48 protein-coding genes (2 of these 48 cut by a window edge) are annotated in these 57,671 nt (G+C 65.8%); 21 read left to right on the forward strand and 27 right to left on the reverse strand.

Annotation, left to right across the window (positions count from 1 at the left end):
- From murG to lpxC, 10 genes are all read left to right on the forward strand, one after another.
- Window positions 1-110: the final stretch of an undecaprenyldiphospho-muramoylpentapeptide beta-N-acetylglucosaminyltransferase gene (gene murG / locus AC07PE_RS13595; protein WP_498766055.1), read on the forward strand. Its footprint begins 952 nt before the window's first position; 110 of the gene's 1,062 nt are visible here — the last part of the coding sequence; its start codon lies off the left edge, out of view; its stop codon occupies window positions 108-110.
- Window positions 107-1,504 (forward strand): UDP-N-acetylmuramate--L-alanine ligase, encoded by a 1,398-nt coding sequence (murC, locus tag AC07PE_RS13600; protein WP_498765215.1) that lies wholly within the window; start codon window positions 107-109, stop codon window positions 1,502-1,504. Before murG ends, murC begins: the two co-directional genes overlap by 4 nt.
- Window positions 1,501-2,478 (forward strand): D-alanine--D-alanine ligase, encoded by a 978-nt coding sequence (locus tag AC07PE_RS13605; RefSeq protein WP_498765217.1) that lies wholly within the window; start codon window positions 1,501-1,503, stop codon window positions 2,476-2,478. Before murC ends, AC07PE_RS13605 begins: the two co-directional genes overlap by 4 nt.
- Window positions 2,479-2,482: 4 nt before the next feature.
- Window positions 2,483-3,307 carry a cell division protein FtsQ/DivIB gene (locus tag AC07PE_RS13610; RefSeq protein ID WP_498765219.1) on the forward strand — a complete coding sequence of 275 codons (825 nt, stop codon included), beginning with the start codon at window positions 2,483-2,485 and terminating at the stop codon, window positions 3,305-3,307.
- A gap of 17 nt (window positions 3,308-3,324) precedes the next feature.
- Entirely contained in the window at window positions 3,325-4,557 is a 1,233-nt protein-coding gene (gene ftsA / locus AC07PE_RS13615; protein ID WP_052233471.1) for a cell division protein FtsA, read from the forward strand.
- 145 nt (window positions 4,558-4,702) lie between these two features.
- Window positions 4,703-5,908 (forward strand): cell division protein FtsZ, encoded by a 1,206-nt coding sequence (ftsZ, locus tag AC07PE_RS13620; protein WP_498765221.1) that lies wholly within the window; start codon window positions 4,703-4,705, stop codon window positions 5,906-5,908.
- Between the two features lie 365 nt (window positions 5,909-6,273).
- Window positions 6,274-6,777 carry a peroxiredoxin gene (locus AC07PE_RS13625; RefSeq protein ID WP_230020412.1) on the forward strand — a complete coding sequence of 168 codons (504 nt, stop codon included), beginning with the start codon at window positions 6,274-6,276 and terminating at the stop codon, window positions 6,775-6,777.
- Between the two features lie 5 nt (window positions 6,778-6,782).
- Window positions 6,783-7,232: a GNAT family N-acetyltransferase gene (locus AC07PE_RS13630; protein ID WP_498765224.1), complete on the forward strand. Its 450-nt coding sequence runs from the start codon at window positions 6,783-6,785 to the stop codon at window positions 7,230-7,232.
- 53 nt (window positions 7,233-7,285) lie between these two features.
- The gene (locus tag AC07PE_RS13635; RefSeq protein WP_498766057.1) at window positions 7,286-8,128 is read left to right on the forward strand and encodes a DMT family transporter; all 843 of its coding nucleotides are present in this window, start codon (window positions 7,286-7,288) and stop codon (window positions 8,126-8,128) included.
- Window positions 8,129-8,199: 71 nt separating this feature from the next.
- Window positions 8,200-9,135, forward strand: coding sequence for a UDP-3-O-acyl-N-acetylglucosamine deacetylase (gene lpxC / locus AC07PE_RS13640; RefSeq protein ID WP_498765226.1), 936 nt, complete (start codon window positions 8,200-8,202; stop codon window positions 9,133-9,135).
- On the opposite strand, the gene AC07PE_RS13645 is transcribed toward lpxC, so the two are convergent.
- Window positions 9,136-9,639, reverse strand: coding sequence for a DciA family protein (locus tag AC07PE_RS13645; protein WP_498765228.1), 504 nt, complete (start codon window positions 9,637-9,639; stop codon window positions 9,136-9,138). It abuts the gene before it with no gap.
- Window positions 9,640-9,874: 235 nt separating this feature from the next.
- On the opposite strand from AC07PE_RS13645, the gene secA reads away from it, so the two are divergent.
- Window positions 9,875-12,658, forward strand: coding sequence for a preprotein translocase subunit SecA (gene secA / locus AC07PE_RS13650; protein ID WP_498765230.1), 2,784 nt, complete (start codon window positions 9,875-9,877; stop codon window positions 12,656-12,658).
- A 72-nt stretch (window positions 12,659-12,730) separates the two neighbouring features.
- Here secA and AC07PE_RS13655 read toward each other — a convergent pair whose 3' ends face one another.
- From AC07PE_RS13655 to AC07PE_RS13675, 5 genes are all read right to left on the reverse strand, one after another.
- Complete coding sequence (locus tag AC07PE_RS13655; protein ID WP_498765232.1) at window positions 12,731-13,732, reverse strand: MerR family transcriptional regulator; 1,002 nt, start codon at window positions 13,730-13,732, stop codon at window positions 12,731-12,733.
- A 63-nt stretch (window positions 13,733-13,795) separates the two neighbouring features.
- A complete protein-coding gene (locus tag AC07PE_RS13660) occupies window positions 13,796-14,821 on the reverse strand; it encodes a peptidoglycan recognition protein family protein (protein WP_498765234.1) in 1,026 nt (341 codons plus the stop codon).
- A gap of 13 nt (window positions 14,822-14,834) precedes the next feature.
- Window positions 14,835-15,569: a transglycosylase SLT domain-containing protein gene (locus AC07PE_RS13665; RefSeq protein ID WP_498765236.1), complete on the reverse strand. Its 735-nt coding sequence runs from the start codon at window positions 15,567-15,569 to the stop codon at window positions 14,835-14,837.
- A gap of 213 nt (window positions 15,570-15,782) precedes the next feature.
- The gene (locus tag AC07PE_RS13670) at window positions 15,783-16,850 is read right to left on the reverse strand and encodes an AI-2E family transporter (RefSeq protein WP_498765238.1); all 1,068 of its coding nucleotides are present in this window, start codon (window positions 16,848-16,850) and stop codon (window positions 15,783-15,785) included.
- 33 nt (window positions 16,851-16,883) lie between these two features.
- Window positions 16,884-18,524 (reverse strand): DUF945 family protein, encoded by a 1,641-nt coding sequence (locus tag AC07PE_RS13675; protein ID WP_498765240.1) that lies wholly within the window; start codon window positions 18,522-18,524, stop codon window positions 16,884-16,886.
- 145 nt (window positions 18,525-18,669) lie between these two features.
- On the opposite strand from AC07PE_RS13675, the gene argJ reads away from it, so the two are divergent.
- The 4 genes from argJ (at window position 18,670) to AC07PE_RS13695 (ending at window position 22,335) form a co-directional block, all read left to right on the forward strand.
- Window positions 18,670-19,908: a bifunctional glutamate N-acetyltransferase/amino-acid acetyltransferase ArgJ gene (gene argJ, locus AC07PE_RS13680; protein ID WP_498765242.1), complete on the forward strand. Its 1,239-nt coding sequence runs from the start codon at window positions 18,670-18,672 to the stop codon at window positions 19,906-19,908.
- Window positions 19,908-20,819: an ATP-binding protein gene (locus AC07PE_RS13685; RefSeq protein ID WP_498765244.1), complete on the forward strand. Its 912-nt coding sequence runs from the start codon at window positions 19,908-19,910 to the stop codon at window positions 20,817-20,819. The genes argJ and AC07PE_RS13685 overlap by 1 nt, the downstream gene beginning before the upstream one ends.
- Window positions 20,812-21,222 (forward strand): NUDIX domain-containing protein, encoded by a 411-nt coding sequence (locus AC07PE_RS13690; protein WP_498765246.1) that lies wholly within the window; start codon window positions 20,812-20,814, stop codon window positions 21,220-21,222. The genes AC07PE_RS13685 and AC07PE_RS13690 overlap by 8 nt, the downstream gene beginning before the upstream one ends.
- A 78-nt stretch (window positions 21,223-21,300) precedes the next feature.
- Window positions 21,301-22,335, forward strand: coding sequence for a S41 family peptidase (locus AC07PE_RS13695; RefSeq protein ID WP_498765248.1), 1,035 nt, complete (start codon window positions 21,301-21,303; stop codon window positions 22,333-22,335).
- 15 nt (window positions 22,336-22,350) lie between these two features.
- Here AC07PE_RS13695 and AC07PE_RS13700 read toward each other — a convergent pair whose 3' ends face one another.
- From AC07PE_RS13700 to AC07PE_RS13745, 10 genes are all read right to left on the reverse strand, one after another.
- Complete coding sequence (locus AC07PE_RS13700; protein ID WP_498765250.1) at window positions 22,351-24,693, reverse strand: GH92 family glycosyl hydrolase; 2,343 nt, start codon at window positions 24,691-24,693, stop codon at window positions 22,351-22,353.
- Between the two features lie 124 nt (window positions 24,694-24,817).
- Window positions 24,818-25,852, reverse strand: coding sequence for a hypothetical protein (locus AC07PE_RS13705; RefSeq protein ID WP_498765252.1), 1,035 nt, complete (start codon window positions 25,850-25,852; stop codon window positions 24,818-24,820).
- 86 nt (window positions 25,853-25,938) lie between these two features.
- Window positions 25,939-26,928 carry an aldo/keto reductase gene (locus tag AC07PE_RS13710; RefSeq protein ID WP_498765254.1) on the reverse strand — a complete coding sequence of 330 codons (990 nt, stop codon included), beginning with the start codon at window positions 26,926-26,928 and terminating at the stop codon, window positions 25,939-25,941.
- A 42-nt stretch (window positions 26,929-26,970) separates the two neighbouring features.
- Window positions 26,971-27,414 carry a membrane protein insertion efficiency factor YidD gene (yidD, locus tag AC07PE_RS13715; RefSeq protein ID WP_498765256.1) on the reverse strand — a complete coding sequence of 148 codons (444 nt, stop codon included), beginning with the start codon at window positions 27,412-27,414 and terminating at the stop codon, window positions 26,971-26,973.
- Complete coding sequence (locus AC07PE_RS13720; RefSeq protein WP_498765258.1) at window positions 27,411-27,791, reverse strand: tautomerase family protein; 381 nt, start codon at window positions 27,789-27,791, stop codon at window positions 27,411-27,413. Before AC07PE_RS13720 ends, yidD begins: the two co-directional genes overlap by 4 nt.
- A 25-nt stretch (window positions 27,792-27,816) precedes the next feature.
- Window positions 27,817-27,999 carry a DNA gyrase inhibitor YacG gene (gene yacG, locus AC07PE_RS13725; RefSeq protein WP_498765260.1) on the reverse strand — a complete coding sequence of 61 codons (183 nt, stop codon included), beginning with the start codon at window positions 27,997-27,999 and terminating at the stop codon, window positions 27,817-27,819.
- Between the two features lie 9 nt (window positions 28,000-28,008).
- On the reverse strand, window positions 28,009-28,764 hold the full coding sequence (zapD, locus tag AC07PE_RS13730; RefSeq protein ID WP_498766059.1) for a cell division protein ZapD: 756 nt from the start codon (window positions 28,762-28,764) through the stop codon (window positions 28,009-28,011).
- Window positions 28,765-28,826: 62 nt separating this feature from the next.
- On the reverse strand, window positions 28,827-29,474 hold the full coding sequence (coaE, locus tag AC07PE_RS13735; protein ID WP_498765262.1) for a dephospho-CoA kinase: 648 nt from the start codon (window positions 29,472-29,474) through the stop codon (window positions 28,827-28,829).
- Window position 29,475: 1 nt separating this feature from the next.
- The gene (locus AC07PE_RS13740; protein WP_498765264.1) at window positions 29,476-30,348 is read right to left on the reverse strand and encodes a prepilin peptidase; all 873 of its coding nucleotides are present in this window, start codon (window positions 30,346-30,348) and stop codon (window positions 29,476-29,478) included.
- A 56-nt stretch (window positions 30,349-30,404) separates the two neighbouring features.
- Window positions 30,405-31,265, reverse strand: coding sequence for a LysR family transcriptional regulator (locus tag AC07PE_RS13745; protein ID WP_498765266.1), 861 nt, complete (start codon window positions 31,263-31,265; stop codon window positions 30,405-30,407).
- Window positions 31,266-31,385: 120 nt separating this feature from the next.
- Between AC07PE_RS13745 and AC07PE_RS13750 the strand changes: the two genes are divergently transcribed.
- Window positions 31,386-31,805, forward strand: a complete 420-nt coding sequence (locus tag AC07PE_RS13750) for a DoxX family protein (protein WP_498765268.1) — start codon at window positions 31,386-31,388, stop codon at window positions 31,803-31,805.
- Between the two features lie 12 nt (window positions 31,806-31,817).
- Here AC07PE_RS13750 and AC07PE_RS13755 read toward each other — a convergent pair whose 3' ends face one another.
- The 7 genes from AC07PE_RS13755 to AC07PE_RS13785 form a co-directional block, all read right to left on the reverse strand.
- Window positions 31,818-33,788: an acyltransferase family protein gene (locus AC07PE_RS13755; protein ID WP_498765270.1), complete on the reverse strand. Its 1,971-nt coding sequence runs from the start codon at window positions 33,786-33,788 to the stop codon at window positions 31,818-31,820.
- Between the two features lie 97 nt (window positions 33,789-33,885).
- Window positions 33,886-35,670 (reverse strand): MFS transporter, encoded by a 1,785-nt coding sequence (locus AC07PE_RS13760; RefSeq protein ID WP_498765272.1) that lies wholly within the window; start codon window positions 35,668-35,670, stop codon window positions 33,886-33,888.
- Between the two features lie 10 nt (window positions 35,671-35,680).
- A complete protein-coding gene (locus AC07PE_RS13765; RefSeq protein WP_498765274.1) occupies window positions 35,681-36,772 on the reverse strand; it encodes an N-acetylglucosamine-6-phosphate deacetylase in 1,092 nt (363 codons plus the stop codon).
- Window positions 36,773-36,775: 3 nt separating this feature from the next.
- Complete coding sequence (gene agaR, locus AC07PE_RS13770; protein WP_498765276.1) at window positions 36,776-37,543, reverse strand: transcriptional repressor AgaR; 768 nt, start codon at window positions 37,541-37,543, stop codon at window positions 36,776-36,778.
- Between the two features lie 36 nt (window positions 37,544-37,579).
- A complete protein-coding gene (locus AC07PE_RS13775; RefSeq protein WP_498765278.1) occupies window positions 37,580-38,899 on the reverse strand; it encodes a D-tagatose-bisphosphate aldolase, class II, non-catalytic subunit in 1,320 nt (439 codons plus the stop codon).
- The gene (locus AC07PE_RS13780) at window positions 38,896-39,837 is read right to left on the reverse strand and encodes an ROK family protein (RefSeq protein ID WP_498765280.1); all 942 of its coding nucleotides are present in this window, start codon (window positions 39,835-39,837) and stop codon (window positions 38,896-38,898) included. Before AC07PE_RS13780 ends, AC07PE_RS13775 begins: the two co-directional genes overlap by 4 nt.
- On the reverse strand, window positions 39,830-40,969 hold the full coding sequence (locus tag AC07PE_RS13785) for an AgaS family sugar isomerase (RefSeq protein ID WP_498765282.1): 1,140 nt from the start codon (window positions 40,967-40,969) through the stop codon (window positions 39,830-39,832). The genes AC07PE_RS13780 and AC07PE_RS13785 overlap by 8 nt, the downstream gene beginning before the upstream one ends.
- Window positions 40,970-41,294: 325 nt before the next feature.
- Here AC07PE_RS13785 and AC07PE_RS13790 point away from each other — a divergent pair, with 325 nt between their 5' ends.
- The 5 genes from AC07PE_RS13790 to AC07PE_RS13810 all read left to right on the forward strand — a co-directional run bounded on the left by AC07PE_RS13790 (window position 41,295) and on the right by AC07PE_RS13810 (window position 53,626).
- The gene (locus tag AC07PE_RS13790) at window positions 41,295-44,624 is read left to right on the forward strand and encodes a TIM-barrel domain-containing protein (RefSeq protein ID WP_498765284.1); all 3,330 of its coding nucleotides are present in this window, start codon (window positions 41,295-41,297) and stop codon (window positions 44,622-44,624) included.
- Window positions 44,625-44,701: 77 nt separating this feature from the next.
- Window positions 44,702-47,743 (forward strand): TonB-dependent receptor, encoded by a 3,042-nt coding sequence (locus tag AC07PE_RS13795; protein WP_498765286.1) that lies wholly within the window; start codon window positions 44,702-44,704, stop codon window positions 47,741-47,743.
- Between the two features lie 16 nt (window positions 47,744-47,759).
- On the forward strand, window positions 47,760-49,118 hold the full coding sequence (locus tag AC07PE_RS13800; protein WP_498765288.1) for a Gfo/Idh/MocA family protein: 1,359 nt from the start codon (window positions 47,760-47,762) through the stop codon (window positions 49,116-49,118).
- 4 nt (window positions 49,119-49,122) lie between these two features.
- Complete coding sequence (locus AC07PE_RS13805; protein WP_498765290.1) at window positions 49,123-50,604, forward strand: hypothetical protein; 1,482 nt, start codon at window positions 49,123-49,125, stop codon at window positions 50,602-50,604.
- 25 nt (window positions 50,605-50,629) lie between these two features.
- The gene (locus AC07PE_RS13810) at window positions 50,630-53,626 is read left to right on the forward strand and encodes a TonB-dependent receptor plug domain-containing protein (protein ID WP_498765292.1); all 2,997 of its coding nucleotides are present in this window, start codon (window positions 50,630-50,632) and stop codon (window positions 53,624-53,626) included.
- 55 nt (window positions 53,627-53,681) lie between these two features.
- On the opposite strand, the gene AC07PE_RS13815 is transcribed toward AC07PE_RS13810, so the two are convergent.
- The 4 genes from AC07PE_RS13815 to AC07PE_RS13830 form a co-directional block, all read right to left on the reverse strand.
- A complete protein-coding gene (locus AC07PE_RS13815) occupies window positions 53,682-54,314 on the reverse strand; it encodes a choice-of-anchor J domain-containing protein (RefSeq protein ID WP_498765293.1) in 633 nt (210 codons plus the stop codon).
- Between the two features lie 23 nt (window positions 54,315-54,337).
- Window positions 54,338-55,618, reverse strand: a complete 1,281-nt coding sequence (locus tag AC07PE_RS13820) for a DUF3472 domain-containing protein (protein WP_498765295.1) — start codon at window positions 55,616-55,618, stop codon at window positions 54,338-54,340.
- A gap of 526 nt (window positions 55,619-56,144) precedes the next feature.
- Window positions 56,145-57,086: a DUF2971 domain-containing protein gene (locus AC07PE_RS13825; RefSeq protein ID WP_498765297.1), complete on the reverse strand. Its 942-nt coding sequence runs from the start codon at window positions 57,084-57,086 to the stop codon at window positions 56,145-56,147.
- A 56-nt stretch (window positions 57,087-57,142) separates the two neighbouring features.
- Window positions 57,143-57,671, reverse strand: partial view of a hypothetical protein gene (locus AC07PE_RS13830; RefSeq protein ID WP_498765299.1) — the 3' portion only. The gene runs 35 nt beyond the window's last position; the window shows 529 of its 564 coding nt (coding positions 36-564); its start codon lies off the right edge, out of view; it ends in the stop codon at window positions 57,143-57,145.

Below are 57,671 nucleotides of genomic sequence, written 5' to 3' on the forward strand. Positions count from 1 at the left end.
CGACCGACCGTGAAGCCTGCCTGAAGATGGCGGAAGCGGCGCAGGCGGTCGGCCGGCGCGACGCCAATGCGGCGATTGCAAACGTTTTAGAAGAATTGGCGGGACGATGAAACACAAGATCAAGCATATTCACTTCGTCGGCATCGGCGGCAGCGGCATGAGCGGCATCGCCGAGGTGCTGCTGAACCTCGGCTACAAGGTGTCGGGCTCGGACCTGGCCTCGAACGCCGCCAGCCAGCGCCTGGCCGAACTGGGCGCGACGGTCTGCATCGGCCACGCGGCCGAGAACATCCGCGGCGCCAACGCCGTCGTCACCTCGACCGCCGTCAACGAAGCGAATCCGGAAGTCGTCGCCGCGCGCGCCGCCAAGGTCCCGATCGTGCCGCGCGCCATCATGCTGGGCGAACTAATGCGCCTGAAGCGCGGCATCGCCATCGCCGGCACCCACGGCAAGACCACCACCACCAGCCTGGTGGCGTCGGTGCTGGCCGAGGGCGGCCTGGACCCGACCTTCGTGATCGGCGGGCGTCTGACCGCGGCCGGCGCCAACGCCAAGCTGGGCACCGGCGACTACATCGTGGCCGAGGCCGACGAGTCGGATGCGTCCTTCCTGAACCTGTCGCCGATGATCGAGGTGATCACCAACATCGACGCCGACCACATGGACACCTACGAGCACGACTTCGAGAAGCTGAAGGCGGCGTTCGTGAACTTCACCCACCGCCTGCCGTTCTACGGCCGCGCGATGATGTGCATCGACGACGCCAACGTGCGCGCCATCCTGCCGCAGGTGACCAAGCCGGTGACGACTTACGGCTTTTCCGAGGACGCCGAAGTGCGCGCCATGGAAGCCCGCGCCGACGGCACCCGCATGCGCTTCATCGTGCGCCAGGAAGGCTATCCGGACACCAGCTTCGTGCTGAACCAGCCGGGCATGCACAATGTCCTGAACGCCTGCTCGGCGATTGCGATTGCGCGCGAGATCGGCATCCCGGACGAAGCAACTGCCGCCGGCCTGGCCGAGTTCCGCGGCGTCGGCCGCCGCTTCACCCGCTACGGCGAGATCCCGCTGGAATCCGGCGGCAGTTTCACGCTGGTGGACGACTACGGCCACCATCCGGTCGAAGCCCAGGTGACCGTGGCCGCGGCGCGCGCCGCCTACCCGGGCCGGCGCCTGTTGCTGGCCTTCCAGCCGCACCGCTATACCCGCACTCGCGACCTGTTCGAAGACTTCGTCAAGGTGCTGGCCGCACCGGACGTGCTGCTGCTGGCCGAGGTATACGCGGCCGGCGAAACCCCGATCGTGGCGGCCGACGGCCGTGCGCTGTCGCGCGCGCTGCGCGCCGGCACCCAGATCGAACCGATTTTCGTGGAGTCGATCGCCGATATGCCGGCGACGATCCTGAAGGTGGCGCGCGACGGCGACGTTGTGCTCACCATGGGCGCCGGCTCGATCGGCGGCGTTCCGCATCAACTGACCCAGCTTCAAAAGGTAGCATCGTGAGTACTCTGACTCCTTCTGAGATCAAGGACCTCGGCAAGGTCGCCGTCCTGTTCGGCGGCCGCTCGGCCGAGCGCGAGATCTCGATCCTGTCCGGCACCGGCGTGCTGCAGGCCCTGCAATCGAAAGGCGTGGACGCCCATGCCTTCGACCCGGCCGAGCGTTCGCTGGCCGATCTGGCAGCCGAAAAATTCGACCGCGTCTTCATCGCGCTGCACGGCCGCTATGGCGAAGACGGCAGCCTGCAGGGCGCCCTCGAGCAGCTCGGCATTCCCTACACCGGCAGCGGCGTGATGGCGTCGAGCGTCGGCATGGACAAGATCACCACCAAGATCGTGTGGCTGGCGAACGGCGTCTCGACGCCGAAGTACGCCGTCATCGACGACAGCACGGATCTGGACAAGGTGGTGGCGGATCTCGGCCTGCCGCTGATCGTCAAGGCGCCGCTGGAAGGTTCGAGCATCGGCATCACCAAAGTAACCCGCGTGGAAGACCTGAAGCCTGCTGTCGAACTGGCGCGCCAGTACGACAAGCTGGTGCTGGCCGAGCAGTTCATCGAAGGCCGCGAATTCTCGGTACCGCTGCTGGGCACCGGCCCGACCGCGCGCGCGCTGCCGATCGTCGAGATCGTGGCCCCGGAAGGCAAGTACGACTACCAGAACAAGTACTTCACCGACGACACCAAGTACTACTGCCCGGCGCCGCTGGATGCCGCCACCACCGAGGCGATCCAGCGCGAGGTCGAGAAGGCCTACCGCGCGCTCGGCTGCGAAGGCTGGAGCCGCATCGACGTGCTGCTGCGCGAATCGGATAACCAGTTCTTCCTGCTGGAAGTGAATACCTCGCCGGGCATGACCACGCACTCGCTGGTGCCGATGGCCGCGCGCGCCGAGGGTACGAGCTATGAAGACCTGTGCGTGGCGATCCTGCGCTCGGCGTCGCTGAAGATCGGTCAGAACAAGAAGGAAAAGGCGTAAGACGATGTGGCATGACACGCGAGCCCTGAACGCAACATCCGGCGCGATCACCGCGCTGGTGGCGCTCGCCTGTATCGCCTCGGGCGTATGGTGGATATCGCAGCGTCCGATGTTCACCCTGCGCGCGGTGCGCGTCGAGAGCATGTACGGCCTGGACCTGCAGCACGTGAACGAACTCACGGTGCGCAACGGCGTGCTCGGCAAGATCAAGGGGAATTTCTTTACCACCGACCTGGAGCAGGTGCGCGGCACCTTCGAGGCCGTGCCCTGGGTCCGCAAGGCCAGCGTGCGCCGCGAATGGCCGAACCAGCTGATCGTCCAGGTCGAGGAACACGAAGCGCTCGGCACCTGGGGCGAGGATGGCCGCCTGCTGTCCGTGAAGGGCGACAGTTTCACCGCCAACCTGGCCGAAGCCGACGAGGACCATGAGCTGCCTGCTTTCGACGGTCCTCCCGGCAGCGAAAAGGAAGTCCTGGCGCGCTTTGCGGAGCTGCGCGGCCTGTTCGCGCCGATCCGCCTGGTGCCGACTTCGCTCAGCCTGTCGAAGCGCTACGCCTGGACGGTCCGGCTGGACAACGGCATGAGCGTGGAGCTGGGCCGCGAGCGCGACCAGGGCAAGGATGGCATGAAGGCGCGCGTGCAGCGGCTGGTGAGCATCTACCCCCAGCTGGTGGCGCGCCTGCAGGAAGGGCATATCGACACCATCGACATGCGCTATCCGAACGGGCTGGCACTGTCGTCGTCTGCCCTGAGCATACCGGCGGATGCCACCAAGCCGGTCAAGGCGGCAAAGAAAAAAGCACCTACCAAAACAACAAAGCAAACTTAATCAGCAGGCGACAAGAAATGACTAAAGACGCAAAGAACCTGATCGTCGGTCTCGACATCGGCACCTCGAAGGTGGTGGCGGTGGTGGCCGAGGTGATGGCCGATGGGCGCCATGAAGTAATTGGACTCGGCCAGCACGAGTCGAAAGGTTTGAAGAAGGGCGTTGTCGTCAACATCGAAGCGACCGTCGAATCCATCCAGCGCGCGCTCGAAGAAGCCGAGCTGATGGCCGACTGCAAGATCCGCAACGTGTATGCGGGTATCGCCGGCAGCCATATCCGTTCGTTCAACTCGAGCGGCATGGTGGCGATCAAGGACAAGGAAGTCACCGCGACCGACGTGGCGCGCGTGATCGAGACTGCCAAGGCCGTGAACATCCCGACCGACCAGCAGCTGCTGCACACGGTGCCGCAGGAATTCATCGTCGACAACCAGGAAGACGTGCGCGAGCCGATCGGCATGAGCGGCATCCGCCTGGAAGTGCGCGTGCACATTGTTACAGGTGCGGTGTCCGCCGTTCAGAATATTGTAAAGTGCGTGCGCCGTTGCGGGCTCGAGGTCTCGGACCTGATCCTGCAGCCGATGGCGTCGGCCGATTCCGTGCTGACCAACGACGAGAAGGAACTCGGCGTGGTCCTGATCGACATCGGCGGCGGCACCACCGACATCGCCGTGTTCAGCGATGGCGCGATCCGCCACACGGCCGTGATCCCGATCGCCGGCGACCAGATCACCAGCGACATCGCGATGGCCCTGCGCACCCCGACCGGCGAAGCGGAAGAGATCAAGATCCGCTACGGCGTGGCCAAGCAGGTGCTGGCCGATCCGGGCGAGACCCTGGAAGTGCCGGGCCTGGGCGACCGCGGTCCGCGCTCGCTGTCGCGCCAGGCGCTGGCGGCGGTGATCGAGCCGCGCGTCGAGGAATTGTTCGCGATGGTGCACCAGGTGGTGCGCGAGTCCGGCTACGAGGGCGTGCTCTCGTCGGGCATCGTGCTGACCGGCGGTTCGTCGATCATGCCGGGCATGATCGAGATGGCCGAAGACATCTTTTTGAAGCCGGCGCGCCTTGGCACGCCGGAGTATCGCGGCCAGCTGGCCGACGTGGTGCGCAGTCCGCGCTACGCGACCGTTCTCGGCCTTTTGCTGGAAGCGAAGAAGCAGTATTTGCGCGGCCATATCGTCACGCGCCAGGATGGATCGGTGAAAGCGGTATGGCAGCGCATGAAGGAGTGGTTTTTAGGGAACTTTTAAGAATTTCAGCTACAAGAAGTTACGTTTTTGTTGGTCAACGCACGCAAATATTTTTACAATACAAGCGCGTTTCCAATCTGCAGGTTTGATCGCGACCGATGAGGTCTGCAGCTTGGGAACGGCACATTGAGATTAGGAGTTCATCATGGAGTTCGATATGGTCGATAACGCAGCACTGGGTACGGTCATCAAGGTCGTCGGGGTTGGCGGCGCGGGTGGTAACGCTGTCCAGCACATGATCAATAAAGGTGTCGCCGGTGTCGAGTTCATCGCCGCAAACACCGACGCACAGGCGCTGGCCGCCTCGAGCGCGCACAACATCATCCAGATCGGCGATTCCGGTCTGGGCGCCGGCATGCGTCCGGAAGTCGGCCGCCAGCTGGCCGAGCAATCGCGTGCACGCATCGAAGACTCGCTGCGCGGCGCGCACATGGTCTTCATCGCTGCCGGCATGGGCGGCGGCACCGGCACCGGCGCCGCGCCGATCGTCGCGGAAGTCGCCAAGAGCATGGGCGCGCTGACCGTCGCCGTCGTGTCGAAGCCGTTCTCGTACGAAGGCCAGAAGTGCATGGACGTGGCCGAGAACGGCCTGGCCGAGCTGACCAAGCACGTCGACTCCCTGATCGTCATCCTGAACGAAAAGCTGGAAGACATCTACGAAGACGAATCGATGCTGGACTGGATGAAGCATGCCGACGACGTGCTGAACAACGCCGTTGCCGGTATCGCCGAGATCATCAATGTCCCGGGCCACATCAACGTCGACTTCAACGACGTCAAGACCATCATGAGCGAGCAGGGCAAGGCCATGATGGGCACCGCGACCGCATCGGGCGTCGACCGTGCACGCATCGCCGCCGAGCAGGCCGTGGCGTCGCCGCTGCTGGACGGTATCGACCTGTCGGGCGCCAAGGGCGTGCTGGTGAACGTCACCGCATCGCGCAACCTCAAAGGTAAAGAGATCAAGGAAGTCATGGCCGCCGTGCGCGCCTTCGCCGCTCCGGACGCCGCCATCGCACAAGGCATCGCCTACGACGACGAGATGGGCGACGAACTGCGCGTGACCGTGGTCGCGACCGGCCTGGGCAAGAACAAGGCCAACATCTCGCTGGTACAGCCGCAGCAGGTCCTGCGCACCGGTACCTACGGTTCGCCGATGATGTCGGGCGCCGCCACCGTCTCCGCAGGCGGCATGGGCATGGGCTCGATCAGCACCGGCGGCACCGACGCCGGCATGAAGCAGCCGGCCGTGTGGCGCCGCGAGCAGGCCTCGGAGCAGGTCCGCGCGATGCAGAACAACGGCGTCGAGACCTACGACATCCCGGCCTTCCTGCGTAAACAAGCTGACTGAGCAAGCCGACTAGAGCACACTCCAGCCGGCTGACCACCGGCGCTCCATGATGCAAGAGCCCGTATCGTCCAAGCGATACGGGCTTTTTGTTTTTAATTCGGGGTCAGAGCACATTTCGAAGCAAATTCGGGGTCAGAGCACTTTTTTGGAAAATTGCTTTTCGACCTCTCGACGGCTTGCATGCTACAGAGGGATTACAAGCATCTCCAGGCAAGGCCTCAAGGGGCCGCCCAGAACTGACCGTGAAAACATTGTTCAAAAAAGTGCTCTGACCCCGAATTTTGAGAAAAAAGTGCTCTGACCCCGAATTTCTCCAGATCGGGCATACTTGCGGGTTCTGTTAATCACAACATGGAGTTTCTGCTATGACCATCCAGATCGGCGATCGCCTGCCCGAGTCCACCCTGTCCGAGTTCATCGAGACCGAAACCGAAGGCTGCTCGCTCGGCCCGAACACCTTCAACACGGCCGACCTCGTCAAGGGCAAGACCATCGCCATCTTCGGCCTGCCGGGCGCCTACACCCCGACCTGCTCGGCCCAGCACCTGCCGGGCTACATCCAGCTGGCAGACCAGCTGAAGGCCAAGGGCGTCGACGAGATCTGGTGCGTGTCGGTCAACGACGCCTTCGTGATGGGCGCCTGGGGCCGCGACCAGAAAGCCACCGGCATCGTCCGCATGATGGCCGACGGTAACGCCGCCTTCAGCAAGGCCCTGGGCCTGGACGCCGACTTCTCGAAGCACGGCATGGGCACCCGCAGCAAGCGCTACTCGATGCTGGTCGTCGACGGCGTCGTCAAGCAGCTGAACGTCGAAACCGCCGGCTTCGAAGTCTCGTCGGCCGAGAAGCTGCTGGAACAGCTGGGCTAAGCGGCTTGATCGTCAACGCCGAATCACCGGACCAGCCCGAGGTCCGGGACCTGCTCGCGCGCCTCGACGCCTATTGCGCGTCGCTGTACCCGGCCGAGAGCAATCACATAATGGACATCCACTCCCTGACGGGAGGTGATGTCTTGTTTTTGGTCGCGCGCGACGTCCACGGCAGCGCCGTCGGCTGCGCGGCCCTGGTCCGGCGTGAAGGCTATGGCGAAATCAAGCGCATGTTCGTCGACGAAACCAAGCGCGGCCTCGGCACCGGCCGCCAGCTGCTCGAGCACATCGGCATCTTCGCCAACATGTGCGGCCTGCGCGAACTGAAGCTGGAGACCGGCATCCACCAGCCGGAAGCCATCCGCCTGTATGAACGCGCCGGTTTCGTGCGCAGCGCTCCCTTCGGTGAATATACTGAAGACCCGCTGTCCGTATTCATGGAAAAACGCCTTTGACCCAAGCCGTACGCAGCGCCAGATGGAGCGGCAACCTGCGCAGCATCCAGGCGATGCTGGCCGCGGTGCTGATGTTTTCCATCATGGACACGATCATGAAGATCCTGTCCGCCGAATTCCCGGCGATGCAGGTGGCGGCGCTGCGGTCTCTCGCTTCGCTGCCGCTGGTCTGCGTCTACGTGGCCTGGCGTGGCGGCTTCCGATCGATCATGAAAGTCCGCTGGCCGCTGCACCTGCTGCGCGCCGCGATCGGCATCGTCATGCTGTCCCTGTTCGCCTACGGCGTGCGCGGGCTGTCGCTGGCCGAGGCCTATACCATCTTCTTCATCGGCCCGATCCTGATCACGGCGATGTCCGTGTTCGTGCTGAAGGAACGCGTGGACCGCGCGCGCTGGCTGGCGATCGGGATCGGCATGGCCGGCGTGCTGGTGGTGCTGCGCCCCAGCGGCGACGGCTTCCTGACCCTGGGCGGCCTGGCGATCCTGGTGGCGGCCGTGTGCTATGCGGTGTCGGCCGTGACCGGGCGGGTGCTGGCGCGCAGCGACTCCAGCGAGCAGATGGTGTTCTGGCTGATGCTGCTGATGGCCGCCGGTGCCACCGTACTGGCCCTGCCTGACTGGACTCCGGTCCAGGCGCGCCACCTGCCGCTGCTGGGCGGCCTGGCGCTCAGCGGTTTCCTGGCCCAGCTGGCGCTGACCGAAGCCTTCAGCCACGGCGAAGCCTCGGTGGTCGCGCCTTTCGAGTACACGGCCCTGGCCTGCGGCATCGCGATCGACTGGGTGCTCTGGCGAACCTTGCCCGACCAATACACGCTGATCGGTGCGGCTATCATCATCGGCAGCGGCTTGTACCTGATTCGCCACGAAACCTCCCACGCCGAGGCCGAACACCCCTGAAAACGTGGTGTTCCTGCCACCGGCAGAGCAGGTCATCGGCGAACAAAAGGGGCCTCCTATATAATCAGCGGATGCTCAAACAAAGAACAATCAAACAGCTGGTGCGTACGACAGGTGTCGGCCTGCACTCGGGCACCAAGGTCGAACTGACCCTGCGCCCGGCTGAGCCGGACACCGGCATCGTGTTCCGCCGCGTCGATCTCGACCCCGTGGTCGAGTTCCCGTCGAACGCGGAAATCGTCGGCGACACCCGCATGGCCTCGGTCCTCAGCAAGGACAATGCACGCGTCTCGACCGTCGAGCACCTGATGTCGGCCTGCGCCGGCCTCGGCATCGACAATCTGTACGTGGACGTCACCGCCGAAGAAATCCCCATCATGGACGGCTCCGCTTCGTCCTTCGTCTTCCTGCTGCAGCAGGCCGGCGTGCAGGAGCAGGGCGCCGCCAAGAAATTCATCCGCGTGCTGAAACCGGTCGAAGTGCGCCAGGGCAGCGGCAACAACGAGAAGTGGGCCCGTCTGACGCCCTTCGACGGCTTCAAGCTCGACTTCTTCATCGAATTCAACCACCCGGCCGTCGACGGCACCATGCAGCGCGCCGAGGTCGACTTCGGCAAGGTCTCCTACGTGCACGACGTCGCGCGCGCCCGTACCTTCGGCTTCATGCAGGACGTCGAAAGCCTGCGAGGCATGGGCCTGGCCCGTGGCGGCTCGCTGGAAAACGCGATCGTGATGGACGAGTACCGCATCCTGAATGCGGACGGCCTGCGTTACGAAGACGAGTTCGTGCGCCACAAGATCCTCGACGCGATCGGCGACCTGTATCTGGTCGGCCATCCGCTGCTGGCCAGCTATGAAGCGCACAAGTCCGGCCACGGCCTGAACAACCTGCTGCTGCGCGAACTGCTGTCGCATCCGGAAGCCTACGAGATCGTGACTTTCCAGGAACAGGCGAGGGCGCCGGAGTCGTATGGCGCGCAGATGGAGCGGGAGTGGGCGCTGACTTGATCAGCCCTTCTGTTTCCGTTTCTCAGCCAGCCGCTTGATCGCCGCGATCAGCGGCGCATTCTGCGGTGATGCCGGCAAGGCGTCGCCCAATTCCTCGAACGCCTGCACCGCCGTCGGCGGCAGCTCCAGCGAGGACGGTTTCAAGCCTTCCTCCTCGACCGGCAGGGCGCGTCCCACCTGGATCTTGATCCGCACCGAATCCACCTGCCAGCCCTTCTTCTGCAGCGCCGCCTGCAGCTTGGGCGCCTGCTGCTTGAGCTTGGCCGCCACGGCGGAGGAGGGCACAGCCAGGGTCAGTACGCCTTCCTGCACCGCCAGCGCTTCGCAATTCGCATACATGGGCGGCAGGATGAGCCGCACATCCTTTTGCAGCTTGGCCATGCGCGTTGCCGCCGGCAGCAGGCTGGCCAGGCGGTCGTTACGGCGCAGGAAATCGGTCGCCTCGATCGACGTGCGGCGGACCTTGGTGCCGTAGATATGATAGGGAGGCTTGGGTGACTGCATGGGCGGAACATACCACAGCCAGACCATGCTCATAAAGAAGCGTACCGAAAATGTGTTTTCGAGTGCAATTTGATAACATTGTTTGTCCGCTTGCACTTGTGATACGTCCGTTCACCCCCAAGTGTGGCCGGATCGCATGATAAAATCGGTGGCTTTTTGCCATAGGCGGTCTTCGGCGGATATTATTTTGATATCATCCATGGCTTTTTCGCGGCGTACTTTTTAAGAACACAGCATGTCATTCCTGACCAAGATTTTCGGCAGCCGTAACCAGCGTCTGCTCAAGCAATACCAAAAAACCGTGCGCGACATCAACGCGCTCGAGCAGCAGATGGAAAAGCTGTCGGACGCCGAACTCCAGGCAAAAACTCCCGAATTCAAGGAAAGGATCGCCGGCGGCGCCACGCTCGACGACATCCTGCCCGAGGCGTTTGCGGTCTGCCGCGAGGCTGCCAAGCGTGTGCTGAAGATGCGCCACTTCGACGTGCAGCTGATCGGCGGCATGGTCCTGCACTATGGCAAGATCGCCGAGATGGGCACCGGCGAGGGTAAAACCCTGATGGCAACCCTGCCGGTCTACCTGAACGCGCTGTCCGGCAAGGGCGTGCACGTGGTGACCGTCAACGATTACCTGGCACAGCGCGACGCCGACCAGATGGGCCGCCTGTACGGCTGGCTGGGCCTCTCCACCGGCGTCAATCTGTCGCAGATGGATCACGACAGCAAGCAGAAGGCCTACGGTTCCGACATCACCTACGGCACCAACAACGAATACGGCTTCGACTACCTGCGCGACAACATGGTCTACGACGTGAAGGAACGCGTGCAGCGCGGCCTGAACTTCGCCGTGGTCGACGAGGTGGACTCGATCCTGATCGACGAGGCCCGCACCCCGCTGATCATCTCCGGCCAGGCCGAGAACCACACCGACCTGTACCACAAGATCAATGAAGTCCCGCCGCTGCTGACGCTGCAGATCGGCGAAGAGACCCCGGACGGCAAGGGCGAGGTCGAAGTCCCGGGCGACTACACCAAGGACGAGAAGGCGCACACCGTGCTGCTGACCGAGGCCGGCCACGAGAAGGCGGAAGCCATCCTGACCAAGATGGGCCTGCTGCCGGAAGGCGCCTCGCTCTACGACGCCGCCAACATCACCCTGATCCACCACCTGTACGCCGCCCTGCGCGCGCACGTCCTGTACCACAAGGACCAGCACTACGTGGTGCAGAACAATGAAGTGGTGATCGTCGACGAATTCACCGGCCGCCTGATGACGGGCCGCCGCTGGTCCGACGGCCTGCACCAGGCCGTGGAAGCCAAGGAAGGCGTGCGCATCCAGAACGAGAACCAGACCCTGGCCTCGATCACCTTCCAGAACTACTTCCGCATGTTCACCAAGCTGTCCGGCATGACCGGTACCGCCGACACGGAAGCCTACGAATTCCAGGAGATCTACGGCCTCGAGACCGTGGTCATCCCGCCCAACCGTCCATCGCAGCGCAAGGACCGCCAGGACCAGGTGTACAAGTCGGCCGAGGAAAAATACGGCGCGATGCTGAACGACATCCGCGACTGCTACGAGCGCGGCCAGCCGGTGCTGGTCGGCACCACCTCGATCGAGAACTCGGAACTGCTGTCCGGGATCCTGAGCAAGGCGAACCTGCCGCACAACGTGCTGAACGCGAAGCAGCACGCCCGCGAAGCGGAAATCATCGCCCAGGCCGGCCGTCCGCAGATGATCACCATCGCCACCAACATGGCGGGCCGCGGCACCGACATCGTCCTCGGTGGTAACGTCGAGAAGCAGATCCAGTTCATCGAAGCCGACGAAGCGCTGTCGCCGGAGCAGAAGAACGAACAGTCGCAGAAGCTGCGCGACGAATGGCAGTCGCTGCACGACCACGTGGTGGCGCAGGGCGGCCTGCACATCATCGGCACCGAGCGCCACGAATCCCGCCGCGTCGACAACCAGCTGCGCGGCCGTTCGGGCCGCCAGGGCGACCCGGGTTCCTCGCGCTTCTACCTGTCGCTGGACGATCCGCTCCTGCGCATCTTCGCCGGCGACCGCGTGCGCGCGATCATGGACCGCCTGAAGATGCCGGAAGGCGAACCGATCGAGGCCGGCATCGTGAGCCGCTCGATCGAGTCGGCGCAGCGCAAGGTCGAGGCCCGCAACTTCGACATCCGCAAGCAGCTGCTCGAATACGACGACGTCGCCAACGACCAGCGCAAGGTGATCTACACCCAGCGTAACGAACTGCTGGAGTCGGCCGACATCTCCGAGCTGATCTCCTCGCTGCGCGTGGGCGTGTTCACCGACGTGGTGCGCACCTACGTGCCGGCCGAATCGGTCGAAGAGCAGTGGGACATTCCGTCGCTGCAGCGCGTGCTGAACGACGAGTGGGCGCTGGAAGTGCCGCTGGCGCAGCTGCTGGAGGACGAACCGAACCTGAACGACGACGACATCCTCGAGCGCGTGCTGGCCGCCGCCGACGAGTCGTACAACAGCAAGGTGGCGATCGTCGGCAAGGATGCCTTCGGCGGCTTCGAACGCAACGTCATGCTGCAGAATATCGACACCCACTGGCGCGAGCACCTGGCGGCGCTGGACCACCTGCGCCAGGGTATCCACCTGCGCGGCTACGCCCAGAAGAACCCGAAGCAGGAATACAAGCGCGAAGCCTTCGAGCTGTTCGGCGCCATGCTGGACCAGATCAAGAACGAAGTGATCCGCACCATCATGACGGTCCGCATCCAGACCCGCGAAGAAGTCGAGGCGGCCGAAGCGGCCATGCAGGCGGCCGCTGCGCACCTGGAAAACGTCAACTACCAGCACGCCGACTTCGACCCGACTGCGGCCCCGGAAGAACTGATGGCGCCCCAGGCCGCAACCGCCGGCACCACCGCGGTGAGCGACGACCCGGCCACCACCTACATGGGCATGAAGGTCGGCCGCAACGATCCTTGCCCTTGCGGCAGCGGCAAGAAGTTCAAGGCTTGCCACGGCAAGCTGGCGTAATCTGCCGGTCCGGTAAAAAGAAGGCTCCCCGCGGGGAGCCTTTTTTATTGGTGACGTGCCCGCGTGCGCGCGTCACCGGCGTTGCAAGCCCTTGCGTAGCCAGGCGAGCGCATCCTCGCTGATCCCCGACCCCTTGCGCAGCAGCGGTTCTTCTTCCGTCGCACGGCGGAAGTCTGTGACCGTCTGCGGGTCGGTGCCGACCATATCGTGGAACAGTTCCATCCACTGGCGTCCCAGCGCCTGCGAGGCCGGCTGCCCAGCGTCCGGGTCGAGGCGCATCTGTTCGCGCACCTTGCCGATCAGGACCGTCCACTCGCCGCCGCGGGTCGTCCAGTGGTGGCGCATGCGGGAGAGCACGTCCGGCGCCAGATACTTCGCCCAGACGTCGTTTTTCAGCTCGCCGATCGCGGCCATCACGTAGTTCATGAGCTCGGGAGGCACGCCCCCGGCTTCTCTCTCACGCTGCATCATGAGGTTGATGCGGGCGGCGAGTTCGGCATCGCCGCCGGTTCCCTGGCCGAAGGCTTCCAGCCAGCGTCGTGCGAATGCCTTGGCGCTCTCGGAATCCGGCGCCACCTTGGTGCGGATCATTTCCATGGCTTCGTCGACCAGCGCCTTGAATTGCGCTTTGATCGCCTCGTCGTGGTACAGCGGAATCCGCGCCAGTTCATCCTGCGTAAAGTATTTTTCGTACATGCTCATCTGCTCCAGTGAGTCCAGCCAGGTGGACAGGTCCGGCTGGCGGCCGGCCGCCAGCTCGCCGTGCAGGCGCTGCAGCTGCTCGCGCACCCGCGCCGCCTCGGCGATCTGCTGGTCGAGCGCACGCAACTGCCGCTCGACCACGGCCAGCGGACTGCCTTCCGGACTGTCCAGGTAAAGGCCGATGTCGGCCAGGCTCATGCCGAACGAACGCAGGGCCTGGATCTGGTGCAGGCGCGCCACGTCGTCGCGGTTGTAGAGCCGGTAGCCGGCATCGGAACGCGCCGAAGGCTGGAGCAGCCCGATGCTGTCGTAATGGTGCAGCGTGCGGACCGTCAGTCCGGCCAGCGCGGCAAGTTCTCCCACTTTCAGCATCGTTCAGCTCCTTTGTTCAGCGTGGACCCAGTCTGGAGCCTCACGTGGCGTGAGGGTCAAGCCTTACCAGACCATCTTGTTCCAGGTATTGTCGCCGACGATGCCGTCCACGCCCAGACCCTGGCTGGACTGGAAGCTGCGGACCGCCGAGTTGGTGCCGGCGCCGAAGATGCCGTCCACGCTCAGGCCGTAGCCGCTCTCGTTCAGCTGGCTCTGCACCGCCTTCACCTTGGCACCGGAGTCGCCCTGCTGGGTGACGACGGTCAGCGCCGGCCAGCTGGCGTTGCCGACGATGCCGTCTGCGCTCAAGCCATGCGAGCTCTGGAAGTTCTTCACCGCGGTCTGGGTGGCGGTGTCGAAGGTGCCGCTGGCGGTGACCGTATAGCCCCATTGCTGCAGCAGGTACTGGATGGTGCGCACGCGCTCGCCCGTGTTCCCGTACTGGACCAGCGGCCAGGTCAGGTTGGTGGTCGAGCCGCCGCCGCCGGTCGAGCCGTTCGCCACCAGCGACTTGTAGGTCGCCCAGTTCCAGCCCGAGCCGGGATCGGTGTGGGTCTGGTTCGAGAAGTTGACGTGGCCCTTGACGTCATAGATCGAATCCGCCGGCACCGCGTTCCAGCCGCCGGTACCGTCGAACACCTTCTGCGCCAGGCCGCGCGAGGCCAGGATGTCGCGCGTCAGCGCCGCCGAGGCGTTGTACATGGCGCTGGTGTACCAGGTGGCGGGATCGTCGATGTAGCCTTCGTGCTCGATGCCGACCGTGTAGCCGTTCGAGGTGCCGACGTGCCAGGCCTTGTCGCTCTCGTTCACCATCTGGGTGATCTGGCCGTCGGAGGAACGCACCACGTAGTGGGCGCTGACCTGGGCGCTGCAATTCTGGAACCAGGAGATGGTCGAGGCGTACGAGCCCTGGGTGGTATGGATAGTGACGTGGGTGATGGAGGCGGTGCGGCCGGCCGTGTAGTTGCAGCTGGCGGCCGGGTTCCAGATGGCGGGGCCGTAGTCGGTCGAGGCCTGGGTTGGCAGGGCCAGCACGGTGGATGCGGCAAGGGCCAGGCCTGCGAGCAGGCGCGTTTTCGAGCTCTTCATGGTTGGTCTCCGGTTATTTGTTCTTGGCAGGCGTATCGACGAAATCGGGCACCGAGATCTTCGGATCGGGGACCCCGGTTTCCACCGTGATGCGGCGCGCCGACAGCTTGCGCAGCTTGTCCTTGCCGTAGACCTTCTCCATTTCCACGTGCTTCTGGCTCACCTTGAATTCGCCGCTTTCGCGTCCCTGGCGGATCGCGGTCAGGATCTCGTAGGTGTAGATCTGGGCGATCTCGCGCTGCGGAATGCCGCTGTATTTCGCCACGGCGTCCTCCCAGTCTTCGAGCGGGAAGGCACGGGTCTTGCGCGCGCCGAGCTGGGACAGCAGCGCGGCGGCGGCGCGGATGTTGGTGCGGGTGTCGCTCGCGGCCTGCTCCGGGCTGACGCGGATCAGCGCGGCGCCCTGGCTCAGGGAGTGGCCGAAGTAGCTGTCGTCGCGCAGGCCCATGATGCCGTAGGCGGGCGGCATGCCGTCATGCGCGTCCACCTCGACCTCGGGTTCGCCGTTCTTTTTCAGCATGCCTTTCGGGACATGCGGGTGCCAGCGGGTTTCGGCATAGGCGATGGATTCGAGCAGCTCGACCGGGACATTGAATTCCGCCGAGGCTTCGTTGAAATACTGCTGGTAGCGCTTGGCATGGACCGTGAGCCCGGTCTTGGGGCCATCGGCCAGTGCCGGCGGGGCTGCCACGCCGGCGCCCAGGGCGGCCAGCAGGCAGGCTTGGAATGTGAGCTTCTTCAGCTTCATGGTTCTCTCCACTATTCTCGTATTGGATAGACCCGTGACGGGCACGGGACGTGTGTCCCGGCCGCCCATGAAACTGCTGAGCTCAGCGGTGACGAAGCAGTATATGTATATTTGTGTAATTGAAATTCATCAATTTTTCACAGTGTTTCATAACTTCATATCATGCATTTTCGGCAATGCAATGCATGAATCTGCCGAGCAAGGCCGAGGCGCTCAGCAGGTTTCGGGCGGCGCATCCCGGAAGCGCTTTTCCTCATGCCACAGCGTGACGAACAAGGTCATTACCACTGGCCCGACGAACAGACCGATCAGCCCCAGGGTCTCGACCCCGCCCAGGATGCCCAGCAAGACCGCCAGGAAGGGCAGCTTGGTGGCGTTGCCGATGATGGTCGGGCGCACGAAGTGGTCGGCCACGAACAGCACGATGGCGCCCCATGCGACGATGGCCGCGGCCGCGGCGGCGTTGCCCTCGTAGAGCAGGAGAAGCGCGACGGCGCCGAAGGCCAGCGGCGCGCCGAAGGGGATGATGGCCAGCACGCCGGTGGCGGCCGCCCACAGCACCGCCGAGGGCACGCCGGCGATCTGGTAGCCGATGCCGAGCAGGAAGCCCTCGGCCAGGCCGACCAGCACCAGGCCGTTGACGGTGGCGCGCACCGCGGTCGGCACCTTCAGCGAGTACAGGCTCCAGCGCTCGGCGCCGATCAGGTGGGCGCCCAGGGCATTCGTCTGGCCCTGCAGCGCGTGGCCGTCCTTGTAGAAGAAGAACAGGCAGAGGAAGGCGAAGCCGATGTCGATCAGGCGGTGCAGGGTGCCGCTGCCGACCCGCTTGAGCACTTCGCTGGCCGACTGCATGTGGCCCACCGAGCCGTCCTGCAGCAGGTGCGCCAGGCCGTGCGGCTGGCCCAGCGTGGCCTGCCACCAGTTGTAGACGGCGTCGCCGGCCATCGGGATCCGGTGCAGCCATTCGGGCGCCGCCAGGCCCTCGGTGTTGGTCTTGGCCACCAGCTGGGCCAGCGCCGGCGCCTGGTGCGCAGCCTGGCTCACGCCCAGCGCCAGCGGCGTGATGAAGACCAGCGCCGCCAGGATGGTCACCAGGGCCGCGGCCAGGATCTCGCGCCCGCCCAGTGCGCGCAGCGCGCGCAGGTAGAGCGGCCAGGTGGCGATGCACAGGATCGCGGCCCACAGCAGCGGCAGCACGAAGCGCTGGGTCACGAACAGGGCGAACAGGATGATCGCCAGCGAAAAACAGGCGCTCAAAACGCTGCGTTGGGTTTCGGTCATGGCATCTCCGTTCAGGGCTCGGTTCAGGGCAGATCAGGGCGCCGGATTCGGGTCGCGCGGCCGCTTGCTGCCGGCTTCGCGCACCAGGCTCCAGCTCATCTGCAGATCGATCGGCTTGCCATCCTGCAGGGCCGGGATGTAGCGGCACTGTCCCAGCGCTTCGAGCGCGGCCTGGTCCCAGTCCGGGAAGCCGCTGGGCGCCGCCACGCGCACCTCGTGCACCTTGCCTGCGGCGTCGACGCGGTAGGCAAAGCTGGCGCGCAGCGGCTGGTCCTGGCGCACCACCTCCACAGGATAGTCCGGTAGGCGGCAGCTGTCCTCGATGCGGCGGGCCTGCAGCGCGCCCGGCGGCAGGTTCGAGCGCTGCACCGCGGCCGGCGCCTGGCCGGTCGGGGGCCGGGCCGCCGGCGCCACCTGCGGCAGGGCGATTTCCTTGCCGTTGGCGCTCAGCTTGCCGTTGCGGAATTCGACGGTCGAGACCAGTACGTCGTTTTCCAGTTTCGCATAGCCGGCGCCGAGCAGCTTGCCGACCACGACATCCGTCATGGTCTGCCCGAGCTGGGCCACGCTCATCCCGTTCGGCGGCGTGCCTTGCTGCTGCGACTGGCGAGCGGCAACGACACCGCTGACGTCGCGCACGATCGCCACCGGCACCCGGATCTCGAAGCGGGCCACGATCTTCTTCACCAGCTTCGTCACGTCCTGCAGGTCGGCCTCGACCGCGCCGGCCGTACCGATGCGGCCGCGGATGCTGGCCTTGTTGCCGTGGAAGCGGGCGCTGATCTCGTCGATCTCGATGGCCGAGCCGCGCACGATGGCGGCCTTGCCCATCGTTTGCAGCATCGGCTTCATTGCCGCCAGCTTCTGCTCGGGCGTCATCGTCTTGAGCTGCTCGCGCTGGCGCTCGCCGGCGGCCTGCAGCGCCACCATGGCTGCGCGGTCGACGTTCACGATGCGCATGTCGAAGCGCACGTCCTCGACCTTTTCGCCGCCGGCCGAGATGCTGCCAATGCGCTGCTGGAACTGCATGTCGACGGTCTTCGGGCGCTCCGTGGTGCGCCAGTTCACGCGCAGGTCATCCATGCTGAAGTCCATGCCGGCGCTCGGCTTCTGCGGGGTCTCGCCGTGCACGCGGGCGATGCGCAGCTGGCCATTGCCGAACCAGAGCCTGTCCGCGCTGCGGCGCTGGTGGCCGGTCAGCGTGATGCCTTCGGCGCTCAGGCGCATGGTCGGGTCTTCAGCGGCAATCGTGTTCCACTGTCCCGAAAAATCGACGGCCTTGCCGGCATTGTCCATGTCGAAGTCGACCAGCGCCTCGTCCCAGTCCACGCGCGAATTGTCCTGGCCCGCATAGTGCAGCGGCTGCAGGCGCAGGCGGTAGGCCAGGCGCCCCGGTTTGGGCTGCTGGCGCTCGACCGTGAACGGCTTGTCGTTGCCGAACACATTGCGCAGCTTGGCCGAGGTCTCGGGGCTGTACTGGACGCTTCCCATCTTGTCCAGCTGGACGGGCAGGGGCTGGCGCGGGTCCTGGGCCAGCTGCATTTCGCCTATGGCGGACTGCATGGCGTCCGCGACCGGGCCGGGCGCCGGCCTGACGGGTTTGCTGTCTGCCGCGGTGGCAGGGACGGCCAGCAGCGAAGCCGCCAGCAGCGAGGTGGTAAGCGCAGTTTTCACGGGACGGGTCCGATCCTTGTAATCTTTCTAATTATTAACGACCCGGCTTAAAAAGTCATTAACAGCGGAGCGGCGCTGCCCTGCGGCGGCTGGCGGTACAATAACGGATTAGTCAATCTTTCCATCTTTGAGAGTAGAGAACACCATGGCCGTCAATTCTCCCCTGCCTGTCGCCAGTGAGCTGAAACCCGTGAATGGCATCGACATCGGCTTCGCCGAAGCCGGCATCAAGAAGCCGAACCGCAAGGACGTGCTGCTGATGAAACTCGCCGAGGGCGCGACCGTGTCCGGCGTATTCACCAAGAACCGCTTCTGCGCCGCGCCGGTCCAGGTGAGCAAGGCCAATCTGGAGGCCGTGTCCAAGGGTGGCAAGCCGATCCGCGCGCTGGTGGTCAACACCGGCAACGCCAACGCCGCCACCGGCGAGCAGGGCCTGCAAAGCGCCCGCACCACCTGCGAGGAAGCCGCGCGCCTGCTCGGCATCGACGCCCAGCAGGTGCTGCCGTTCTCCACCGGCGTGATCCTGGAACAGCTGCCGGTGCAGAAGATCGTCGCCGCGCTGCCGGCCGCGGTCTCGAACCTGAAGCAGGACAACTGGTTCAATGCGGCGGAAGCCATCATGACCACCGACACCCAGCCGAAGGCGGCTTCGCTCACCACCACCATCGGCGGCCACACCGTCACGATGACCGGCATCAGCAAGGGCGCCGGCATGATCAAGCCGAACATGGCGACCATGCTGGGTTACCTGGCCTTCGACGCAAAAGTCGCCCAGCCGGTGCTGGACGAACTGGTGCGCTACGCCGCCGACCGCTCCTTCAACTGCATCACCATCGACGGCGACACCTCGACCAACGACTCCTTCATCCTGATGGCGACCGGTACCGGTTCGCTGGTCATCGATTCGACCGACAGCCCGGACTACGCCGCCCTGCGCGACGCCGTCACCGGCATCTCGACCCACCTGGCGCAGCAGATCATCCGCGACGGCGAAGGCGCCACCAAATTCATCACCATCTCGGTGGAGCAGGGCCGCGACATGGAAGAGTGCCGCAAGATCGCGTATTCGATCGCCCACTCGCCGCTGGTGAAGACCGCCTTCTTCGCCTCCGACCCGAACCTGGGCCGCATCCTGGCCGCGATCGGCTACGCCGGCGTGGACGACCTCGACACCAGCAAGCTGGACCTCTACCTGGACGACGTGCTGGTGGCGAAGGCCGGCGGCCGCAACCCGGAATATAAGGAAGAAGACGGCCAGCGCGTGATGAAGAAGGCGGAGATCCTGGTACGCGTGGAGCTGGGCCGCGGCAATGCGAACAGCACCGTCTGGACCTGCGACCTGTCGCACGACTACGTCTCGATCAACGCCGACTATCGTTCCTGATGAACCAGTTGGAGCAATTCCTGCATCGCGCCGAAAGCCTGCTCGCCAGGGTTGAGGCGATGCTGCCGCCCGCAGTGCCGCGTGAGACCGAGTGGGGGCGCAGCTCCGCCTTTCGCTGGCGCAAGCGGCCCGGCGGCGGTGCCAATCCGGGCAAGTATCTGCAGCCGGTGCTGCACGCATCGATCATCAAGCTGGACGACCTGCAGCACGTCGCCCGCCAGAAGGCAGAGATCGAGCAGAACACCCGCCAGTTCGTGGCGCGCCGCCCCGCCAACAACGTGCTGCTGACGGGTGCGCGCGGCACCGGTAAATCGTCACTGATCAAGGCCTGCCTGAACGGCTTCGCCAGCCAGGGCCTGCGCCTGATCGAAGTCGACAAGGCGGATCTGGCCGACCTGCCGGACATCGTCGACCTGGTGGCGGGGCGCCCGGAGCGCTTCGTGATCTTCTGCGACGACCTCAGTTTCGAAGAGGGCGAGGCCGGCTACAAGGCGCTGAAGGTGGCGCTGGACGGCAGCATCGCGGCGCAGTCGGACAATGTGCTGATCTACGCGACCTCGAACCGGCGCCACCTGATGCCGGAAAAGATGTCGGATAACGCCGGCTACAGCCACGGTGACGACGGCGACCTGCATCCCGGCGAGACCGTCGAGGAAAAGATCTCGCTGTCCGAGCGCTTCGGGCTGTGGCTATCTTTTTATCCGTTCAAGCAGGACGACTACCTCGACATCGTCGCGCACTGGCTGCACAGCTTCGGCTGCTCGCCGGCGCAGATCGAGGCGGCGCGCGCGGACGCCCTGCGCTGGGCGCTGGGCCGCGGCTCGCGTTCGGGCCGCGTGGCCTGGCAGTTCGCCAAGGATTACGCGGGCAAGCTGCCGCCCGCGCCAGTGCAGGAGCAAGTGGATGTCTGAAGTCAAAAAGCCGATTGACGTCGCGGTCGGTATCCTGATGCGCGAGAACGGCGACGTGCTGCTGGGCCAGCGCCCCGAAGGCAAGCCCTATGCCGGCTACTGGGAATTCCCGGGCGGGAAAGTGGAGCAGGGCGAGGACATCTTCCACGCCCTGCAACGCGAATTCGTCGAGGAGCTGGGCGTGCAGGTGCTCAGCGCCGAACCCTGGTGCTGCGTCGAACACGTCTACGAACATGCGCACGTGCGGCTGTACTTCTACATCAGCCGCGAGTGGACCGGCGAGCCGCAAAGCCTGGAAGGCCAGGCGTTTGCGTGGCAGGGCGGGTATTCGGTGAGTCCGCTGCTGCCGGCGACGATTCCGCTGCTGGAGTGGCTCGACAAGGTGCGCTACCCGGATAATTAATGTAGACATCGATGTCTAGGTGACTTATCCTCGCTAGGACCAGACAAGTTTGTCTGACACTTGCGAATGGAGCCTGCCGTGTATCGCCATGTCATCCTGCTTTCCGCCCTGTTGTGCATCTCGCCGGCGCGCGCCGAGACCGGCCCGGCCGCCGAACGGGCCGCCATCATCCAAAGCATCGTCAAGCAACTGAACACCTCCTATATCGATCTTGACAAGGCCCGCAAGCTGGACCCCGTCTTGCGCCGCGCGGACTTCGGCAAGGCGGACAGCGACGAAGCGTTTGCCAAGAGCGTCACGGCGACGATGCTGGACGTGACGAAAGACCCGCACCTGCGCTTGCTGTACAGGGCGGAGCCGGCGGCGGAAGGCGCCAAGGCCAACCCGGCGCCGACCCTCGCGCAACAGCAGGCACGCATGCGGGAAAAGCTGCGTGAAGAGAATTATGGAATCGAACGTGTCGAGCGCCTGCCCGGCAATATCGGCTACCTGAAAACGCGCTTCTTCGCGTCCGCGGCCGAGTCGGGACCGGCCATCGGCGCGGCCATGACGCTGCTGGCCAACACGGATGCCCTCATCATCGACCTGCGCGAGAACGGCGGCGGCACCACCGATGCGGTGCCTCTGCTGGCGAGTTATTTCTTCGATAAACGGACACATATCGCCGACCTCTACACGCGCGAAGGGAATGTCATCGAGCAGCAGTGGACGTCGCCGGCCGTGCCGGGCAGCCGTTCTGGCGCAGACAATGAAGTCTACATCCTCACCAGCAAGAAGACGTTTTCGGCAGCCGAGGGCCTGGCCTTCGCCCTGAAAAACCTGAAGCGCGCGGTGATCGTCGGTGAAACGACGCGCGGCGGCGCGCATCCTTCGCTCATCAAGCCGATCAATACCCGTCTTGCACTGATGGTGCCAAACTCCACGGCGCGCGATCCGGTCACGCTCAAGGATTGGGAAGGCGTGGGCGTGGCGCCCGATGTGGCCGTGCCTGCCGCGGAGGCCTTGACCCGGGCCCAGATCCTCATCCTCGAGAAACTGCGCGCACGCAAGCAGGACCCGGAAGTGCAGGCCGACATCCGCAAGCGCCTCGAGGAACTTGGCTCAGCCTCCTGAGTCCGGCGAGCTGGATCACTGTCCCGCCCCGTTCCACGACATCGACGGCGGCGCCTGCCGCGGATCCGCGCCCCAGCGCTTGTTCGGCTCCGGGCCCATGGTGAACACGAACGTGCCGCCGTTGGCGATGTCGGCCTGGCTGAACCACGGTTTGGTCAAGGGCTTGCCATTGAAGGTGGCTGACTGGATGTACATGTTGCGGGCCGAGTTGTTGCGCGCGACGATCTCGAACACCTTCCCATTGCCCAGGCGGAGGCGAACCTGGTCGAAGATCGGGCTGCCCAGGATGTAGTCGGAGGTCGAAGGATCGACCGGATAGAAACCCATCGCGCTCATGACATACCAGGACGAGGTCGAACCCTGGTCGTCCATGCCGGGATAGGCGTAGCCGGTGGCGTCGCTGCCGTACAGGCGGTCGAGAATGCGGCGCACCAGCGCCTGCGTCTTCCAGGGCTGGCCGCTCCAGGCATACAGGTAGGGCGCCTGCTGGTCCGGCTGGTTGCCCTGCACGTATTGGCCGATCATACCGGTGCAGTCGCGGCAGATGCCCTTGGGTTTGTAAGGCGTGGTGAAGAAGGCGTCCAGCTTGGCGTTGAAGGCGGCGGGTCCGCCGAGCAGGCCGATCAAGCCGTGCATGTCCTGCGGCACCAGCCACAGCGTCGACCAGCCCGAGGCTTCCTTCATCATGAAGTTGTAATAGGGCTCGCCCGGGTCGAAGGGAGAGATCCACTTGCCGTCCCCGGTACGGCCGCGCATGAAGCCCACCGACGCATCGAAGACCTTGCGGTAGTTGGCAGCGCGACCCAGGAACATCTCCGCATCGTCCAGCTTGCCGAGCCGGCGCGCCATGTCGGACAGCGCGAAGTCGTCCCAGGCATATTCCAGGGTCTTGGCGACGCCGGCCTTGCCGCCGGCGTAGGGCGGGCTGGGATTACCCGGCGGGATGATGTCCGAGATCCAGCCGTTCTGCATGTATTCGGCCAGGTAGCCGCGCGGACCCTTGGGATCCATCGCGTTCTTGCGCAGGTACTCATACGCGGCGGCGTAGTCGAAGGGGATCCCGCGCCGCATCGCGCCGTCGTAGAGGAGCACCGCGTGGTCGCCGTGGAAGGAGGTGTTCATGTAGCCGCGCTCGCGGGCCATGTCGAGTTCGGAATGCATGATGTCGCGCACGACCTCCGGCTCCAGCAGCATCAGCAGCGCGATCTGGTTACGGCCAGTATCCCAGAACGGGACTGGCCCGTAATGGTCGTAGACGGCCGTTTCGGTATGGCCATCGGCGCCTGTGAAGGGCTCGCCCTTGCGTGCAACCAGCCACGGGCTGGCGAAGGAGTGGTACAGGGTCGAATAGAACAGCATGCGCTGCTTGGGTGTACCGCCGCGGACTTCGACGCGGTCGAACAGCCGGGACCAGGCGGCGCGCGCCTGCGCGTGCATGCGCTCGAAATCCCAATCCGGCGATTCGGCGCGCAGGCGCTGTTCTGCTTCGGCGGCGCTGTAGCCGTGGGCGATCCGCATCAGCACCTGCTCGCCCGCTTTGGTCGCGAACGTGACGTAGGCGCCCGCGTTGCCGCCGGAGACCGTGCGGCGGTCGGCCTCGACGTCCTTGTCGCCGAGCGTGTTCCACTGGTTGTCGTGGACCGCGCGGAAGGTGCCGAAGCCGGTGAAGGGACGCGAGAACTCGGCGACGAACCAGGGGCCGTCCGCGGCCGCGTTCTTGTCCTCGCGCGCTGACAGGCCGACGATCTTGCGGTCTCCGATCACATCGACCTTGCCGCCGGCGCGGCGCAGGTCGATGACGACATTGGCGCGCTGGGTGGCGGGGAAAGTGAAGCGCATCAGGCTGGTCGAGCGCGTCACCGTCAGTTCCACCCGGGTGCGGAAGCTGGTGAGGTCGACCTTGTAATAGCCGGGCGAGGCTTTCTCGCTCTTCTTGTCGTACCAGGCCTCGGTATAGCTCGGCGGCACGGTCCAGTCGCCCACCACCGGCATGATGATGGGCGCGGCCTGCGCGCCATAGGCCGAGCCGCCGCCGGTGAAGCCGATCATGGTCGGATTGGCATAGGCGTAGTTTGTGTCGACGCCCATGGGATAGCTGAGGTCGACGTTGACGTTGACCGGCGCCGCCTCGGTCTTGCTTTGCGGGAGACGCGCGCCTGGCGAGGTCAGGCCCGAATACAGCAGCTCGCCGGCCGGCGGCGCGTTGCCGATCAAGGCCTGCTGGTCGAGAGGCGCGCTGCCGACCAGGGGATTGGCGAGATCGACGGCCTTTTGCGCATGGGCGGCGCCGGGGCCGATGAATGCCGCGATGGCGGCCAGGATGACACGACAGCGAAGGTGTGCGAGAGTTGTGCTCATGGCCTCTTCCATTGCGGGTGGACTACCGGCAATTTATACAGAGGAGGCCGATGAGCTCAACGAAGTTTCACGTTTTGGGATCAGTTTATTTTTCGCTGACTAAACGAGCGGCGCTGCGTCGCTTTCAATGCCCTGCCGGATTCATCAACACCGGCCCGCACAAATCCCCCTTGCAGCCGAAACCGACGATCTGCCCGCGCTCATTGATCGCCTGCGCATACACGATGTTCCACCCGGTCGAGGTGTCGATCAAGTCGTTCAGGCTGCGCACGCCCTTGCCCGGCTCGTAGAAGAAGCCGCCGCTGCCGGTCAGCACGGCGCCCACCACCTGGCCGCGGTTGTTGATGCCGCGCGCGTCGGAAGCCTGGTCCAGCAGGACCTGCACCTGTCCCTTGTCCCAGAGCGCGGCGCGGTAGTCCTCGAAGGAGCCGTCGTTGCGCTCCAGGCGTCCGATCACCTGTCCGCGTTCGTTGATCCGCGAGGCGACGCTGCCGTAGCCGGCGGGCGTGGGGAGCGCCGTCATCGCGCCCTGCTGATAAAGGAAGGCGCGCGTCTGGAAGTTGCCGACCGGGGTCGGGGTGTCGATGGTGGAGATGCCGACGATCTGCCCGCGGTTGTCGATGCCTTCGGCAACGCTGTTCCGGTTGACCTGGCCTAGCGTGCCGAGGTCCTGCACTTCGCCATGCCGGAACAGGAAGGCCATGGTGTCGCCGTTCCGGGCCGTATAGCGGCCCACGATATCGCCGGCATTGTTAATGTCGGACGCATTCGCATCCGTGGCCTGCGGGATGGGGACTTCATGGGCCAGGCCATCGACGAACACGACGGCGCGGCGCTGGAAGCTCACGGTCGATTGCGAGTAGCCCACCACCTGGCCGCGCGCGTTGATCCCCGAGACGCCGACCTGGTCGTCGCCGGGCAGGGGCTGCAGCTCGGTCAGCTGGCCGTCACGCCAGCAGAAGGCGCCGGTGGGGCCGGTCCACATGCCGCACACAAGGCCCTGGTTGTTGACCACCAGCGCCACGCCGGAGCCCTGGCCCGGCGTGAAAGGGACCAGCGCGACCGGTTCATAGGCGGGCTTCGGCGCCGCCTGGGCGAGCAGGGGCAGGCTGGCCAGGGCGGCCAGCACGACATGGGACAAGCGTAAGTGAGTTTGCACTGGAATCTCCAAAAAAGTTGCCTCGGGGAAACCAGAATAATCGCAAGGGCTGACGCGGCCTTGACCTCACTCAAGCCAAGGTTTGTTTAGCCTTTGGCCATCCTTGCCAGATCTTCGGGATAACGCGCGCCCTGCACGGTGATCTTCGATGCCGCCTCATCGATCTCGGCCAAGTCTCCAGGCGTCAGTGCAAGGGAAACCGCGTCGAGGTTTTCGTCCAGCCGGTTCAGCTTGGTGGTGCCTGGAATCGGGGCTATCCACGGCTTTTGCGCCAGCAGCCAGGCCAGCGCCACCTGCGCCGGGCTTGCGCCTTTCTGCTGCGCCACCCGGCCCAGCAGATCCACCAGCGTCTGGTTCGCTTTCCGCGCTTCGGCCGTGAAGCGCGGCAGGCTGTTGCGGAAGTCATTGCTGTCGAACTGCGTGGTCTCGTCCATCTTCCCGGTCAGGAAGCCGCGTCCGAGCGGGCTGAAAGGCACGAAGCCGATGCCGAGTTCTTCCAGCAGCGGCAGGATCTCCGCTTCCGGTTCGCGCGTCCACAACGAATATTCGCTTTGTAGCGCGGTCACGGGCTGCACCGCGTGCGCACGCCGGATGGTGTCGGGGCCGGCTTCGGACAGGCCGAAGTGCTTCACCTTGCCTTCTTTGATCAGCTCCTTGACCGTGCCGGCCACGTCTTCGATCGGCACGTTCGGGTCGACGCGGTGCTGGTAGAGCAGGTCGATGCTGTCCGTTTTCAGGCGCTTGAGAGAGGCTTCGGTGACGGCGCGGATGTGTTCCGGGCGGCTGTCCAGGCCACTCCAGCGCGGGCCGCCGCTCGGATCGGGGGCGAAGCCGAACTTGGTGGCGATCACGACCTGGTCGCGCAGCGGCGCCAGCGCCTCGCCGACCAGTTCTTCATTGTTGAAAGGACCGTAGACCTCGGCCGTATCGAAGAAGGTAACGCCACGCTCGACCGCGCTGCGCAGCAGGGAGATCATCGCCTGCCTGTCCGGCGCCTGGCCGTAGGCGTGGGTCATGCCCATGCAGCCGAGGCCGAGGGCCGAGACTTCCAGATTGCCGAGTTTTCGTTTCTGCATCGCGCGCTCCTGAGAAGGTGAACGGCGACTATAGCAGTCCGCTCATTTTGGCGTCGGCGGCTGCTTTTTCTTGTTCCTTGCGATTCGGCGTGCCGCCGCGTCCATGTCGGCTTTGCTGCGCTTCCTCTCCTGCTCACGGCGGCGTGTCTCGCCCCATTCCCAGGAGCAGTCTCCATCGCAGGGCGTAATGCAGTCGGTGTCGCATTCTCCCTGTTCTTGATGGCGCCAGGGATTGCGCACGGCCGGCGCCGGACGCGCAGCCACGAAAGTCCGGCGCACATAGCCGCACAATGCCAGCCGCCGGTCCAGCAAGCCCAGTCCGCGCTGCAAGCCGAAACGTTCGATGACCCGGAAGCCGTAGTTGGAACAGCTTTCGCCGCCCGTCACGGCGCACAGGGCGCAGCGAAATCCCTTGTACGGCGAGACCCAGCGCTGGTAGCCGCGGATCGCGGCCAGCGCAAGCCGGGACGCCGGCCCGCGCCTCATGTATGCAGGATGCGGCCGCCCGCGAACGCCCAGTTTTCCCAGCTGGTTTCCTTGAACACCACCATCACGTTTTCCGGGTCCAGCCCGGCCGTGCGCAGGCGGTCCATCAGCTCGGCCAGCAGCTTCTTCTTGACCTTCACGCTGCGGCCGACCGACCACAGGATCTCGATCAGCACGAAGTCGTCCGTGCGCGCGCCGGCAAGGTCGGGGTAGGAAGAATCGAAACGGAAGTCGTCCGCATCGAGCTCCAGCACGCGCTGGAACTTGTCGGTGTCGGGCACGCCGGTCGAGACCAGGCTGGCGTGCACGGCGTCGAGCACCTTGCCCTTGAATTCAGGGCTCTTCGGCTTGCGGACGGTGAGGGTAACGAGCGGCATTGCTGAACCCTTTCAAAGGATGAGCTTACTGGTCGGCCAGCGGATCGTCCTGGGCATCGCTGGGCGTGGCGCCCGGGATCGTGTACTTTTCCTCGGCCCAGGCGCCGAGATCGATTTGCTTGCAGCGTTCGGAGCAGAATGGCCGGAACTTGTTCGCGGGAGTCCATTCAACTTTTTTGCCGCAGGTGGGGCAGGCGACGACGGTCATGACTTACATTCAGAAGTTACAGAGGGTGAGCTCGAATGGTACATCGTCTTCGAGCGGCTTGGGTTTCAGGTCCCCGCCCTGGCTCGTGAAGCGCACCCACAGCATGTATTTGTTGGCCGAGATTTCCGGGATCGCGCCCAGGTTCTCGTCGATCGACAGGCGCAGCATCTGGTACACCTTCCCCTGCAGCATCTGCTGGTAGCTGCCGGCCACGGCGATCATCTTGACCGGGCCGCCGGAATCGCGCAGCAGGCGCAGCACCAGGGCGAGGGCGTCGAACAGCGGCGCCAGCGGCGCGAACCAGGCCGAGATGTCGGCGTAGCGCTGCTCGGCGGAACGCTGCTGCCAGGCGTAGTAGGAGGGCAGGTCGAATTCGCAGGCGCCGCCCGGCATCACGGTGCGGCCGCGGATGCTCATCAGCCATTCGTTGTCGCGCACGTTCTGGCCGGTCTTGCCCTGGGCGTTGACGAGGGCATTGCTGACGGTATCGAGCTCGGCCAGCACGGCGTCGAGCGCCTCGGCGGCGACCGCGGGATTGCTGCGGTAGCTCAGCAGGCTTTGCTTCTGGCGTTCGAGTTCCTGCAGCAGGTCGGACTTGAGGTCCGCGCGGCCTGCCACTTCCAGCATGTCGAAGATCGTCGCGAGGGCGACGTGGTGCTGCAGAGGATGCTCCTGGTTTACAAAGAACTTGAATTTCTCGTACAGGTCCTCGAGCCGCAACAACGTGCGAATCCGCTCGTTGAATGGGTATTCGTAGACGATCAAAGTGGCATTCCTCTCGGCGTAGGCTGGCGCGACCACGTGATTCTGAACCATCGTGGGCAAAATTACAAACGCTCGTTCGGCTGGCTCGCTAATCTTGCCGCTTCGTCAAGATAAAAGGCGTGCAGGCGTTCCACCTGGGGCAAGAGCGCATCCAGGCCGTCGTCGTTGAGGATGAGATCGTCGGCGGCGGCCTGGCGCTGGGCGCGCGTGACCTGAGCCGCCATGATGGCGCGCACCTGGGCTTCCGGCAGGCCGTTGCGCGCCATGACGCGCGCGATCTGCACTTCTTCCGGACAATCGATCGCCAGCACCCGCGCCACCCGTTCGCGCCAGGTGCCGGACTCGATCAGCAGCGGCACCACGAACATCACGTAGGGGCCGCTCGCCAGCAGGGCGGCGGCGGCGGTGGCTTCGCGGATTTTCGGGTGCAGGATGGCTTCCAGGCGGGCCCGCGCGCCGGGGTCGGCAAATACCAGGGCGCGCATCTTCGCGCGGTCCATGGCGCCGTCCGGCGTGGCGAAGTCCGCGCCGAATTCCTCTAGCAGGGCGGGCATGGCCGCACCTCCCGGCGCCGTCAGCGAGTGCGCGATCTGGTCGGTGTCGATGACCGCGGCGCCGCGCGCGGCGAACAGGTCGGCCACGGTGGTCTTGCCGCAGCCGATGCCGCCGGTCAGGCCGACGCTGAAGCGTAGGGGATCCTGCTTGTCCATGTCAGGGCTGCGCCATGCCGATCGCCAGGCGCGTCAGTTCCGGTCCGTAGAAGAGCGCGATCATACCAGCGCCGGCCAGATAGGGGCCGAAGGGGATGTGCTGGCCCTTTTTCGTCCTGCCGATCAGGATCATGGTGACGCCGATGGCGGCGCCGACGAAGGAGGACAGGATGATGATGGTCGGCAGCATCTTCCAGCCGAACCAGGCGCCCAGCGCTGCCAGCAGCTTGAAGTCGCCATCGCCCATGCCGATCTGCCCGCGCACCAGCTCATACAGGCGCGCGACGGCCCATAGGAACAGGTACCCCCCGGCGGCGCCGAGCACCGCTTCGCGCAGCGGCACGAAGTTGCCGTCCAGGTTGATCAGGAGGCCCAGCCACAGCAGCGGGTAGGTGAGATCGTCCGGCAGTTCCTTGTGGTCGACGTCGATCAGCGTCATCGCGATCAAGAGATAGGTGAAGACCAGCGTCGCCAGGCCCGCCCAGCCGCTGCCGAAATGCCAGATCAGCAGCCCTGACAGGATGCCGGTGACCGCTTCGACGATCGGATAGCGGGCCGAGATCGGCGCCTTGCAGGCGCTGCATTTGCCGCGCAGGGCCAGCCAGCTGACGATGGGGATGTTTTCCAGCGCCGTGATCTGGTGGCCGCAGTGCGGGCAGGCGGAGCGCGGCACCATCAGGTTGTAGCGGTCCGGATGCGGCAGCGGCTTGCCGTCCTTGTCCGCGATGTAGTTGTCGATCTCGCGCTGGCGCATGATCGGCAGGCGGTGCACCACCACGTTCAGGAAGCTGCCGATCAGCAGGCCGAAGATGGCGGCGACGATGGTGGGAATCAGGCTGGCGGGGGCGGCGAATAAAAGGGTGTCCGGGTGCATGGCTGGCGGGGAAGGATTGAGTTGATTCCGTAGATCAACCTATTCTATGGGGTTTTTCAGGCTTTGGGCAGCTGAACGTGTTCCCGCAGGAAGGCAAACCACAGCTTGACCCGCTGCAGCTCGCGCGCATCCGGATGCGCCAGGCACCACAGCTCGGTATCCAGCTCGTCCAGCGGGCCCTCGACGATCTCGACTTGCGGCTCGCCCTCGAACATGAACAACGGCGCCACGCCCACGCCCATGCCGGCCATGACCGCGCCCGCCACCGACATCACGCTGTTGACGCGGTGGCGCACGGGCAGCTTGGGGAAGCGCTGGCGGCGCCAGGCTTGCGACGGATGGTCGGGCAGGCTGTCGTCGAGGGCGATCCAGTCGACACCATCGGGATACGGCTTGCCCTGCGCCAGATAGGACTTGCTGGCGAAGACCGCCGCCCGCAGCAGCCCCAGTTTCACGCCCACCAGGTGCTCGGGCGGCTTGCGGGTCGCGCGGATGGCGACGTCCGCCTCACGCCGGCTCAGGTTGGCCAGCTGGTTGGTGGCGACCAGCTCCAGTTCGATGCCGGGATAGAGCTGGGCGAAGCGCGCCGCCAGCGGCAGCAGCAGGCGGTGCAGGATGGTGTCGGTGGTGCTCACGCGCAGCACGCCGCTCGGCGCTCCGCTGCTGCCGGTGGCGGCGGCGCGCGCTTCCTGCAGCTGCGATTCGATGCGTTCCGCATGACCGCCAAGCTCGAGGGCCAGCGGCGTCGGCACATAGCCGTGGCGGCCGCGGTCGAACAGGGTTTCGCCCAGCGCCTTTTCCAGGCGCCGGATCGCGCGGAACACGGTGGAGGCGTCCACGCCCAGCCGTTCGGCGGCGCCGTGCAGGGTGCGGCCGCGGATCAGGGCCAGCACCAGTTCCAGTTCGCCGGGGCCCATCTTGCTTGCGTCTTTCCTATGCAGGACTGCAATCGGTGCTTTCATCTGCGCGTATTTTCATTGTTTGAGTGCATAGCTAGAGTAGCACGGTCCTCACCCGAAACCGAAAGGAGTCTCACCATGAACGACCGTTTTACCTCCTATGCGGCGCTGCTCTTGCGCCTGTCCCTGGGCACGATGTGGCTGTCCCATGGCCTTCTCAAGCTGCTCGTCTTCACCGTACCCGGCTTCGCCGCCTTTCTCGCGGCGCAGGGCATGCCGGCGCTGCTTGCCTGGCCGGTGGTGCTGCTGGAACTGGTGGGCGGCACGCTGATCCTGCTGGGCGTGCGCGGCCGGCTGGTGTCGCTGGCCCTGCTGCCGGTGCTGATCGGCGCAGCCTCCGTCCACATCGCCAACGGCTGGGTGTTCACGGCCAGCGGCGGCGGCTGGGAATACCCGGCCTTCCTGATCGTGGCCTCCATCGTCCACGGCCTGCTGGGCGACGGCGCGCATGCGCTGGCCTTCGAGCGCCCGGCGATGCTGAAAGGGAGGACGGCATGAAGCTCAGCCTGGCTAGTCCTTGCGTCCATGCGCGTCAGCCCAGCGCGCGAAGTAGCCGCCGACCCGCAGATCGCCATCGTAGCTGAGGTGGTTGTTATCGCGGTACATCAGGCGGCCGTCGACCATCGCCCGGCATTCGCGCTCGTCGCACAGCGCATCCGAGGCGCGGAACCATTCGATGCGCGGGAACTCGCGTTCGAACTGCTTGCGCACCTGCTCGTGCTCGGCGATCTCCTTGTCCCAGGCGGCGCGCGGGATGCCGCAAGGCGTGGTGGTGGCCGAGGACGCGACCCCGGCGCGCTTGATGCAGGTGCGCGGATCGAAGGGCAGGATCGGCACGTCTTCCATCACGATCACGCGCTTGCCGGCGGCCAAGAAGCGGCGGTAGGTCTCGCGCGCGGCGTCGACGTAGATTCTGGCGTCGGGGAAGGCGTTGAGCTTCAGGTGGGCCGAGAACACGACCGTCTTCACCGAGGGCGTGTTCAGCGCCAGCTCGAGCATCGGCTGGGTGGCGATCTGGTAGGGATCTTCGCGTCCCGGCAGGCCCCAGTAGGGGTGGCGGGTGCCGAGGAACAGCAGGTTCTCGCTCTTGCCCTTGTAGTAGTCCGTCAGGCCGGCGACGACGTGGAAGGCGTGGCTGTCGCCGAGCAGCACCACGGTCGGATCGCGGTCCGGCCAGGCCAGCAGGCAGTACTCGTAGTCGGTGGCGAAGCCGTAGCGCTGCTTGCAGGCGGCGGCGTTGGCCTTGTCTTCGACGATGACCAGGGCCTTCTGGTTGGCCAGGTTGTCCTGGATAGTCGCGCGTTGCGGCAGGCCGTCGTTCCGGGCCAGCCAGGCGCCGGCCAGGCCGGTGGCCGCCATCAGCACGCATAGCAGCGCCACCGGCAGGCGTGCGCGGCGGCCGTTCAGGCGGCGCAGCGGCTGCTCCAGCACCTGGTACGACAGCCAGGCCAGGACCAGCGCCGCCAGCACGGCATAGACGCGGATGCGCGGCGCCGGCAGGTGGCCCTCGACGATCTGGGCGAAGGACAGCAGCGGCCAGTGCCACAGGTACAACGGATAGCTGATCAGGCCAATCGCCACCATGGGCCGGCTGCCCAGCACCACCCGGTTGAACCAGGCGCGCGGGCCGGCGCCGATCAGCAGCATCGCCGCCGCAACCGGCGCCAGCGCGCGCCAGCCGGGGAAGCGTTCCGGCGTGGTGAAGGCCAGGCCGAGGGCCAGCACCACCACGGCGGCGCCGGCGGCAAGGTTGGCCCTGGTCCCAGCACGTGCCGGCGCCGGCTGGCCATGGGCCGCGCAGGCCAGCAGCGCGCCGCCCAGCAGTTCCCAGGCGCGGCTGAGCGGGGAATAAAAGGTGGCGGTGGCGTGGTGGGCGATGCCGGCCGCGTTCAGCGCGAAGGACAGCAGGGCCAGCACGGCAGTCACCAGCAGCAGGTTGGCGCGGCGGCGCCATGCCAGCGCCAGCACGGCCGGCCACACGATGTAGAACTGTTCCTCGATCCCCAGCGACCACAGGTGCAGCAGGGGCTTGGTGTCGGCGCTGGTGTCGAAGTAGCCGACCTGGGCCCAGTAGAAGAAGTTGGCGGCGAAGCTGGCGCCGCCGCCCAGGTGCTTGCCCAGCTGGCCGTATTCGTCGGGGAACAGCGCGTACCAGCCGAAGGCGAGGCAGGCCAGCATCACCGCCAGCAGCGAAGGGAAGATGCGCTTGACGCGGCGCGCGTAGAAGCCGGCGATGCTGAACTGGCGCTGCTGCAGTTCGCGCAGCAGGATGCCCGAGATCAGGTAGCCGGAAATGACGAAGAAGATGTCGACGCCGATGAAACCGCCCGGCAGCAGGGCCGGGAAGGCGTGGAACAGGACCACTGCCAGCACCGCGGCCGCGCGCAGGCCGTCGATGTCCGGGCGGTAGGGCAAATGGGTAGTCGCCGCGCGCGCGGCGGCGGCCACGGCTGGCGAAGCAGCTGGTGTTGCGACTTTCAAGATGGACCCCGGTAATGACGCAAGTCTGCGCTTGCTTTGGAATTATTGAACTACTAATAATTTCCTATTTTCATCTACTGAGGCTCCCAACACAAGATCAACCTGCCTTGGCTCCTGCGAAATGGGCTTCGATCTCCTCCAGCGTCTTGCCGCGGGTTTCGGGCAGCAGGAAGGCGGCGGCCAGGAAGTACACCACCGAGCAAGCCGCGCCGAAAAAGAACACGGCAGAATAGCCGTGGCGGCCGACGATAGGCAGGAACAGGGCCGCGAAGGCGGTCGATACGAACTGGTTGACCAGCAGCGCGATGCTCATGCCGTTCGAACGGATCCGGGTCGGCATCAGTTCGGACAGGGCCAGCCACACGCACACGCCCGGGCCGACCGCGAAGCTGGCGACGAAGACGGCGATCGCCAGCGCCACCTGCCAGCCGCGCTCGGGCGGCGGCAGGGCGCCGAGGCGCGCGCTTTCGATGACCAGCGGCGCGTTAAGCGCTGTGGCGGGATCGGGGAAGGGATTCAGGTGCAGGCTGCGGAAGGCCTTGCCCAGCACGCTGTCGGGCTGCACGGCGTCCGCGCGCCGGGCCTGCAGCAGGGGCAGGGCGGGATCGTCGCTGCGCAGGGTCTGCACATTGGTGAAGGGGCCGTAGGCGTAGGCCACGGTCAGCACTTGCGTACCCGCGTCCGGCGCCGCGCCGAGGCGGCGCAGGGTAGCGGCGTCCAGGCGCAGCGCCAGGCTGTCGTCCGCAGCCATGGCCGCCACCGCCGCGCCGACCTCGCGCTGGCGCGTTTCGGTGTCGTGGAACAGCAGGCCCGCCGCCAGCGAGGCGATCACGATGCCGGCGCTGCCCAGCATCAGCAGCGATTTCCGGCCGAGGCGGTCGACCAGGAACACCGCCAGCATCGTCATCAGGGCGTTGATCAGCTTGAGCATGACGTCGGCGGCATTCGCAGTGGCGCCGGGCAGGCCGGCGCGGTCCAGGATGTTGACGACGTAGGACAGCACCGAATTGATGCCGGTGGCCTGGGTGCAGGCGAGGATCAGGCAGGCCAGCAGGAAGGGGAAGACGTAGCGGCGCGACAGCAGCGGATCGGACGCGCTGCGCGCTACCGGCACGCGCTGCATGTCGGCCAGCTCCTGTTCGGCCTCGGCCGGATTGCGGGTGCGCAGCAGCGCCGCGCGGGCCTCGCGGTGGCGGCCGCGCCGTGCCAGCCAGCGCGGCGATTCGGCCAGCAGCAGGCAGCCGGCGGTGAAGACCACGCCCGGCGCGAGGCACATCCAGAAGATGGCGCGCCAGGCGTGGTCTTTCGCGGCCAGCACCGCGGCCGCGCGCAACTGCTCGGGCAGCGCGGCCGCGGCCTGGGACGCCGTTTCGACGCTGCGCGCCTGCACCAGCCCGATCACGGCCGCGGCCACCAGGCCCACCGTCAGCAGCAGCTGGAACAGGGCGGCGCCGCGCCCGCGCTGGCGCGCGTGCAGGCATTCGGCCAGGTAGAGCGGCACGATGACGCCGATCAGGCCTCCGCTCACGCCCTGCAGCAGACGCCCCAGCAGCAGCGGCACATAGCCGTCCGCCAGCGCGATCATCGGGATGCTGAGGACGAACAGGAGGCCGGACAGCGCCATGGCCGCGCGCCGCCCGACCAGGTCGGCCAGCGCACCGGCGAACAGCGAGGACAGCACGGAACCGAGCAGCACCGCGGCCACGATGAAGCTCAGCTCCTGGGCGCCCAGCTTCCAGGCCAGCGAGGCGGTCGATTCCAGGTAGGGCAGGGCGCCGGCGATGATGCCGACGTCGATCCCGTACAGCAGGCCGCCCATGCCGGCGATGAACAGCAGGTAGGCGGTGGAGCGGGCGGGCGAGGCGGAAAGCAGGGAGGGCATCTTGGCTCCGTCAGGTTAGATCGATGGCTTCGCCTTCGACGAAGACGGCCAGCGGCTGCAGGGATGCGTCGAGGACGACGATGTCGGCCCAGGCGCCGGGCGCCAGCCGCCCGCGTTCGTGTTCGCCCAGGTAGTCGGCCGGATAGCGCGACAGGCGATTGCTGGCGTCAAACAGGTCCAGGCCGATGTCGACGAAATTGCGCAGGGCCTGGTCCATGGTCAGGGCGCTGCCGGCCAGCGAGCCGCTGCCCAGGCGCACGCAGCCCTGGCACTTGAACACGCGCTGGCTGCCGAGCGCGTACTCGCCGTCCGGCATGCCGGTGGCGGCGGTGGCGTCGGTCACGCCGTACAGGCGCGGGATGGCGCGCAGGGCCGCGCGCAGGGCGCCGGGCGTGACGTGCTGCAGGTCGGGGATGACTTCGGCGTACTCGGCGTGGGCGAGCGCGGCGCCGGCCATGCCGGGTTCGCGGTGGTGCAGGGCGCTCATGCCGTTGAACAGGTGGGTGAAGCCGGCCGCGCCGGCTTGCAGCGCCGCGCGTCCGTCTTCATAGCTGCCGGCGCTGTGGCCGAGCTGGACCCGGATGTCCATTGCCGCCAGCTGCGGGATCAGTTCCAGGTGGCCGCCGATTTCGGGCGCCAGGGTCAGCACGCGGATAGGCGCGATCGCGTGCAGCGCGCGCACCAGCTCCAGGCTGGCCGTCATGACGTCGGGCGGCTGGGCGCCCAGGCGGGCGGGATTGATGAAGGGACCTTCCAGGTGCACGCCCAGCATGCGGGCGGCGCCGGCGGGACGTTCGGCGATGGGACCGGCCAGGCCCTGCAGCGCCTGGCGGATCGCGGTCTCGCGCGCCGTCATCGTGGTGCCGAGCATGGCGGTGGTGCCGTGGCGCGCATGGTGGCGCGCAACCGTGGCGCCGGCATCGCCGCCCTGCATGATGTCGACGCCGCCGGCGCCGTGCACGTGCAGGTCGATGAAGCCGGGCAGGATCCACGGTCCGCCTGCGGCGGCGGCCGAATCCTCGCTGATGCTTTCTATTCGTTCGCCGAATCGGATGCTGCCTGCGATCCAGCCGTCGGGTGTGAGGATTCTGCCGTCGAGCACTCTCTATTCCGCGATATGTAATTCGATGCCCAGCTTGAGCAGCCCTTCGCGGTACTCGGGGCTGATGCCGGCATCGGTGATGATGGTATGGATCCGGTCCAGCTGCGCGATGCGGTGCAGGCTGACGCGGCCGAACTTGGAACTGTCGGTCAGGACGATGATGCGTTTGGCGCGCTCGACCATCATGCGGTTCAGGCTCGCCTCGGCTTCATGATGGGTGGTGACGCCGAACTGCAGGTCGAGGCCGTCCACGCCCAGGAACAGCTTGTCGAAGTTGTAGACCTGCAGGCAGGCTTCGGCCTGGCTGCCCTGGAAGGACAGCGACTGCTTGCGCAGCAGGCCGCCGGTCAGGATCAGGTCGACGCCGGGCGCGTCGGCCAGTTCCCAGGCGATGTTCAGGCCATTCGTGGCGACCGTGACGCCGCTGGCCTCGAGCAGATTACGCGCCAGGAAGATGGTGGTGGTGCCGGAGTCGATCACGATGTTGTCGCCGGTTTCCACCAGCGAGGCGGCAAAGGCGCCGATGCGCTCCTTCTGCTCGTGGTACAGGGCATCCTTCTGGCGCATGGTCTGCTCGGGCGGCGGCACCCGCGTCAGCACCGCGCCGCCGTGGCTGCGCGTGACCAGGCCCTGGCTGCCCAGCGCGGACAGGTCGTGGCGGATGGTCACGGCCGAGACCCCGAGCTGTTCCACCAGTTCGGTCACCTGGACCGCACCCTGGCGGGACAGCATTTGCAGGATCGTTTCGCGGCGTTGGCTGGTATTTCGCATGGTCTCGGCTCGAAGGGATTTGGAAAAATGCCGAGCTTAACAGATAGCAGCCGCGCTGCCGACTGCCGCCATGTTGCGGCTGCATGCGCGCGCATACTGGGCCAGCACCAGGCCGATGCGGTGCTCCACCAGGGCCTGCGGATCGTTGGCCAGCCGGCCCTGCAGCACCTCCATGTACTGGTCCGGCAGGTACTGGCTGAGCAGGGGCAGCGGGATCGCGCGCCGGCGCAGGTTGGCGAACAGACGCTCCAGCGCCGCCGTGACCGGCGGCTCGCCCCAGTAATAGCGGCAGCGGTCGCTGAGCGCGTAGCGGCGCAGCAGGCGCTGCTCCTCGCTGCTGCCGTGGTAGTGCTTGCGCCAGTGATCGGGCTTGTCCAGCATGACCTGTTCCAGCACCTGCATCAGGTGCGAGGCTTCCATGGACGACACCAGCTCGTCCTCGATGCTGCACAGCGCCAGCAGGCCTTCGCGCATGGCGAAGGTGGCGGCCGGGCCGACTTTCAGGATCGCGAAGTGGTCGCGCACCATCTGGTGCAGGGCGATCTCGCGCTGGTAGTCGGTCGAATGGGCTTCGAACACCAGCCCCGGCTGGCCGGCGATGAAGCCGGACAGCGCCGCGGCCGGCGCGGGATCGTAGTGCTGCACGCTGCTGTGGTCGAAATCGACGCCGGGCTGCACCACCATCGCGATCACGCGCTTCCATGCGCCGTGCAGGCCGGCGTCGAGGAAGGCGTGGCAATGCACGGACAGGGTGCGGCGCGCGGCATCGGGCGTGGTCGGGGCGCCGGCCTGGGACAGGCTGGCTTCGCCGCCGGGAATCGGGACTTCGGTGCCGATCACATACACCGGCGGCGGGTGGCCGGCGTCGCTTGCTGCGGCATCGGCGATGCGGGCCAGGCGCGCCGAGCGTTCGGCCACGATCTCGTCGGGGAGCTGTGCCGGGTCGTCGGCGCAGCGCATGCTGCAGTCGAGGTGGATCTTGTGAAAACCGGCGGCGGCGTAGTTCGCCACCAGGGTCTCGGCATGCAGCATCGCGGTGGCCGCATCCAGGTTCTGCCAGGCGTTCGGACCGAGGTGGTCGCCGCCCAGCACCAGCCGCTCGGCCGGAAAACCGCGTTCGCGCGCCAAGGCCAGCACGTAGTCGCGGTACATCGCCGGCGTCATGCCGGTGTAGCCGCCGAACTGGTCGACCTGGTTCGAAGTCGCCTCGATCAGCAGCGGCGTGTCGTGCTCAAGCGCCACGCGCATCGCGGCGGCCAGCACCGTCGGGTGGCTGCAGCAGACGCTGTAGAGACCCTGCGGCTCGCCGCGCCGATGCGCCTTGACGATGTCCTGGACGGGGGAGGTCGGGTTCATGGTGTGGCCTTGTCCTTCAGTTGTTGACGGATCAGCAGCGCGGCGCCGCGCACGCCGCCGGCATCGCCGAAGCGCGGCGGCAGGATGGGCGGCGGATGGGCGCCGTCGAACAGGTGCCGGCGTAGCGCCTCGGGCAGGTCGCGGTACAGGTGCGGCAGGTTCGACAGGCCGCCGCCGAGCACGATCGCATGCGGGTCGAGGCCGAGCACGACGCAGGCCAGGCCGTGCGCCAGCAGGTCGAGGTGGACTTCGAGGGTGCGCTGCGCAATCTCGTCGCCCGCGTTCGCGCGCGCGGCGATGGCGAAGGGCTCGGCGCCGTCGCCGCCCAGGTGCAGGTGGAGGCGCGACATGCCGGGGCCGGACACATAGCGTTCCAGGCAGGCGGTCCGGCCGCAGGGGCAGGGGATCGCTTCGAGCCCGTAGCGCGCGGCCAGCGTGGCCGGCAGCGGCCAGTGACCCCATTCGCCGGCGATGCCGTTGCGGCCGCGCTGCAGGCGCCCGGCCACGCAATAGCCGGCGCCGGCGCCGGTGCCGAGGATAGCGCCGAACATGGTCGGCAGGCCGTCGGCGGCGCCGCCTTCCGCTTCGGACAGGGCGAAGCACTGGCAGTCGTTGCCGATCGCGACCGGCCGCGCCAGCGCTTCCTGCAGCATCGCGCAGACCTGGCGGCCGTTCAGGGCCGGCACGTTGGAACTGAGCTGGCGTCCCGTGGCGCTGTCGGTGACGCCGGGCAGGCCGATGCCCACCGGCGCCTCGCTGCCCAGTACGGCGTCGGCGCGCAGGACCAGGCCGCGTATCGCGCTGGTGAAGGCGGCGATGTCCTCGGCCGGGGTGGCGATGCGTTCGCGGTGCACTTCGCGAAGGGCAGCGTCATACGTCGCCAGCTCGATCTTGGTGCCGCCGATGTCGATGCCGTGAAAGCCTGCGAAATCAAGCATGGTCGTGTTCATAGATCGTGACGCCTTGCACGACCCGGTTGACGGTGCCGCTGGCGAAGGGATTGTCGGGACGCAGGGACAGGCGGGCCGACTGGTGCAGCGCATACTGCTGCGCCATCAGCAGCCACAGGGGCGCCAGCCAGGCGTCGCTCCAGTCGGGGGCGGCAGCGTCGAAATCGCCGCCGGCGCCGACCGTCAGCACCTGGGCGGCGATGCCGTCGCGGCGCAATTCGTCCAGCAGATCGGTCTCGTAGCGGCGCGCCAGCGGCTTGCCGCTATAGAAGAGCACCACCAGCGAAGCCTCGTTCAGGGCAGACTTCGGGCCATGCCGGAAGCCCAGCGGGGTGTCGGCCATGCCGAGCACGCGGCCGCCGGTCAGTTCGAGCAGTTTGAGCGCGGATTCGCGCGCCAGCGCTTCCAGCGGCCCGCTGCCGAGGTAGGCCACGCGTTCGACCGGGCGCGCCGCCAGCGCCGCGATCGCCGGCGCCCATTGCGCCAGCGCCCGTTCCGCCGCATCCGCCAGTTGTTCGGGACGCGCCGCGCCATCGGCGTCGCCGCCCAGCACGCACAGGGCAGCCAGCAGCATGCTGGTAAAACTGCTGGTCATCGCGAAGCCGCGGTCGCAGCTGGCGGCCGGCATCAGCAGCACGCAGGTGGCCTCGTCGTTGGCGCCGCGGACCGCCAGCGCGCCTGCTTCGTTGCAGGTGATATGGAGGAAGTGCGCTTCATGCACCGCCCCGCGCACCAGTTCCACCGCCGCCAGGCTTTCCGGGCTGTCGCCGCTGCGCGCGAACGAGACCAGCAGGGTCGGCGCGGCCGGGTCGAGATAGAGCTCGGGATGGGTGAGAAGGCTGGTGGTGGCGATCGCGCGCACCTGGGCGGCGCAGCGCGCATTCAACTCGTCGGCGACGATCTGGCCCGCGTAGGCCGAGCTGCCGGCGCCGGTCAGGATCACGCGCTGGCGCGGATCGTGCAAGCGTTGACCGAGGAAGGCGGCGACGCGGGCCTGGTGGACGCGCAGGCTGGCCGACAGGGCGCGCCAGACCGCGGGCTGCTGCACGATTTCTTCGGCAGTGTATAAGCCACCGATGTCCTGCCAGGTGCTTGCGTCGCGGTCGAGAAGAGTGGTCATTGGGTATATGCGAAAGTATCGGATGGAAAAATCATAAATAGTTATTTTCGAAAAGTCAAACACGAAAGATATTTCGAAAGAAAACTAGGTGACATTTTTCTTTTTTACTTGGTCATTTAGCATGGAACTGTGGATGTGAAGCTTTTAATGTGGCAAATTCCCAACTAAACGAAAACATATTTGCGAAATAATCGGGAAACGAAAGGTTTTCGACCCTCGTTTATGCACTATTTCAGTGAATTTCGCCGTTTTCGGTGGTTTTTGTTGACCTTATTTATTTTTGTTTCTACATTATGCGAAACAAAACGTAATTTTGAGACACCAGATGACCAAGAGCCCATTTCGTTTTCGTTTCCTCGCCGGCTGCGTCCTCGCGGCCTGCGCCACCCTGGCGGCGCCGGCCCAGTCGGCCGCCCTCGGCCAGCTGCGCAGTCTCAAGGCCGGTGCCGACGGCCAGTCCTGGGACCTGCGCACCGACAGCGGCGCCCACGTGCGCGTCAGCCTGGCGCGCGCCGATGTGCTGCGCATCTGGGCCGGGCCGGGCGAGACCCTGGCCGGTCCCGGCGACAAGGCCGCGGCCATCGTGGTCGGCACGCCGGCCGCCGAGGTCGCGCACACGGTCGAGGAAACGCCTTCCTATATAACGATCAAGACCGCGGCCCTGACCCTGCGCATCGAGCGCAAGCCGCTGCGCTTCACACTCTACCGCGCAGGCGAAGAGACCCCTCTGTGGCGCGAGCTGCAGCCGCTCGACATCGCCGCGAAGCAGGCGGTGCAGGTGCTGTCCAGCGATGCCGGCGAACGCTTCTTCGGCGGCGGCCAGCAGAACGGGCGCTATGAATTCAAGGGCCGCGAGCTGGCGGTGTCGTATTCGGGCGGCTGGGAAGAGGGCGACCGCCCGAACCCGGCGCCCTTCCTGCTCAGCTCCAAAGGCTGGGGCATGCTGCGCAATACGTGGAGTGACGGCAGCTACGACCTGCGCAACCCGGAGCAGGCGGTGCTGCAGCACGCCGAGGGCCGCTTCGACGCCTGGTACTTCGTCGGCAAGGACCTGCGCGGCGCGCTCGGGCTGTACACGGAATGGACCGGCCGCGCGCGTTTGCTGCCGCGCTGGGCGCTGGAGTACGGCGACGCCGACTGCTACAACGACGGCGACAACGTCAAGAAGCCGGGAACCGTGCCGCAGGGCTGGAGCGACGGCCCGACCGGCAAGACCCCCGACGTGGTCGACAGCGTGGCGAAGCGCTACCGCGAACACGACATGCCGGGTGGCTGGATCCTGCCGAACGATGGCTACGGCTGCGGCTATACCGCGCTGCCCGAGACCGTGCGCGGCCTGGCCGGCTATGGTTTCCGCACCGGCCTGTGGACCGAGAACGGCGTCGACAAGATCGCCTGGGAAGTCGGCCAGGCCGGCAGCCGCGTGCAGAAGCTGGACGTGGCCTGGACCGGCAAGGGCTACCAGTTCTCGCTGGACGCCAACAAGGCCGCCTACGAGGGCATCCTGAACAACTCCGACAGCCGGCCCTTCATCTGGACCGTGATGGGCTGGGCCGGCACCCAGCGCTACGCGGTGGCCTGGACCGGCGACCAGAGCGCCAGCTGGGACTACATCCGCTGGCACATCCCGACCCTGATCGGCTCCGGCCTGTCCGGCCAGGCCTATGCCAGCGGCGACGTCGACGCCATCTTCGGCGGCAGCCCGGAAACCTATACCCGCGACCTGCAGTGGAAGAGCTTCACGCCGGTGCTGATGGGGATGTCGGGCTGGTCGGCGGCCGAGCGCAAGCATCCATGGTGGTTCGAGGAACCCTACCGCGCCATCAACCGCCGCTACCTGAAGCTCAAGCTGCGCCTGACGCCCTACATGTACACGCTGGCGCGCGAGGCCGAAGACAGCGGCGCGCCGCTGGTGCGCGGGCTGATGTGGGACTACCCGCAGGACCCGGCGGCCCTGAGCGAACGCTATAAATACCAGTTCCTACTGGGCCGCGACCTGCTGGTGGCGCCGGTCTACCGCAGCCAGGCCGCCAGCGGCGGCTGGCGCAAGGGCATCCACCTGCCGCAGGGCACCTGGTACGACTACTGGGACGGCCGCCAGGCCACCGCCGGCGCCGAAGGGCGCGACCTCGACATGCAGGTCACCCTCGACAAGCTGCCGGTGTTCGTGCGCGCCGGCGCCATCCTGCCGATGTATCCCGAAACGCTGTTCGACGGCCAGAAGCCGAAGGACAGGGTCACCTTCGACGTCTACCCGGCGGCGCAGGGCGAGTCCGAATTCGTCTTGTACGAAGACGACGGCAACACCCGCCGCTACCGCGAGGGCGAATCCAGCCGCCAGCGCATCCGCATGCACGCCGAGGGCGCCGACCTGCTGCTGGAAGCCGGCGCAGTCGACGGCCGCTACGCCGGCCAGGAAGAACGCCGCGGCTACGGCCTGCGGATGCCGGCTGCGCACGCACCCGCCGCGGTGCTGGCCGGGGGCCGCACGCTGCCGGCGCTGCAGAGCACCGCCGTACTGGCAAGCAGCGCCGAGGGCTGGTACTTCGATGCCGCCGAACGGGGCGGCACCCTGCACGTGAAGACCGCAGCGCAGGACATCCGCCAGCCGCTGGCGCTCGCCGTGCGCGGTGTGCTGGCGGCGCGCGCCGACGATGCCTTCCCGGCGGCGCCGGATGCGGGCCGCGCGATTCCGGCGGATGCGATCGTGGTCGTCAACCGTCCGGCCGAAGAGCCGGGCCAGGGCCTGGAACGCGCCTTCGACGGCAAGCCCGACACCTGGTTCCGCACCGTGCGCAGCCAGGCGGTGCGTAGCGGTCCGCACGAATGGGTGCTGGGCTTCGGCGAGCGCCGCCTGCTCGACGGTATCGAGCTCGCCCCGCGCAACGACAAGCACTGGAAGAGCGGCCAGGTGCGCGACTACGAAGTGTACGTCGGCGACAGCAACGGCGACTGGGGCGCCCCGGTGGCGCGCGGCCGCCTCAAGCTGGCCGAGGGCATGCAGACGATTTCCTTCCCGGCCAGCGCCGGCCGCCTGCTGCGCTTCCGCGTGCTGAGCGTGCACAACCCGGACGGCGACGGCGCCAGCGCGCTCGATCCGATGGTGACCGCCGCCGAAGCGAAGGCGCCGGCCCGCGCTTACGACGCCACACTTCCGGCCGACGTGCCGCCGATCGCGCTGTCCGAATTCCACGTGCTCGAACACCGCACGCCGGAGCGCCCTGAAATCCAGCGCTACCTGTCCGAGCTGGCGCTGCCGAAGACGGTGGCGCGCGACCGGCCGGCCGGCAAGGCGCCCGAGATGCGCATGAACGGCCTGCGCTTCCGCAAGGGCCTGGGCGTGGGCCCGGCCAGCCGCATCGACCTGGCCCTGAACGGCGACTGGACCCTGCTGCGCTCCGACCTCGGCGTCGACGACAGCTGCCGCAGCGCCGGCGGGCTGCAGTTCCAGGTCTGGAGCGGTGCCAAGCTTTTGTATGACAGCGGCCTGGTCAAGCCGCCGGCGGTGGTCAAGCCGGAAATCGACATCCGCGGCCTGCGCGAGCTGAGCCTGCGGACCCTGGGCGCGACAGGTCCGAGTCCGGGCCGGGTCTGCGCCAACTGGGCCAACGCCCAGCTGACGGGAAGCGAAGGCGCCACCGTCACACCTCGCTGATTCACTCCACTAGACAAAAGCAGGCCCCTGTCCCGAACAGGGAGGGGAGCCTGCATCCTTCACCAAGGGAGAAGTGCATGAAAACGAAGCGTCTCACACTCCGCGACGATGCCATCCGCCGCGCCGCCGCCATCCTGATCGCATTGGCCGCCGGCAGCAGCAGCCAGGCCTGGGCCCAGTCGAATGCCACCACCACCATCTTCGGCGAAGTCCGTACGCCGGCCGGCGCCACGGTGGTGATCGAGAACCTGGCCACCGGCGCCCAGCGCAGCCTGACCCCGGACGCAAGCGGCCGTTACGTGGCCAGCTCGATGCCGCCGGGACGCTACGCGGTCAAGGTGCTGCGCAGCGGCGCGGTGGAGGCCAGCCGCGAAGTGGAGGCGGTGGTCGGCTCGGGCGTGGAAGCCAGCTTCGGCGCCGGCGCCGCCGCGACCCAGACCGTGCTGGTGAGCGCGGCGCGCCAGGTGATCGACGTCTCCAACACCAACAACGGCGTGGTCTTCACGGCGCGCGAACTGCGCTCGCTGCCGGTGGCGAACGACATCGCCTCGGTGGTGCAGCTGACCCCGGGCGCCAACCGCGGCACCAACGGCCAGTACGGCAACGCGCCCTCGATCTCGGGCTCCGGCCAGTCGGAGAACGCGTTCTACGTGAACGGCTTCCCGGTCACGAACATCCTGACCCAGGTCGGCGCCTCCGAGCTGCCCTTCGGCGCGATCTCCAACATGCAGGTGCTGTCCGGCGGCTACGGCGCCGAGTTCGGGCGCTCGACCGGCGGCGTGATCAACGTGACGACCCGCAGCGGCGGCAACAAGTTCGAGTTCGGCGGCAAGCTGCAGTACCTGCCGGCGCGCCTGCGCGCGGCCCCGGAAAACATCTACTGGCCAAACACCGGCGCCCATCCGGACACCGACGGCAAGCTGCTGTACTGGAACCGCGACAACAGCTCGCGCAGCCGCATCGCCGGCCTGTACGGCAGTGGGCCGATCGTGCGCAACAAGCTGTTCGCCTTCGTCGCGCTGGAACGCACCGTCAGCGACGGCGAGGCGGTGGCCGCGTCCACCGATTCCAGCGCCGCCGCCAAGGCGACGTCCGGCTGGAGCAGCACGCACACTACCGTCGACCGTTACCTGGCCAAGCTGGACTGGAACATCACCGACGACCACCACGTCGAGTTCACCCGCCTGTACGACCGCACCACCGGCAACAGCCGCTCCTACGGCTACGACTACACCACCTTCACCAAGGGCAGCACCGTCACCACGATCAACCCGACCACCATCAACTGCTGCGGCGGCGGTTCCGCGCCGGGCGCCGACGCCAGCATCCTGAAGTACACCGGCTACCTGAGCGACAGCCTGACCGCAACCGCGCTGTATGGCGATACCCGTTCGATCCACCAGCGCATCCCGACCGGCTACGATCCGAGCCTGGCCCAGACCTCGTCGAGCATCACGACCCAGGTGCCGGGCCTGGTCTACAACAACCCGCAGAAAGTGACCGGCAGCCTGCCCGATCCAGCCTCGGAAGACCGCCAGAAGGGCCTGCGCCTGGACCTCGAGTACAAGCTGGGCGCGCACGCGCTGCGCGGCGGTATCGACCGCATCGAGGTCGAGTCCCTGGTCGGCAACGTGCTGGCCGGCGGCTACCGCTGGACCTACCGCAAGACCGCCAACCCGACGCGCCCGATCAACGGCGCCTTCGAGACCCCGGCCCAGGGCGGCGGCTACGGCGTGCAGGGCTACTACGTCAGCAAGGACCTCGACACCAACCTGGCGAAGCCGACCAGCGTGCAGTCGGCCCAGTACCTGCAGGACCACTGGCAGGTGAGCGAGCGCGTGCTGCTCGACCTCGGCCTGCGCCGCGAGCAGTTCACCAACTACACCAGCACCGGCGAGGCCTTCATCTCCCAGCGCAACATGATCGCGCCGCGCCTCGGCGTCACCTGGGACGTGATGGGCGACAGCTCGCTGCGGGTGTTCGGCAACGCTGGCCGCTACCACCTGCCGGTGCCGTCCAACCTGTCCAGCAACATGGCGGCGCCGCTGCTGCGCACCAGCCAGTTCTACACCTACACCGGGGTCGACCCGGTCACCGGCGCGCCGACCGGCCTGCATGCGATCAGCGAGCCGTATTCGGCCAACAACGCCTACGGCAAGGGCCGCGATGCGCGCGAGGTGACGGCGATCGGCTTGAAACCGCTGTCGCAGGACGAGGTCTCGCTGGGCTTCGAGCGCGCCTTCAACAAGCGCCTGGTGGCCGGCGCCAGCGTGCTGTACCGCCGCCTGAACGACACCAACGACGACACCTGCGACGCCCGCCCGATCGAGGCCTGGGCCGCGCGCAACGGCGTCGATACCGGCAACTGGGGCGGCTTCCAGTGCGCGATCATGAACCCGGGCCGCGACAACAACCTGTACATCGATTTCGCCGACGGCAAGGGCCTGCGCCGCGTCGACATCAGTGCGGCCGAGTGGGGCAACCCGCTGCCCAAGCGCACCTATAAAGCGCTGACCGTCTTTGCCGAGCACCCGTTCGCGGACGGCTGGTACGGCAAGCTGACCTACACCCTGTCCGCGCTGAAGGGCAACATGGAAGGCCAGACCGACACCATCGGCGGCGGCGACGTCGCCCTGACCGTCAGCGACGACCACAAGGAGCTGATGTACAACGCCTACGGCTACCTGCCGGGCGACCACCGCCACCAGATCAAGGCCTACGGCTTCGTGCAGGTGATGCCGCAGGTGACGGTGGGCGCCAACCTGGCGCTGATCTCGGGCTCGCCGCGCAACTGCATCGGCGAGCTGCCGGCCGAGCTGCACTTCGACGACGACTACGGCGCCGCCTACTTCTTCTGCGACGGCAAACCGGCGCCGCGCGGCAGCCGCGGACGTACCCCCTGGCAGATGCAGCTGGACCTGAACGCGGCCTGGAACCCGGCCTTTGCCAAGGGCCTGAGCCTGAAGCTGGATGTGTTCAACGTGCTGAATCGCCAGACCGTGACCCGCTACAACGAGACCCGCGACGACGGCAGCGGCGACATCGCGCGCAGCTACCTGCAGGTGGCGAGCCGCACCGCGCCACGCTCGGTGCGCGTGAGCGCCGAATACAACTTCTGAGCATCTGGGAGAAACAATGAAACGACGCGATTTTCTGTTGAATGGTGCGAAAGCCGGCGGCGCCGCGCTGGCCGCCGGCCTGGCCGGCCCGGTGTTCGGCGCCGCCCGCGAACGCCTGCGCCTTGGCATGATCGGCACCGGCATGCGCGGCCAGGTGCTGCTGAAGGAACTGCTGCGCCGCGACGACGTCGAGGTCGTGGCTCTGTGCGACATCGAACCGGTGATGCTGGGCCAGGCCCTGGCCCAGGTGGAGAAGGCCGGCAAGCCGCGCCCGCGCACCTATGGCGAGGACCGCGACAGCCGCGCCTACCGCCGCATGCTGGACGCGCGCCAGCTCGACGGTGTGATCATCGCCACGCCCTGGGAATGGCATGCGCCGATGGCGATCGACGCCATGCGCGCCAAGGTGCCGGTGGGCTGCGAAGTCGTCGCCGGCATCACCCTGCAGGACCACTGGGATGTGCTGGACGCCCAGCTCAAGACCGGCACGCCCTACATGCTGCTGGAGAACGTGTGCTTCCGACGCGACGTGATGGCGGTGCTGCAGATGGTGCGCGCCGGCGTGTTCGGCGAGATCGAGCACCTGCAGGGCGGCTACCAGCACGATCTGCGCGCGGTGAAGCTGAACGGCGGCGATGCGGCGCACACCTATGGCGGCGGCGTCGAATTCGGCGCCAAGGGCTGGTCCGAAGCGCGCTGGCGCACCGAGCATTCGGTGCGGCGCAACGGCGAGCTGTATCCGAGCCACGGCATCGGTCCCTGCGCGATGTACACGAATATCAACCGCGGCAACCGTTTTACGCGCATTAACAGCTTCGCCACCAAGGCGCGCGGCCTGCACGACTACATCGCCAGCCAGGCGCCGGACCACCCGAACGCCAAGGTGAAGTTCAGCCTGGGCGACGTGGTCACCACCACCCTGGCCACTGCCAACGGCGAAACCATCCTGTTGCAGCACGACACCTCGCTGCCGCGCCCGTATTCGCTGGGCTTCCGCGTGCAGGGCACCAAGGGCCTGTGGATGGATGTGAACCAGAGCGTGCACGTGGAAGGCGTGAGCAAGCCGCACAGCTGGGACCCGTTCCAGGCCTGGCAGGACAAGTACGACCATCCGCTGTGGCGCCGCTACGGCGAGCGTGCCGCCGGCGCCGGCCATGGCGGCATGGACTTCTTCGTAATCAACGCCTTCGTCGAAGCCCTGAAGGCGGAGGCGCCGATGCCGATCGATATCTACGACGCCGTCACCTGGAGCGCCATCACGCCGCTGTCCGAGCAGTCGATCAAGCAGGGTTTCCAGACCCTGGACTTTCCGGACTTCACGCGCGGCGCCTGGAACAAGCGCAAGCCGATCTTCGCCTTCGACGACCGCTACTGATCCCATGCTCAAGCGACGCAGCTTCATCCAGGGCATGGCCGCGATGGCGCTGCCGCTGGCTTCCACTGCGCGGGCCGCACCGGCGGCGCGGATCCGCATTCCGGCACGCGCGACCGGCAGCGTGGTCCCGCACAGTATCGTCGGCCTCAGCTACGAGACCGATAACCTGCGCGATCCGCGCTTCTTTGCCGCCGCCAACACCGGCCTGGTCGACGCCTTCCGGCGCCTGAACCCGCACAGCGTGCTGCGCCTGGGCGGGAATACCAGCGATCTTGCCAAGCCGGCCGGCTTCGACGGGCCGCTGCCGGTGCTGCATCCGCTCTACCGCAACCGCGAGCGGATCCAGCCCTACTACGAGGTGGGGCCGGAAGCGCTCGACGCACTCGCCGGCTTCCTCGACGCCACCGGCTGGCGCGTCATTTTCGGCATCAACATGCGGGCCGGCAGCCCCGAACTGGCAGCGGACTATGCGCGCATGGTGCGCGAGCGGCTGGGACGGCGCCTGCTGGCCATCCAGCTCGGCAACGAGGCCAATAACTACTTCAAGACCTACGAGGCCTACAAGGCGGCCTGGGACCGTATTGCGGCGCCGCTCGGCCGCACGGGCATCGCGGGGCCGGACAGCGGCGCCAACACGGACTGGGTGCAGCGCTTCGGCCGCGAGGTGCCGGAATCCGTGCTGCTGAGCCGCCACTACTACCGCGAGGCGGCCGAGCGCGGCTCGCTGGCCGACATCCTGCAGCACGACGAGGGCTTCGACCGCGAGATCGCCACCCTGGCGCAGGCGGCGCGCCGCCATCCGCACGGCTTCTGGCTGACCGAGACCAATTCCTACTACCGCGGCGGGCGCGACGGCGTCAGCAATGCCTTCGCCTCGGCGCTGTGGGGACTGGACTTCACGCTGTCGGCCGCCTTCCACGGTGCCACCGGTGTGTGCTTCCAGGGCGGCCCGCGGCGCAGCATCGAAAGCTCGCTCGAAGGACACGACACCGGTGGCCGCGGCGCCGATGTCGACAGGGACATCGTCGCGCGCATCGAGGCGGCGGCATCGAATTACTCGCCGATCGGCGGCGATCTGGACACCGGCTTCGGGCCGCGCCCCTTGTACTACGGCCTGCTGTGCGCACAGCAGCTGGCGGGTGGGCGCTTCTACCGGCTCGAACGCGCGGATCCGCTGCCCGGCCTGCACGTGTATGCGAGCGCGCACGCGGACGGCAAGCGCATCGTCGCCATCAACACCAGCCCGGACACGGCTCGCGTGCTCGGCCTCGAAGGCCTGCGCCCGGGCGCCCGCGTGCGTGCCGCACCGTTGCAGGCGCCAGGCCTGGATGCGCGCCATGCGCTGACTTTCGGCGCCGGCGAGGGCGCGCTGCAGCCGGGCGCCGACTGGACCCTGCGCTACCGGGACATGCCACCGGTGGCGCGCGACGGCAGGCTCGATCTGGCGCTGCCAGCCGGATCGGCGCTGCTGCTGCACACAAGCTGAAAAACCAAAACAAAAGGAGGAGAGAATGAAGGTGAAGACATTGCTGGCGGCCCTGGCCGCCGCAGGACTGGCATCGAACGTGTATGCGGCGGGCCAGGTGGAAGAGCAGGGCGCCCAGGCCGATCAGGCGAAGGACGCGGCCAAGGCCGGCAAGATGGCGCGGGTCGAGGTGACCGGCTCCAGCCTGAAGCGCATCAATGCCGAAACCGCCTCGCCGGTGCAGGTGATCGATGCCAAGCAGATCGAGAACATGGGCGCGCGCACGCTGCTGCAGGTGCTCGACAACCTGCCGGCCGCCCGTCCGGCCCAGCAGGATTTCCGGTCGATGTTCACCGGCTCGGACGGCGGCTCGCAGGCCAACCTGCGCGGCCTGGGCGCGCAAGGCACGCTGGTGCTGCTGAACGGGCGCCGCCTGTCCTTCTACGGCGCGCCGTCCGGCTTCCAGACCATGTTCGTCAACATCGACGCGATCCCGGCTGCCGCCATCGAGCGCATGGAGGTGCTGACCGACGGCGCCTCGGCGGTGTATGGCTCGGATGCAGTGGCGGGCGTGATCAACGTGATCACCAAGAAGAACTACCAGGGGCTCGAAGTCCGCGCCAGCAATGATTCCTCGTCCCGGGTTTCGTCCTATGGCGAGCGCCAGGGCAGCATCCTGTTCGGCAAGGGGGATCTCGGCAACGACGGCTACAACGTCTACGGCTCGCTGAACCTGTACCAGCGCGACCGCATCGCGCTGGCCGACACCTACGACAAGCGGCCCGACTACTTCTACGTCAACAACCCGACCTTCATCCCCAACTTCCGCATTGGCACCGGCAGCGAGCCGGGCACCATGAACCCGGGCACCCTGTTCGTGTTCGACCCCGCAAAGAACAATGCCCGCACCCAGCGCGCGGTGAACGGCTGCCCCTCTTACATTACCGAAGCCTCGGGCACGCGCTGCGTGTGGAACAACCTGCCGTATGCGCTGGACACCGGACCGTCCTCGAAACGCGCGACCGGCTACCTGGCCGGCCGCCTGCGCCTGTCCGACGGCTGGGAAGGCTTCGCGGAAGGCGCTTACACCCACATCCGCATGCGCGGCGAGAACGGCCCGCGCAGCTTCAACAGCGGCAGCACCAGCAACTGGTTCTCGCGTAATACCGGCACCACGCTGAACACCTTCATCAATCCCTACCTGGGGCCGAACAACGTCTACCTGAAGGGCAGGCTGGATCCGGACATGGCCGCGAAGATGGGCGGCGCCGCGGGCCTGAACTACATCCTGCAGGACGCCCCCGGCCACTTCGGCCAGACCAACATCGACGACTGCTACCGCGCGCTGGCCGGCCTGCGCGGCACGGTATTCGGCAACTGGGACTTCGAGACCGCGCTGGCCATCGCCGGCAGCCATTCGACCCTGTACCAGACCACCAACATCAACACCAAGGGCTTCGAGAAGGCCTTCGGGCCGACCACCATCGATCCGGTCACCAAGCGCCCCTACATCGCCGACAATCCGGCCTACAAATTCGGCGAGATCAGCGAAGCCAATGCGGCCCTGCTGCGTGAAGCCTTCCCGACCTTCGACATCCAGTCCTGGACCCGTTTGATCACCTGGGACGCCAAGATCGAGGGCACGGTGGCGAAGATCGGCGAACGCGAGGTGCGCGCCGCCATCGGCACCAGCCTGATGCGCGAAAGCTTCGACACTCCCGGCAATGCCGACGCCGCGAACGGCCTGATTACCCAGCAGGGTGGCTCCTGGTTCGACGGCAAGCGCACGATAGGCGCGCTGTTCGGCGAAGTGGTGGTGCCGCTCACCGACAAGCTGGAGCTGAACGCCGCCGCACGCCTGGACAAGTACCCGCACTTTGCCGCCAACCTGGCGCCGAAGATCGGCGTGCAGTGGCGCGCGCGTCCCGAGCTGCTGGTGCGCGGCACCTATTCGGAAGGCTTCCGCGCGCCCAACCTGGCCGAGTCGGGCGAGGGCGGCGTGTTCGCCCAGGTCGGCGGCATCCGCGACACGGTGCGCTGCGATCAGACCAACGCCATCGCGCGCCTGCTGATGAAATCCGTGACGCCCACCGACGTCGACCTCGGCAAGAACCTACTGAACTCGAACTGCTCGACCACGGTGGGCGGCCTGACGCCGCCCAATCCGAACCTGCAGCCCGAAAAAGCGAAGATCGCGACCTTCGGCGTGGTGCTGCAGCCGGTGAAGGATGTCAGCATCTCGCTCGACTACTGGTTCGTGAACCGCCGCAACGAGATCGTGCGCCAGGACTTCAACCAGCTGTTCACCGACCTGGTCGGCCAATACGGCCCGACCCTGGCCGGCACCGACCGCGCGATCCGCAATGCGCTCACCGACGCCGACCGCGCCAACATGGCCGCCGCGCAGGGCATGTGCGCGAATCCGGCCAACGCCTCGGCCTGCGCCGCCGGCGTGCCGGGCTACTCGGTCGGCAACCTGGGTGGCCTGATCAACTCCTACCTGAACCGCGGCCGCACGCTGGTCGACGGCGTCGACATCGACGCGCGCGCCCGCTTCTCGCTGGGCGAGTGGGGCAAGCTGGGGACGGGCGTGGCGGCCACCATCCGCCGCCGCGAGACCTATAACTACGAGGACGGCAGCGGCTTCTCGGGCAACTACGTCGGCTTCTACGATTCGCCGCGCCTGCGCGCGACGGTGAACGCGGACTGGAGCTACCGGAACTTCGTGACCAGCCTGTTCGTGAATTTCACGGGCCGCACCAAGTGGGCCTACGGTCCCTACGACACCGACAACACGCCGGAGAACTGCACGGCGGCCGGCGTCTCGCTGCCGGAGAGCTCGTGCGACGGCGCGCCTTCGTACACCACGGTCAACCTTGGCTTCACCTGGAAGCCGATGAAGAACCTGGACCTGGGACTGAACATCAAGAACCTGCTGGACAAGCGGCCCTACTACGATCCGAACGGCTGGGAAGGCTATAACCACAGCCAGAATCTGTTCGGGCGCCAGCTTGCGCTGTCGGCGGCCTACAAGTTCTGGTAATTTGCTGAGGCTTTGAAAAGCCCGGCTGCTTCGATGAAGTAGCCGGGCTTTTACTTTATGCGCGCTTGAAGCGGCGGCGGCTCACGCCAAGCCCTGCCAGGCCCAGGCCCAGCAACGCGAAGGCCGAGGGCTCGGGCAGCTGCACGGACAGGGTGTCGATGCCGATGTAGCTGGCGCCGTCGGCCGGGCCGGTGTAGCGGATCGCGAAGCGGCCGACGGTGTCAGGCATGCCGGTGCCCGTGAAGCCGAGGCTGTAGCGGGTCCACTCTCCCGTGGGCGCCACCGTCAGCGCGCCGAGGACGAAATCGGCGGCACCCGTCCCGCCCTTGCTCAGGCCGTACTGGAAGCTGTCCATGTATCCCGGGTCCGCCGCCGCGCGCACGTAGAAGGAGATCGTGCCGCCGGTGCTGGTCGAGAACGCGGGGCTGATCAGCCAGTCGTCGATGCTGCCGCCCGCGGCCGCGCTCTGGTAGTTGGCGCCGAGGTAGGCATTGGGCGCGCCATCCTGGGCGCTGAACACCCGGGTGTTCCCCTGGAAGAAAGCGTTGGTGCCGGCAGGCGTGCTGGCATTGCGCAGGATGAAGCCTTTGGCGGCCAGGCCGGCGACGTCGTCGAAGCTTTCGATGACGTCGGCCTGGGCGGCGCCGGCGCAGGCGAGGAGGAAGGCGCAGGATAAGGTTTTGAGCATGTGGATCTCCTGGATGGACGGGGTCACTGTAGCGGCAGGGCGTTGAGGTCGACGCTCGGCGGCGTGCCGGTGGCCGGGCGCGTGAAGTTCTGGTTGATCGTCACGTAGTTGCTGAAGAAGCCGCCGTTGCGCAGGTAGAAGCGGTTGTTGCGCAGGCCGCCGGCGTAATCCATGCGCTGGGCGTTGGCGGCGGTGGCGTCGCCGGTGAAGCGAGCCGTCGTGATCTCGGTCCAGCTGCCCGCAGCCGTGCGCGCCCACTGGTTGCCGTAGTCGGCCGAGCGCTCCATGTAGCCGTTGGTGTCGATGAAGTTCTCGAGGAAGGAGTAGACGCCGGTGAGGGAGCTGTTGGTGGTCGCCGGCCGCTTCCAGGTCGCGATGTACTTCCACACGCCGGTTTCGGGCGCGAAGAACCAGGCCGAGTAATTGGTGCCGCCGGCGCCGTCGGCCTGGGCGCGGGTGATGAAGCGGTAGGTATTCCCGGCCACCCAGTTGAAGCGCAGATAGGACTGGCCGCCCGTGCCTTCGCCGCCGAAGCCGTTGTCGACCACGCCGCCGCCCTTGCCGACCAGGGTCGTCTTGGCGCCATTGTCGGCGTCCCAGACCGAGAACAGCATCCAGCGCTCGCTCGGCGACTTTACCTGCATGCCGAAGTAGCCGCCATTGAAGCCGTTGGCCATGAAGTAGGAGCCGATCTTGTCCTGGCCCTGCGGTACCGTGACCTCGTTGTAGAAGTATTCGGTTTGCGCCGGCACCGTAAAGCCCAGGTGCACAGATGGGCCACGGCGCGACCAGTAGTAATTGGCCGGGTCGTTGGCGTAATTGAGCGTGGCATCGGTCGAGACGCCGATCGAAGAGACGTCGCCGAAATAGCCGCCATCCTTGCTGACGCCCTGCAGGTCGACCTTGACGTAGCCGGCGGGGACGGTCACGGTGCCGACCGCGTAGTTCTTGGTGACGTTGCCGGACAGGGCGACGTCGAAGGGCGTGCCGTTGACGCTGACGCGCACGGTGCTCTTGGTGCTGCCTGCCAGGCGCGCGTTAAGCGACACCGTCACCGTCGCCGGGCAGCTGCGCGAACAGTTGGGCGAGGCCGCCACGCGGAAATAGGTACTTGTCACCGTGCTGGCGCTGGTCCAGTTTCCGAGACCGTTCGAAGTGATGACCTCGGCGGCATTCGGCGCAGCGCTGGTGATGAAGGCATTCCCGGCCAGCGCGACGACGGCATCGGCGGCTCTGGCCGGCAGCGGGCCGGCGGCCATGGCGGCGGCCAGGGCCGCGCTCAACAGCTTGATCCTGTGTTCCATTCGTTTCTCCTTGTGTTGACGTAAGCCCCGGAAGCGGGACGAGAACCCATGCAACATAAAACGAAAGATATTATTTAAAAATCTTTCTTTTCTGTTATGTATGCTTAGGTAATTTACGAACAAAAGAAAGTAGCGTCAACAAAAAGATAAATAAAATGGAATTAATCGCTGCGAGTTAGCCCTTTAAGTTTCGTTTTTGTGAAATCTAGGTTTTTGATCTTTCGATTCGTTTGCACAAAAGAAAATGGACGTGGCAGCGGCTTGCTGGCAGGTCCGTGGACGGAGTAGGCGACAAGTAGGAACCCAGATTTCTTGCACTAACGCCCCATTTATTTCCTAAGGCTTTTCTGAATGTACCGGTGGCTCAGCTGTCCGGGAGCTGGATAAAGATACCTGCGGAAGGGCAGCGAATGGAGGGACCAACAAGACCTATGAAAATGAAAAGATACGGCGCTTCTTGATGTTCGGGCTAATACTTAGGCGCTGGACTTTGTGTGTAGTGTTGGTGTAAAAGTGTGAGCCCGCTTTAAAAACCATACTCATGTTTTTCGTGTCTCTGTAACTCATCTTCGTTCACCACGCCCATCGCTCCAAATAAACGTCCTTTAGAGGCAAATCTATAAAGATCTAGAACGCCAGGTGTGTATTGCTCTTCTAAACGGTCATCTTGCTCGCTAAGCATTTCTCCAACATGCGTGCCTATGTCTACTGAGAACTCATCAGAATGCGGATACGCTGCATACTGATGTACATGCTTGTACTGATCTCTTCTGAGAATCTCTAATACTTCCTTTATATCATTTTTATTTGCTCGAGCGCCACGGATGACGCAGAGAATTGATGACGCAGGAATCTCTCCTACGTATACTTCATCCGAAACTTTTTTTAGCGATGCTAAACCCCGAACAACTCGCCATTCATGCTCATATGACCAACATGAATCTTTGATTAGCATGAAATCAAAATTCGATCCATGCTCCACAGGAAACCTAGCTCTTGTGTTTCGATAATTTACGGGGCCGATACCGTATACACCTGATTGATCACTTTTATCGCCATGGGATATCAAAGCGCTAGCATCTAAGCCGATAACGAAGCCAGAATGTTCTTCCGCATAATGCGACCACATGAGGGGGACATCTGCAGATTCGCTTAAGCTTAGGACACCCGTCGATTTATTAACATGGCTAATAGCTCTTGCAACATTAAGACAGTAGTCTTTAAAATTTTTCATCACCGATTTTTCATCGGCTCCTGATTCGAGTTCGGATTTTCTTTTCGCGTTCGACAAATAGTCCCTTTTTAGGAGGCTGAGATCGAGTGATGGGCAAAATTCAAATGGATCATTTAAGACATCAGGTTGGGTGAAGCGAATGGTGTTGGTTCTTAATATCTGCAAACACCGTTGTGCCGAAACGTATTTATAAATTCTCTTTGGTGGCGTTGTAAACCCGCAGCTAAATTTCATAAACTCTCCAAAAAACTTGATTATTACGGTGCCTCGCAGGTGGGCATGTGTGAGATTTAAATAGTTGCACTGATATCAGCTAACATACTTTCTGCTGCTTGCGGAAAACTGCCACTTAATAGGCTCTTGGTGAGAATAGTTGCCCAGTCGTGGCGATCTTTTTGCCATTGCATAAAGCGGCTCGCACCATTTAGGCCCAAGCTTGGTATAAAGTAATGATTTAATAATTTCGGAGGAACCGAGCTGGCGACATAGTTGGCATTACTAGGATAAGCTGCCGCGAAGATCTTAAATGCAGCTGACATATCCGTTAAATTCCCTCTTTTTGCCAGTTCACTTAAAAGTTCTAAAAATGCACCGGACGGGGTCGCGTACGCGGTCGATCCTTGATGCGACAGCGCATCGAATACGCTTTGGCGAAATTCCTTGTTCATACACCTTACTCCCTCCAATTGCTCGATTGTTCTAATGTCCAGCGCTTTAGCCCTCAATGTAGCTGCTAATTTCTGTACCTCTTCTGCATCTTCCTTCGTCGGCACCCATGCACGAACCTCCACCCATCCGGCCTGAAGACGAGCTTCCCGT

The organism is Telluria sp. GW821-FHT07G12 (genome assembly GCF_059418525.1).

Bases quoted from the DNA above. Each gene is read 5' to 3' on its own strand.
- yidD (WP_498765256.1), bottom strand. From the start codon at position 27,414: ATGAGGCGCGGGCCGGCGTCCCGGCTTGCGCTGGCCGCGATCCGCGGC.
- AC07PE_RS13810 (WP_498765292.1), top strand. From the start codon at position 50,630: ATGAAGGTGAAGACATTGCTGGCGGCCCTGGCCGCCGCAGGACTGGCA.
- ftsZ (WP_498765221.1), top strand. From the start codon at position 4,703: ATGGAGTTCGATATGGTCGATAACGCAGCACTGGGTACGGTCATCAAG.
- AC07PE_RS13665 (WP_498765236.1), bottom strand. From the start codon at position 15,569: ATGAAGCTGAAGAAGCTCACATTCCAAGCCTGCCTGCTGGCCGCCCTG.
- lpxC (WP_498765226.1), top strand. From the start codon at position 8,200: ATGCTCAAACAAAGAACAATCAAACAGCTGGTGCGTACGACAGGTGTC.
- AC07PE_RS13785 (WP_498765282.1), bottom strand. From the start codon at position 40,969: ATGACCACTCTTCTCGACCGCGACGCAAGCACCTGGCAGGACATCGGT.
- AC07PE_RS13795 (WP_498765286.1), top strand. From the start codon at position 44,702: ATGAAAACGAAGCGTCTCACACTCCGCGACGATGCCATCCGCCGCGCC.
- ftsA (WP_052233471.1), top strand. From the start codon at position 3,325: ATGACTAAAGACGCAAAGAACCTGATCGTCGGTCTCGACATCGGCACC.
- AC07PE_RS13660 (WP_498765234.1), bottom strand. From the start codon at position 14,821: ATGAAGAGCTCGAAAACGCGCCTGCTCGCAGGCCTGGCCCTTGCCGCA.
- AC07PE_RS13670 (WP_498765238.1), bottom strand. From the start codon at position 16,850: ATGACCGAAACCCAACGCAGCGTTTTGAGCGCCTGTTTTTCGCTGGCG.
- coaE (WP_498765262.1), bottom strand. From the start codon at position 29,474: ATGGACAAGCAGGATCCCCTACGCTTCAGCGTCGGCCTGACCGGCGGC.
- AC07PE_RS13780 (WP_498765280.1), bottom strand. From the start codon at position 39,837: ATGCTTGATTTCGCAGGCTTTCACGGCATCGACATCGGCGGCACCAAG.
- yacG (WP_498765260.1), bottom strand. From the start codon at position 27,999: ATGACCGTCGTCGCCTGCCCCACCTGCGGCAAAAAAGTTGAATGGACT.
- AC07PE_RS13790 (WP_498765284.1), top strand. From the start codon at position 41,295: ATGACCAAGAGCCCATTTCGTTTTCGTTTCCTCGCCGGCTGCGTCCTC.
- AC07PE_RS13635 (WP_498766057.1), top strand. From the start codon at position 7,286: ATGCTGGCCGCGGTGCTGATGTTTTCCATCATGGACACGATCATGAAG.
- AC07PE_RS13700 (WP_498765250.1), bottom strand. From the start codon at position 24,693: ATGAGCACAACTCTCGCACACCTTCGCTGTCGTGTCATCCTGGCCGCC.
- AC07PE_RS13760 (WP_498765272.1), bottom strand. From the start codon at position 35,670: ATGCCCTCCCTGCTTTCCGCCTCGCCCGCCCGCTCCACCGCCTACCTG.
- agaR (WP_498765276.1), bottom strand. From the start codon at position 37,543: ATGCGAAATACCAGCCAACGCCGCGAAACGATCCTGCAAATGCTGTCC.
- AC07PE_RS13625 (WP_230020412.1), top strand. From the start codon at position 6,274: ATGACCATCCAGATCGGCGATCGCCTGCCCGAGTCCACCCTGTCCGAG.
- AC07PE_RS13825 (WP_498765297.1), bottom strand. From the start codon at position 57,086: ATGAAATTTAGCTGCGGGTTTACAACGCCACCAAAGAGAATTTATAAA.
- AC07PE_RS13610 (WP_498765219.1), top strand. From the start codon at position 2,483: ATGTGGCATGACACGCGAGCCCTGAACGCAACATCCGGCGCGATCACC.
- murC (WP_498765215.1), top strand. From the start codon at position 107: ATGAAACACAAGATCAAGCATATTCACTTCGTCGGCATCGGCGGCAGC.
- AC07PE_RS13645 (WP_498765228.1), bottom strand. From the start codon at position 9,639: ATGCAGTCACCCAAGCCTCCCTATCATATCTACGGCACCAAGGTCCGC.
- AC07PE_RS13685 (WP_498765244.1), top strand. From the start codon at position 19,908: ATGAACCAGTTGGAGCAATTCCTGCATCGCGCCGAAAGCCTGCTCGCC.
- AC07PE_RS13805 (WP_498765290.1), top strand. From the start codon at position 49,123: ATGCTCAAGCGACGCAGCTTCATCCAGGGCATGGCCGCGATGGCGCTG.
- argJ (WP_498765242.1), top strand. From the start codon at position 18,670: ATGGCCGTCAATTCTCCCCTGCCTGTCGCCAGTGAGCTGAAACCCGTG.
- AC07PE_RS13820 (WP_498765295.1), bottom strand. From the start codon at position 55,618: ATGGAACACAGGATCAAGCTGTTGAGCGCGGCCCTGGCCGCCGCCATG.
- AC07PE_RS13710 (WP_498765254.1), bottom strand. From the start codon at position 26,928: ATGCAGAAACGAAAACTCGGCAATCTGGAAGTCTCGGCCCTCGGCCTC.
- AC07PE_RS13815 (WP_498765293.1), bottom strand. From the start codon at position 54,314: ATGCTCAAAACCTTATCCTGCGCCTTCCTCCTCGCCTGCGCCGGCGCC.
- AC07PE_RS13690 (WP_498765246.1), top strand. From the start codon at position 20,812: ATGTCTGAAGTCAAAAAGCCGATTGACGTCGCGGTCGGTATCCTGATG.
- AC07PE_RS13750 (WP_498765268.1), top strand. From the start codon at position 31,386: ATGAACGACCGTTTTACCTCCTATGCGGCGCTGCTCTTGCGCCTGTCC.
- AC07PE_RS13745 (WP_498765266.1), bottom strand. From the start codon at position 31,265: ATGGGCCCCGGCGAACTGGAACTGGTGCTGGCCCTGATCCGCGGCCGC.
- AC07PE_RS13740 (WP_498765264.1), bottom strand. From the start codon at position 30,348: ATGCACCCGGACACCCTTTTATTCGCCGCCCCCGCCAGCCTGATTCCC.
- secA (WP_498765230.1), top strand. From the start codon at position 9,875: ATGTCATTCCTGACCAAGATTTTCGGCAGCCGTAACCAGCGTCTGCTC.
- AC07PE_RS13655 (WP_498765232.1), bottom strand. From the start codon at position 13,732: ATGCTGAAAGTGGGAGAACTTGCCGCGCTGGCCGGACTGACGGTCCGC.
- AC07PE_RS13800 (WP_498765288.1), top strand. From the start codon at position 47,760: ATGAAACGACGCGATTTTCTGTTGAATGGTGCGAAAGCCGGCGGCGCC.
- AC07PE_RS13775 (WP_498765278.1), bottom strand. From the start codon at position 38,899: ATGAACCCGACCTCCCCCGTCCAGGACATCGTCAAGGCGCATCGGCGC.
- AC07PE_RS13720 (WP_498765258.1), bottom strand. From the start codon at position 27,791: ATGCCGCTCGTTACCCTCACCGTCCGCAAGCCGAAGAGCCCTGAATTC.